This window comes from Streptomyces sp. AJS327, assembly GCF_013450295.1.
Lineage (GTDB): Bacteria > Actinomycetota > Actinomycetes > Streptomycetales > Streptomycetaceae > Streptomyces.
This window is the reverse complement of the sequence record NZ_SKBR01000004.1, coordinates 55988-110441: the sequence shown is the minus strand read 5'-3', so window position 1 is coordinate 110441 and position 54454 is coordinate 55988. Positions and strand designations below refer to the sequence as shown.

General features: G+C 71.8%; 61 protein-coding genes, 1 tRNA gene and 2 pseudogenes (2 of these 64 cut by a window edge). 46 read left to right on the top strand and 18 right to left on the bottom strand.

Annotation, left to right across the window (positions count from 1 at the left end):
- The 3 genes from E0L36_RS22300 to ssd form a co-directional block, all read right to left on the bottom strand.
- Positions 1-845, bottom strand: the 5' portion of a protein-coding gene (locus E0L36_RS22300) for a type II secretion system F family protein (RefSeq protein WP_258016476.1). The gene continues 184 nt to the left of window position 1, outside the view; the window shows 845 of its 1029 coding nt (coding positions 1-845); the start codon lies at positions 843-845; its stop codon lies beyond the left edge, outside the window.
- A complete protein-coding gene (locus E0L36_RS22295; protein ID WP_180931638.1) occupies positions 842-2155 on the bottom strand; it encodes a TadA family conjugal transfer-associated ATPase in 1314 nt (437 codons plus the stop codon). Before E0L36_RS22295 ends, E0L36_RS22300 begins: the two co-directional genes overlap by 4 nt.
- A 143-nt stretch (positions 2156-2298) precedes the next feature.
- The gene (ssd, locus tag E0L36_RS22290; RefSeq protein ID WP_180931093.1) at positions 2299-3423 is read right to left on the bottom strand and encodes a septum site-determining protein Ssd; all 1125 of its coding nucleotides are present in this window, start codon (positions 3421-3423) and stop codon (positions 2299-2301) included.
- A gap of 449 nt (positions 3424-3872) precedes the next feature.
- Here ssd and E0L36_RS22285 point away from each other — a divergent pair, with 449 nt between their 5' ends.
- Entirely contained in the window at positions 3873-4712 is an 840-nt protein-coding gene (locus E0L36_RS22285; protein WP_180931092.1) for an HAD family phosphatase, read from the top strand.
- Positions 4713-5144: 432 nt separating this feature from the next.
- On the opposite strand, the gene E0L36_RS22280 is transcribed toward E0L36_RS22285, so the two are convergent.
- Positions 5145-5975, bottom strand: coding sequence for an oxidoreductase (locus E0L36_RS22280; protein WP_180931091.1), 831 nt, complete (start codon positions 5973-5975; stop codon positions 5145-5147).
- Between the two features lie 105 nt (positions 5976-6080).
- On the opposite strand from E0L36_RS22280, the gene E0L36_RS22275 reads away from it, so the two are divergent.
- Positions 6081-7064 (top strand): ATP-binding protein, encoded by a 984-nt coding sequence (locus tag E0L36_RS22275; RefSeq protein ID WP_180931090.1) that lies wholly within the window; start codon positions 6081-6083, stop codon positions 7062-7064.
- 117 nt (positions 7065-7181) lie between these two features.
- On the opposite strand, the gene E0L36_RS22270 is transcribed toward E0L36_RS22275, so the two are convergent.
- Positions 7182-8426, bottom strand: a complete 1245-nt coding sequence (locus tag E0L36_RS22270; RefSeq protein WP_374705576.1) for a hypothetical protein — start codon at positions 8424-8426, stop codon at positions 7182-7184.
- Between the two features lie 290 nt (positions 8427-8716).
- Here E0L36_RS22270 and E0L36_RS22265 point away from each other — a divergent pair, with 290 nt between their 5' ends.
- The 4 genes from E0L36_RS22265 to E0L36_RS22250 all read left to right on the top strand — a co-directional run bounded on the left by E0L36_RS22265 (position 8717) and on the right by E0L36_RS22250 (position 16136).
- Positions 8717-11392, top strand: a complete 2676-nt coding sequence (locus tag E0L36_RS22265) for a SulP family inorganic anion transporter (RefSeq protein ID WP_180931089.1) — start codon at positions 8717-8719, stop codon at positions 11390-11392.
- A 489-nt stretch (positions 11393-11881) separates the two neighbouring features.
- A complete protein-coding gene (gene acs, locus E0L36_RS22260) occupies positions 11882-13849 on the top strand; it encodes an acetate--CoA ligase (protein ID WP_180931088.1) in 1968 nt (655 codons plus the stop codon).
- Positions 13850-14569: 720 nt separating this feature from the next.
- Positions 14570-15043 carry a phage holin family protein gene (locus E0L36_RS22255; RefSeq protein ID WP_180931087.1) on the top strand — a complete coding sequence of 158 codons (474 nt, stop codon included), beginning with the start codon at positions 14570-14572 and terminating at the stop codon, positions 15041-15043.
- Positions 15044-15146: 103 nt separating this feature from the next.
- Complete coding sequence (locus E0L36_RS22250) at positions 15147-16136, top strand: alpha/beta fold hydrolase (RefSeq protein ID WP_180931086.1); 990 nt, start codon at positions 15147-15149, stop codon at positions 16134-16136.
- 694 nt (positions 16137-16830) lie between these two features.
- On the opposite strand, the gene E0L36_RS22245 is transcribed toward E0L36_RS22250, so the two are convergent.
- From E0L36_RS22245 to nth, 3 genes are all read right to left on the bottom strand, one after another.
- Positions 16831-18030 (bottom strand): MarP family serine protease, encoded by a 1200-nt coding sequence (locus tag E0L36_RS22245; protein WP_180931085.1) that lies wholly within the window; start codon positions 18028-18030, stop codon positions 16831-16833.
- A gap of 78 nt (positions 18031-18108) precedes the next feature.
- Positions 18109-18840, bottom strand: coding sequence for a CoA pyrophosphatase (locus E0L36_RS22240; RefSeq protein ID WP_180931084.1), 732 nt, complete (start codon positions 18838-18840; stop codon positions 18109-18111).
- Positions 18837-19742 (bottom strand): endonuclease III, encoded by a 906-nt coding sequence (nth, locus tag E0L36_RS22235; RefSeq protein ID WP_308416879.1) that lies wholly within the window; start codon positions 19740-19742, stop codon positions 18837-18839. Before nth ends, E0L36_RS22240 begins: the two co-directional genes overlap by 4 nt.
- 237 nt (positions 19743-19979) lie before the next feature.
- On the opposite strand from nth, the gene E0L36_RS22230 reads away from it, so the two are divergent.
- The gene (locus E0L36_RS22230; protein ID WP_180931083.1) at positions 19980-20654 is read left to right on the top strand and encodes a Crp/Fnr family transcriptional regulator; all 675 of its coding nucleotides are present in this window, start codon (positions 19980-19982) and stop codon (positions 20652-20654) included.
- A 357-nt stretch (positions 20655-21011) separates the two neighbouring features.
- Here the strand turns inward: E0L36_RS22230 and E0L36_RS22225 are convergent, their stop codons facing one another.
- The 4 genes from E0L36_RS22225 to E0L36_RS22210 form a co-directional block, all read right to left on the bottom strand.
- Positions 21012-21836 carry an MBL fold metallo-hydrolase gene (locus tag E0L36_RS22225; RefSeq protein WP_180931082.1) on the bottom strand — a complete coding sequence of 275 codons (825 nt, stop codon included), beginning with the start codon at positions 21834-21836 and terminating at the stop codon, positions 21012-21014.
- Entirely contained in the window at positions 21833-22708 is an 876-nt protein-coding gene (locus tag E0L36_RS22220; RefSeq protein ID WP_180931081.1) for an NUDIX hydrolase, read from the bottom strand. Before E0L36_RS22220 ends, E0L36_RS22225 begins: the two co-directional genes overlap by 4 nt.
- Before the next feature lie 247 nt (positions 22709-22955).
- On the bottom strand, positions 22956-23420 hold the full coding sequence (locus E0L36_RS22215; RefSeq protein ID WP_180931080.1) for a RidA family protein: 465 nt from the start codon (positions 23418-23420) through the stop codon (positions 22956-22958).
- On the bottom strand, positions 23417-23584 hold the full coding sequence (locus E0L36_RS22210; protein ID WP_180931079.1) for a DUF4177 domain-containing protein: 168 nt from the start codon (positions 23582-23584) through the stop codon (positions 23417-23419). The genes E0L36_RS22215 and E0L36_RS22210 overlap by 4 nt, the downstream gene beginning before the upstream one ends.
- Before the next feature lie 268 nt (positions 23585-23852).
- Between E0L36_RS22210 and E0L36_RS22205 the strand changes: the two genes are divergently transcribed.
- Together E0L36_RS22205 and E0L36_RS22200 are read left to right on the top strand one after the other, a co-directional pair.
- The gene (locus tag E0L36_RS22205; protein ID WP_180931078.1) at positions 23853-24920 is read left to right on the top strand and encodes an ArsA-related P-loop ATPase; all 1068 of its coding nucleotides are present in this window, start codon (positions 23853-23855) and stop codon (positions 24918-24920) included.
- A 109-nt stretch (positions 24921-25029) separates the two neighbouring features.
- Positions 25030-26445 (top strand): ArsA family ATPase, encoded by a 1416-nt coding sequence (locus E0L36_RS22200; protein WP_180931077.1) that lies wholly within the window; start codon positions 25030-25032, stop codon positions 26443-26445.
- Here the strand turns inward: E0L36_RS22200 and E0L36_RS27945 are convergent.
- Positions 26427-26870, bottom strand: coding sequence for a WhiB family transcriptional regulator (locus tag E0L36_RS27945; protein WP_258016471.1), 444 nt, complete (start codon positions 26868-26870; stop codon positions 26427-26429). The genes E0L36_RS22200 and E0L36_RS27945 overlap by 19 nt on opposite strands.
- Before the next feature lie 497 nt (positions 26871-27367).
- On the opposite strand from E0L36_RS27945, the gene E0L36_RS22190 reads away from it, so the two are divergent.
- Entirely contained in the window at positions 27368-29647 is a 2280-nt protein-coding gene (locus E0L36_RS22190) for a transglycosylase domain-containing protein (protein ID WP_180931076.1), read from the top strand.
- A gap of 268 nt (positions 29648-29915) precedes the next feature.
- Here E0L36_RS22190 and E0L36_RS22185 read toward each other — a convergent pair whose 3' ends face one another.
- Positions 29916-30380 (bottom strand): GatB/YqeY domain-containing protein, encoded by a 465-nt coding sequence (locus E0L36_RS22185; RefSeq protein ID WP_180931075.1) that lies wholly within the window; start codon positions 30378-30380, stop codon positions 29916-29918.
- A gap of 482 nt (positions 30381-30862) precedes the next feature.
- On the opposite strand from E0L36_RS22185, the gene E0L36_RS22180 reads away from it, so the two are divergent.
- Together E0L36_RS22180 and E0L36_RS22175 are read left to right on the top strand one after the other, a co-directional pair.
- Entirely contained in the window at positions 30863-31807 is a 945-nt protein-coding gene (locus E0L36_RS22180) for a metallophosphoesterase (protein WP_180931074.1), read from the top strand.
- A 266-nt stretch (positions 31808-32073) separates the two neighbouring features.
- Positions 32074-32147 (top strand) — tRNA-Pro (locus E0L36_RS22175).
- A gap of 105 nt (positions 32148-32252) precedes the next feature.
- On the opposite strand, the gene E0L36_RS22170 is transcribed toward E0L36_RS22175, so the two are convergent.
- Both E0L36_RS22170 and E0L36_RS22165 read right to left on the bottom strand, forming a co-directional pair.
- The gene (locus tag E0L36_RS22170) at positions 32253-33806 is read right to left on the bottom strand and encodes a LacI family DNA-binding transcriptional regulator (RefSeq protein ID WP_180931073.1); all 1554 of its coding nucleotides are present in this window, start codon (positions 33804-33806) and stop codon (positions 32253-32255) included.
- A 343-nt stretch (positions 33807-34149) separates the two neighbouring features.
- On the bottom strand, positions 34150-34644 hold the full coding sequence (locus E0L36_RS22165) for a helix-turn-helix transcriptional regulator (RefSeq protein ID WP_180931072.1): 495 nt from the start codon (positions 34642-34644) through the stop codon (positions 34150-34152).
- A gap of 192 nt (positions 34645-34836) precedes the next feature.
- Between E0L36_RS22165 and E0L36_RS28575 the strand changes: the two are divergent.
- The 27 genes and pseudogenes from E0L36_RS28575 to E0L36_RS22040 all read left to right on the top strand — a co-directional run.
- Positions 34837-35007: pseudogene (locus E0L36_RS28575) on the top strand (helix-turn-helix domain-containing protein); the annotation flags it as partial.
- A gap of 3 nt (positions 35008-35010) precedes the next feature.
- Entirely contained in the window at positions 35011-35328 is a 318-nt protein-coding gene (locus tag E0L36_RS27940; RefSeq protein WP_258016470.1) for a hypothetical protein, read from the top strand.
- 167 nt (positions 35329-35495) lie between these two features.
- On the top strand, positions 35496-35726 hold the full coding sequence (locus tag E0L36_RS22155; protein WP_180931070.1) for a hypothetical protein: 231 nt from the start codon (positions 35496-35498) through the stop codon (positions 35724-35726).
- Positions 35723-35923: a hypothetical protein gene (locus tag E0L36_RS22150; RefSeq protein WP_180931069.1), complete on the top strand. Its 201-nt coding sequence runs from the start codon at positions 35723-35725 to the stop codon at positions 35921-35923. The genes E0L36_RS22155 and E0L36_RS22150 overlap by 4 nt, the downstream gene beginning before the upstream one ends.
- Positions 35923-36780 carry a hypothetical protein gene (locus tag E0L36_RS22145; protein WP_180931068.1) on the top strand — a complete coding sequence of 286 codons (858 nt, stop codon included), beginning with the start codon at positions 35923-35925 and terminating at the stop codon, positions 36778-36780. Before E0L36_RS22150 ends, E0L36_RS22145 begins: the two co-directional genes overlap by 1 nt.
- Positions 36773-37012, top strand: a complete 240-nt coding sequence (locus tag E0L36_RS22140) for a hypothetical protein (protein ID WP_180931067.1) — start codon at positions 36773-36775, stop codon at positions 37010-37012. Before E0L36_RS22145 ends, E0L36_RS22140 begins: the two co-directional genes overlap by 8 nt.
- A gap of 5 nt (positions 37013-37017) precedes the next feature.
- Complete coding sequence (locus E0L36_RS22135; protein ID WP_180931635.1) at positions 37018-38046, top strand: YqaJ viral recombinase family protein; 1029 nt, start codon at positions 37018-37020, stop codon at positions 38044-38046.
- Between the two features lies 1 nt (position 38047).
- The gene (locus tag E0L36_RS22130; RefSeq protein WP_180931066.1) at positions 38048-39043 is read left to right on the top strand and encodes a recombinase RecT; all 996 of its coding nucleotides are present in this window, start codon (positions 38048-38050) and stop codon (positions 39041-39043) included.
- On the top strand, positions 39043-39771 hold the full coding sequence (locus E0L36_RS22125) for an exonuclease domain-containing protein (RefSeq protein ID WP_180931065.1): 729 nt from the start codon (positions 39043-39045) through the stop codon (positions 39769-39771). Before E0L36_RS22130 ends, E0L36_RS22125 begins: the two co-directional genes overlap by 1 nt.
- On the top strand, positions 39768-40022 hold the full coding sequence (locus E0L36_RS22120) for a hypothetical protein (RefSeq protein ID WP_180931064.1): 255 nt from the start codon (positions 39768-39770) through the stop codon (positions 40020-40022). The genes E0L36_RS22125 and E0L36_RS22120 overlap by 4 nt, the downstream gene beginning before the upstream one ends.
- The gene (locus E0L36_RS22115) at positions 40015-40695 is read left to right on the top strand and encodes a hypothetical protein (protein ID WP_180931063.1); all 681 of its coding nucleotides are present in this window, start codon (positions 40015-40017) and stop codon (positions 40693-40695) included. Before E0L36_RS22120 ends, E0L36_RS22115 begins: the two co-directional genes overlap by 8 nt.
- Entirely contained in the window at positions 40692-40916 is a 225-nt protein-coding gene (locus E0L36_RS22110; RefSeq protein WP_180931062.1) for a hypothetical protein, read from the top strand. The genes E0L36_RS22115 and E0L36_RS22110 overlap by 4 nt, the downstream gene beginning before the upstream one ends.
- Entirely contained in the window at positions 40913-41482 is a 570-nt protein-coding gene (locus E0L36_RS22105) for a Holliday junction endonuclease (RefSeq protein WP_180931061.1), read from the top strand. The genes E0L36_RS22110 and E0L36_RS22105 overlap by 4 nt, the downstream gene beginning before the upstream one ends.
- Complete coding sequence (locus tag E0L36_RS22100; protein WP_180931060.1) at positions 41479-41754, top strand: hypothetical protein; 276 nt, start codon at positions 41479-41481, stop codon at positions 41752-41754. The genes E0L36_RS22105 and E0L36_RS22100 overlap by 4 nt, the downstream gene beginning before the upstream one ends.
- Complete coding sequence (locus E0L36_RS22095) at positions 41751-41990, top strand: helix-turn-helix domain-containing protein (RefSeq protein WP_180931059.1); 240 nt, start codon at positions 41751-41753, stop codon at positions 41988-41990. Before E0L36_RS22100 ends, E0L36_RS22095 begins: the two co-directional genes overlap by 4 nt.
- A gap of 303 nt (positions 41991-42293) precedes the next feature.
- Positions 42294-42638, top strand: coding sequence for a WhiB family transcriptional regulator (locus E0L36_RS22090; protein ID WP_308416878.1), 345 nt, complete (start codon positions 42294-42296; stop codon positions 42636-42638).
- Positions 42639-42724: 86 nt separating this feature from the next.
- Complete coding sequence (locus tag E0L36_RS22085; protein ID WP_180931058.1) at positions 42725-42976, top strand: helix-turn-helix domain-containing protein; 252 nt, start codon at positions 42725-42727, stop codon at positions 42974-42976.
- 80 nt (positions 42977-43056) lie between these two features.
- Entirely contained in the window at positions 43057-43353 is a 297-nt protein-coding gene (locus E0L36_RS22080) for a hypothetical protein (protein ID WP_180931057.1), read from the top strand.
- A 128-nt stretch (positions 43354-43481) separates the two neighbouring features.
- Complete coding sequence (locus E0L36_RS22075; protein ID WP_180931056.1) at positions 43482-44468, top strand: hypothetical protein; 987 nt, start codon at positions 43482-43484, stop codon at positions 44466-44468.
- On the top strand, positions 44465-44911 hold the full coding sequence (locus E0L36_RS22070) for a hypothetical protein (RefSeq protein WP_180931055.1): 447 nt from the start codon (positions 44465-44467) through the stop codon (positions 44909-44911). The genes E0L36_RS22075 and E0L36_RS22070 overlap by 4 nt, the downstream gene beginning before the upstream one ends.
- Positions 44912-44974: 63 nt before the next feature.
- Positions 44975-45190: pseudogene (locus E0L36_RS28570) on the top strand (DUF6283 family protein); the annotation flags it as partial.
- Positions 45191-45221: 31 nt separating this feature from the next.
- A complete protein-coding gene (locus E0L36_RS22065) occupies positions 45222-45446 on the top strand; it encodes a hypothetical protein (protein WP_180931054.1) in 225 nt (74 codons plus the stop codon).
- 99 nt (positions 45447-45545) lie between these two features.
- Positions 45546-45713, top strand: coding sequence for a hypothetical protein (locus tag E0L36_RS22060; RefSeq protein WP_180931053.1), 168 nt, complete (start codon positions 45546-45548; stop codon positions 45711-45713).
- An 80-nt stretch (positions 45714-45793) separates the two neighbouring features.
- Positions 45794-46339: a hypothetical protein gene (locus tag E0L36_RS22055; RefSeq protein ID WP_180931052.1), complete on the top strand. Its 546-nt coding sequence runs from the start codon at positions 45794-45796 to the stop codon at positions 46337-46339.
- Positions 46336-46731, top strand: coding sequence for a hypothetical protein (locus E0L36_RS22050; protein WP_180931051.1), 396 nt, complete (start codon positions 46336-46338; stop codon positions 46729-46731). Before E0L36_RS22055 ends, E0L36_RS22050 begins: the two co-directional genes overlap by 4 nt.
- A complete protein-coding gene (locus E0L36_RS22045; RefSeq protein ID WP_180931050.1) occupies positions 46721-47167 on the top strand; it encodes a hypothetical protein in 447 nt (148 codons plus the stop codon). The genes E0L36_RS22050 and E0L36_RS22045 overlap by 11 nt, the downstream gene beginning before the upstream one ends.
- The gene (locus tag E0L36_RS22040) at positions 47151-47735 is read left to right on the top strand and encodes a hypothetical protein (protein ID WP_180931049.1); all 585 of its coding nucleotides are present in this window, start codon (positions 47151-47153) and stop codon (positions 47733-47735) included. Before E0L36_RS22045 ends, E0L36_RS22040 begins: the two co-directional genes overlap by 17 nt.
- On the opposite strand, the gene E0L36_RS22035 is transcribed toward E0L36_RS22040, so the two are convergent.
- The gene (locus E0L36_RS22035; protein ID WP_180931048.1) at positions 47699-47944 is read right to left on the bottom strand and encodes a hypothetical protein; all 246 of its coding nucleotides are present in this window, start codon (positions 47942-47944) and stop codon (positions 47699-47701) included. The two genes, E0L36_RS22040 and E0L36_RS22035, sit on opposite strands and share 37 nt — an antisense overlap.
- Positions 47945-48319: 375 nt before the next feature.
- On the opposite strand from E0L36_RS22035, the gene E0L36_RS22030 reads away from it, so the two are divergent.
- Together E0L36_RS22030 and E0L36_RS22025 are read left to right on the top strand one after the other, a co-directional pair.
- Positions 48320-49399 carry a hypothetical protein gene (locus E0L36_RS22030; protein ID WP_180931047.1) on the top strand — a complete coding sequence of 360 codons (1080 nt, stop codon included), beginning with the start codon at positions 48320-48322 and terminating at the stop codon, positions 49397-49399.
- A gap of 361 nt (positions 49400-49760) precedes the next feature.
- On the top strand, positions 49761-50015 hold the full coding sequence (locus E0L36_RS22025) for a hypothetical protein (RefSeq protein ID WP_180931046.1): 255 nt from the start codon (positions 49761-49763) through the stop codon (positions 50013-50015).
- A 76-nt stretch (positions 50016-50091) separates the two neighbouring features.
- Here E0L36_RS22025 and E0L36_RS22020 read toward each other — a convergent pair whose 3' ends face one another.
- Complete coding sequence (locus E0L36_RS22020) at positions 50092-50379, bottom strand: hypothetical protein (protein WP_180931045.1); 288 nt, start codon at positions 50377-50379, stop codon at positions 50092-50094.
- Between the two features lie 157 nt (positions 50380-50536).
- On the opposite strand from E0L36_RS22020, the gene E0L36_RS22015 reads away from it, so the two are divergent.
- The 5 genes from E0L36_RS22015 to E0L36_RS21995 all read left to right on the top strand — a co-directional run.
- Positions 50537-52060, top strand: coding sequence for a hypothetical protein (locus E0L36_RS22015; RefSeq protein ID WP_180931044.1), 1524 nt, complete (start codon positions 50537-50539; stop codon positions 52058-52060).
- Between the two features lie 33 nt (positions 52061-52093).
- The gene (locus E0L36_RS22010) at positions 52094-52597 is read left to right on the top strand and encodes a hypothetical protein (RefSeq protein WP_180931043.1); all 504 of its coding nucleotides are present in this window, start codon (positions 52094-52096) and stop codon (positions 52595-52597) included.
- Between the two features lie 220 nt (positions 52598-52817).
- Positions 52818-53168, top strand: coding sequence for a hypothetical protein (locus E0L36_RS22005; RefSeq protein ID WP_180931042.1), 351 nt, complete (start codon positions 52818-52820; stop codon positions 53166-53168).
- Between the two features lie 24 nt (positions 53169-53192).
- On the top strand, positions 53193-53843 hold the full coding sequence (locus tag E0L36_RS22000) for a hypothetical protein (RefSeq protein ID WP_180931041.1): 651 nt from the start codon (positions 53193-53195) through the stop codon (positions 53841-53843).
- A gap of 14 nt (positions 53844-53857) precedes the next feature.
- Positions 53858-54454, top strand: partial view of a hypothetical protein gene (locus tag E0L36_RS21995; protein WP_180931040.1) — the 5' portion only. Its footprint extends 57 nt past the window's final position; only the first 597 of its 654 coding nucleotides appear in the window; it begins with the start codon at positions 53858-53860; its stop codon lies off the right edge, out of view.

Genomic DNA, 54454 nt, shown 5'->3' with positions numbered 1-54454 from the left:
GGACTGTGCAGCAGAACGTCCAGCGGCTTCGCTCCCATCGCGCCGCCCAGCAACAGACCGAACACCGGCAGCAGGGCCAGTATCAGCGCGGTGGCCCGAGGCCCCGCCAACTGCGCCCGCAGCTCCTCCCGTTGATCGCGTTCGGAACGCAGCGCACCGGCCACCCGGTCGAGCGCCGGGGCCAGTCCCGCGCCGCCCTCGACAGCGACCCGCCAGCAGGCGGCCACCCCACGCAGGCCGTCAAGGCCCGGTTGGTGGGCGGCGGCGCGGAGCGCGCCGGGCACATCACCAGCGAACCGGGCCGCGGCCCGCAGGGCGGCCCCGCCCTCCCCCAACCCCTCGATGACGGCGTCATCCACCGCCAGCAGAGCGAGATCTGGCGTCCGGCCGGCACGCAACTCGCCGGAGAGCGCCGCGCACAGCTCGATGACGGCCTCCTCGCGACGCTGGGCGGCGCCCCGCGCCCGCCGGGCCGTCAGCGACCGCCCGGCCACCGGCACGGCCACCGCCCCCACGAGAACGGGCAGCGGGGACTCCCCGAGCAGCGCCACCAGGCAGCCCACCGGAAGGCACCACCAGCCCCGGCCCCCCGGTCCGCCCAGGACGATCGCCCCCTTCAGACGGCGCCGTGTCCTCTCCTGCGGTCTCCACCCCCGCGACCGGCCACCGGACCCGCCCAGCCCCGGCTCGCGCGGCTTCGCGCCTCCGGCGAGCAGCAACCGGACACGTCGCGGATCACCGCCCGGCCCCACCATCAGCCAGGCCGCCGCGCTCGCGCAGAGCACCACCCCGAGCAACGGTGCCGCCCCGGTCCCGGTAGCCAACGTTTCGGCATCCGCGCTCATCGCCGCCCCCTCTCCTCACCCGTCGCGCAACCGCACGATCGGGGCCGACTGACCGCCGGGTCCCCGCCCGGGGGTGCCCCGCCGCGCACTGGCCGCTCAGCACACTGGACGGAGGGCGCGGACGCGGCGAGCACCGGATCCGCCATGCCGCGCGCGCAGAGCTGACGGAGGCGGGGCCAGCCACGTCGCCGCTCAAAGCCCGTCCGGCCCCACACCACCGCCGGTGTCGTCACCACCAGACCGGCGGCGTCCTGTTCGAGGACGTGGATCTCCTCGACGCGGCGTTCTCCCGAACGGAGGCGCGTCAGGTGGATGACCGCGTCCAGCGCCGCCGCCAACTGACTGTGCAGCGCGGCCCGGTCCAGACCCGCCGTGGTTCCCAGAGCCTCCAGCCGGGCGGGAACGTCCGCCGCGGCGTTGGCGTGCAGAGTTCCGCAGCCGCCCTCGTGACCCGTGTTGAGCGCGGCGAGGAGGTCCGTGACCTCGGGGCCGCGCACCTCGCCCACCACCAGCCGGTCCGGGCGCATTCGCAGCGCCTGCCGCACCAGGTCGCGCAGGTCGACCCGGCCGACGCCCTCCTGGTTCGCGGGACGGGACTCCAACCGCACCACATGCGGGTGGTCGGGGCGCAGTTCCGCGGAATCCTCCGCCAGCACGACCCGCTCCCGGGGACCGACCAGCCCGAGGAGGGTCGACAGCAGGGTTGTCTTCCCACTGCCCGTCCCTCCGCTGATCAGGAACGACAGCCGGGCCTCCAGCACGGCGCGGAGCAGCGTCTCACCGCCCCGCGGAATGGTGCCGACCGCGGTCAGCTCCTCCAGCGCGAACGCCTTCGGCCGGATCACCCGCAGGGAGAGACAGGTGCAGTCCACCGCCACCGGCGGCAGCACGGCGTGCAGCCGGGTGCCGTCGGGAAGCCGGGCGTCCACCCAGGGCCGCGCGTCGTCCAGGCGGCGTCCGGCGGTGGTGGCGAGACGCTGCGCGAGTCGGCGGACCGCTGTCGCGTCGGGGAACCGCACCTCGGTGCGCTCCAGCCCACGCCCCCGGTCCACCCACACCTCGTCGGGCCGGGTGACGAGCACATCCGTGACGTCGGGCCGGGCGAGCAGCGGCTCCAGCGGCCCCGTCCCCACCATCTCGGAGCGCAACGCCCGTACGACACCGAGCACCGCCCGGTCTCCGAGCAGCCGCCCCTGGGCTCGCAGGGCCGCGGCGACCCGGGCCGGGGTCGGCTCGGCACCGGTCTCCGCGAGGCGTTGCCGCACCGCCTCCAGGAGCGGTTGCCCCGGCGAGCACCCCTGTTCGGGCAGTCCGGACTGCTCCACGCCCGGCTCGCCCTCGCCGTCAGTCCCCTCGGACGACCGTGCCCAGGGCGCCGCGAGGGGCGTGCCCCCCGTCCCCCCGGCTCCGTCCGCACGGGGGTCGACGGACGTGACCGGCCGCTCGGCGCCGTTCACGCGGCCCCCTCTCCGGCGAGCACTTGGGCCCAGAACTCCCTGCCGAACCGAGCCAGTGCGCCGTTCTCCGCGTGGCCGGGTGGTTCGGAACGCTCAAGTCCCTCCACCAACCCGCGTTCCCAAGGGAGTTCACCGGCGAGCGGAATACCGAGGTACTGGGCGACCTCCTCCCCGCTGAGCGTGGGGCCATGGCCACGGCCGGGCGAGCGCACCACGGCCCGCAGGTCACGCAGCACCAGCCGGGACCAGGAGGACACCCGCTGCGCCGCCGCGACCGCCCGCAGTTCGGCGGGGACGACGACGAGCCCGAGATCCAGCTGCACCAGCGCCTCAGCGACCGTCTCATCAACCCGGCGGGGCAGGTCGACCACGACGATCCCGCCGTGTCGTCGCGCCGCGCAGAGCACCGACTTCATCGCTTCGGGCGGTACGAGCACGGAGTCGCCGCGATCCCAGCTGAGGACGCTGACGTCATGCAGCCGGGGCAGCGCCTCGGTGAGCGCGGCTCCACCGACCCGCCCCCGGGCGTCCGCGAAGGACGGCCACCGCAGGCCCTCGGCCTGTTCGCCGCCGAAGAGGACGTCCAGCCCGCCCCCGAGGGGGTCGCCGTCGATCAGCAGGCTGTGGCGGCCCGTGCGGGCGGCGGTGACGGAGAGGGCGCAGGCCAGGGTGGAGGCCCCCGCACCTCCCCGCCCCCCGATCACGCCGACGGTCATGGCGGGGCGGCCCACGCCCTCGGCGGCGTCGGCGATGCGTCCGGCCAGCCAGCTCTCCGCGTCGGGCAGCACGACGACGCCTTCGGCACCGATGCGTGCTCCGCGCTCCCAGACGCCGGAGTCGTCGAGGTCGCGGCCCACCAGCAGCACGCCCCTCCTGCGCACGGTGCCGAGCGTCTCGGCACCGGCCAGGGCGTCGAACCCGACGGCTCCCGCGCAGTCGTCGCCCACCAGCACCAGTGGCGCCCTCTCCCAAGAGGTCGCGCCAGGCCAGCCCGCCCAGCTCATCCGGCTAACCGGAGCACCGTGCACCACTTCCGCTTCGGCCCCCGCCGCGGCGGACAACCGCAGGAGGTCGTCGAGGAGTTCCTCGTCCTCCGTGACAATCAGAATGTTTTCGGCCAAGATCCCGGTTTCCTCACCCGTGAGTCCTCGCGTCCGCAACTCCCGCGGACATCGCTCGGAATCAGAGTGCGGCGAACCGGAATAACGCAGGGATCATGGGCGAATACTGTGGACAACTCGGCGCCTGTGAATAACTCAGTCACCCAAACCAGCGACTCCCAGAGAGCAGCGATTTGGCTACTCTGAGTGACTAAAACTGAGGCTTGTGGATCATGCCAACCGAGAGCCCCTCACGGGCCGCCGCGCCACCTGTCGCGCGGCACATGCCCTCGGACATGCGACGACCCCCGCCGGGGGGGAGAGCGGGGGTCGTCTCCACGGCCGACTCGGGGGGGGAGGAGTCGGACCGGGTTAGCACGGTCGCGAACGATCCGTGACTTCCATGGTGTACCCGAGAGCCTTCTCAGGCAAACCCACGCGCCCCACCTTACGCCGAATGGTTGGCGCCTATGCTCGCCCTCGTGGAAAACCATGCGATGCCCCGCGCCGCCGCCTTCTTCGATCTGGACAAGACGGTCATTGCGAAGTCGAGCACCCTCACGTTCGGCAAGTCCTTCTACCAGGGTGGCCTGATCAATCGCCGTGCCGTACTCCGCACCGCCTACGCGCAGTTCGTATATCTCGCCGGCGGAGCGGATCACGACCAGATGGAGAGGATGCGCGAGTATCTCTCGGCGCTCTGCCGGGGGTGGAACGTCCAGCAGGTCAGAGAGATCGTCGCGGAGACGATCCACGAGCTGATCGACCCCCTGATCTACGACGAGGCGGCCTCCCTCATCGAGGAGCACCATCTCGCGGGCCGGGACGTGGTCATCGTCTCCACCTCGGGCGCCGAGGTCGTGGAGCCCATCGGCCGGATGATCGGCGCCGACCGCGTGATCGCCACGCGGATGGTGGTGGAGGACGGCTGCTTCACCGGGGAGATCGAGTACTACGCCTACGGCCAGACCAAGGCCGACGCGATCCGGGCACTCGCCGAGAGCGAAGGGTACGACCTGGACCGCTGCTACGCCTACAGCGACTCCGTCACCGACGTTCCGATGCTGGAGACGGTCGGCCACCCCTGCGCCGTCAACGCTGATCGCGGCCTGCGCAAGGAGGCGACCTCACGCGGCTGGCCACTCGTCTCCTTCTCCCGTCCGGTCCGGCTCAAGAAGCGCGTCCCCAGCCTCTCCCTCCCCTCCCGCTCCGCCCTCACCGTCACGGCGGCGGCGGTGGGCGCGGCCGCCGTGACCGCGGGACTCGTCTGGTACGGCAGTCGACACCGCGCCCGATATCGGCAACTCTGAGAAAAAAGTAAAGATATGAGCCGAAGGGTTCCGCTGGCCCCACTGAAGAGGTACAAAGGAATCGACGGCCCGTGAGACCAACGGCAGTCCGACAGAGGATTCCCGTTAAGATCACGGCCCCACGGACCGCCCCACATGAAAACCGGGAACCCACGCGACACCTAGCCCGCGGAACGGGCCGGTCGCATCAGGTCAGGCAACGGCCCAACCTGATGGACATAACAGGAAGCACGCACTGGTACCCCGGTGGACATGTCAGTGGCGGCGTCCCCTCAAGGGGATGCCGCCACACCTCCGTCCCGTCGACCTGTCTCCGCCGACGCGACTCTTCCGCCCGGGAGCAGCGCGTGCCAGCGCCGAGCCGTACGGACCGGCACCCTCGGAACCACGCACACCGGTTTCAGGCGCGCGACACCCTGGCCCAGCGTCCGCTCACGCGGCGCCGCGCTGCATGGCCTCGCAGACGGCGGCGCTCTCCCGGGCACCCAGCTCCACGGACCGCCCGCAGAAGGCGATCCACTCCGCGACCCCCTCCGGAGTACCCGAGGCGTAACCGCGCAACGCGTCGGCGTAGCCGGAGAGGCCCTGTTCCATGTGCCCCACCTCGGCCGGACAGATCGACTTCGGGTCCAGACCACTACCCACCAGCACGATCCGCTCCGCAGCCCGCGCGACCAACCCGTTCCGGGAGACGAACGGGGCGAGGCTGAGCAGCTCCCCGTGCACCACCGCGGCCCTGACCAGCGCGGGCGCCGTGGAGCCGCGCACCACCAACCCCGCCAGATCGTCGAGCCGCACGGCCACGGCGTCGGCCCCCGGCACCTCCAGCCCCGAGGGTGCGTCCACCGCCGACTCCCCCGCTCGCCGCGGACGCCCCACCGTGTCGTCCTCGGCGACTCCGCCGACCGCCACCAGATGGAGGCGGGCCAACACACGGAGGGGCGACTGCGGCCAGACGTCCAGCAGTTGACTCGCTTCGGCGGTGACCCGCAACGCGGCACCAACCGTCCGCGGCTCGCCCTCCGGCCCGAAGTCGCTGCGCCTGCGGAGCTCTTCGAGCGCCCAGTCGGCGCCGGCCAGCGCGGCGGAGCCACGCGCTCCCCGCAGCGCCGCCTCCGCGCTGACCTCGCTGCTGCGCCGACGCATGACGCGGTGCCCGTAGACCCTGTCCACGGCCTTCCGCACGGCGGCCACCGCCTCGGAGACACCCGGCAGTTCGGCGAGCGGGGCCAGCGGATCGGGAGAGTCGACGGGGTTGCTCATGTGTCCGACCCTACGCACCTGCCGGTGACCACACGCCCCACGTTCGAGTGGTCTTCTTCACTCACTCCCCGCCAACCAGGTACACCGCTCCGTACCCTGTTGAACATGAAGATCGCTTTCGTAGGCAAGGGTGGCAGCGGAAAGACCACACTGTCCGGCCTTTTCGTCCGTCACCTCGCCGCCGCCCGTGTCCCCACCATCGCGGTGGACGCCGACATCAACCAGCACCTGGGTGCCGCGCTGGGAATGGACGAAGCCGAGGCCGCCGCCATGCCCGCGATGGGTGCCGAGCTTCCGCTGATCAAGGACTACCTGCGCGGCACCAACCCCCGCGTCCCCTCAGCGGACCTGATGATCAAAACGACCCCGCCCGGCACGGGATCCCGGCTGATCCGCGTCACCGAGGACAACCCGGTCTTCGACGCCTGCGCACGCCCGTTGTCACTGGAGGACGGATCGGTGCGGCTGCTCGCCACCGGTCCCTTCACCGAGTCCGACCTGGGTGTGTCCTGCTACCACTCGAAGACCGGCGCGGTCGAGCTGTTCCTCAACCACCTCGTCGACGGCCGGGAGGAGTACGTCGTCGTCGACATGACGGCCGGCAGCGACTCCTTCGCCTCCGGCATGTTCACCCGGTTCGACATGACGTTCCTGGTCGTCGAGCCGACGAAGAAGGGCACCGCGGTGTACCGCCAGTACAAGGAGTACGCCCGGGACTTCGGGGTGCCCCTCCGCGTGGTGGGCAACAAGGTGCAGAACGAGGACGACCGGGACTTCCTCCGCGCCGAGACCGGCCCCGACCTGCTGGTGACGGTGGGCCACTCGGACTGGGTCCGCGCCATGGAGAAGGGACGCCCCGGAGCCCTCACGGAGTTGGAGCCGGAGAACGCGGAGGCCCTGCGCCGCCTGCACAGCGCCGCGGACGGCACGTACGCCCACCGGGACTGGGAGCGGTACACCCAGCAGATGGTCCACTTCCATCTGCGGAACGCCGAGAGCTGGGCGAGCGAGAGGGTGGGAGCCGATCTCGCCGCCCAGGTCGACCCGGACTTCGTGCTGCGGGAAACCCCACAGGCACAGCCGGTCTGACCGGCGGCCCGCGCCGTGCCGCTCCCCGGCGGGAGCGGCAACGCACGCGGAGCCGTCGCGCTCTTCCTCGTCCGGCGCCCGCGCGACCCCGAGTAGCGGACCGCGCGGGATCTCGGCCTACGGTTTCGTGGACTTCTCCGAGGCCAGGAAGGAACGCCAGCCGCCAGCCGGGCTCTCACCGACCCCCAGAGTGCGCAGCTTGTCGAGCGTGCTGGGTTCCTGGGCGTCCAGCCAGTCCACCAACTGCCGGAAGGACACACAGCGGACGTCCTTCTTCACGCAGACGGTCTTCATCACCTCCTCGACAGCGTCCATGTAGATGCCGCCGTTCCACCTCTCGAAGTGATTACCGATCACGAGTGGCGCCCGGTTCGAGGTGTAGGCGCGCTCGAACCCCTGGAGCAGTCCGTCCCGCATCTGGCGCTTGTACGCGGGACGCTTCTCGGGCGGCCCGTCGACGGTCTTGGACTGGTTGGCCAGGAAGTTGTAGTCCATCGAGAGTGTCTCGAAGTCCCGGCCCGGCATCGGGACCATCTGCAGGGGCACGTCCCACAGACCTTGCTTCTTCCCCGGCCACACCTGGGTTCCGTTGCCGCTGGAGTCGTAGCGGAAGCCCATCTGGCTCGCGGCCCGCAGCAGGTTGGGCTGCCCTTCCAGGCAGGGCGTACGGCCGCCGATGAGTTCCTTGTTGTAGTCGAAGGGAAGCGGAGCGCTCTTCTTCCAGCCCGTGGTGGTCTTCCAGTTCTGCACGAACCACTTGGACTGCCGTATCTCGCTCTTCCACTCCGCCACGGTCCACGTGTCCACTCCGGTCGGGCCGCAGAAGTGCCCGTTGAAGTGGGTGCCGATCTCGCTACCCTCCAGCCAGGCCCCACGCACCTGCTTCAGCGTGGCCCTGATGTTCTCGTCCTTCAGGTAACCGATATCGGAGGCGCCCCGGCTGTGCCCGGGTGGGGCGTAACGTTTCGCCTCTGATTCCGGAAGTGTGTAGATACCGCTGAGGAAGTACGTCTGTGCGGCTCCGTACTTTTTGCCCGCGGCCCGGAACCGGGAGAAGAGTTTCTTGCTGTCCTCACCCGCACCGTCCCACGAGAAGATCACGAACTGTGGTGGTTTCTCCCCGGATCTGAGCCTGCTGGGGGTGGGCTGGTTCGGCTGCCGCCCGGTGTAGGCGGTCGAACCATCCCCGATGGGCCGGGCCTGCCGGACGGGCTTCTTCTCCTGAGAGGAGTCACCACCCCCACCCCCCGAAGATCCGCCGGAACCGAGGCTGCAACCGCTCGCCAACACGGCAAGCACCGTCAACCCCACTGTCGGCGTCCCCCACTTTCGCGAACCTCGCGATCCTCGCGCCGTGGTCATCGGCGACCTCGCGTGGCTGTCATCCGCCTACCTCTTCCGTGCTTCTCCCCGCGCGCGGTCTTCGCGCACGCGCTGATCAGGGCCAGCTGCTGCCGGTCCAAACTTGCACGCCCTACAGGAGGAACAAGTACGACAAGCGGTTCCAATGATTTATTCACTCGATAGACGGAAGTCACCCGCAGATCGACCGCGACCGCTCCGCCAGTTCTTTACCTGGCATTACGCTTCATTTACCAGAGCTTGAAGTAGGCATCTGGCCACACACCGTGCCATCCAGCGGAGGAGACACGATGTCCGCCTGCCCCCCAGTCCGACCGGTCGAGATCACCCCCACCAGCGGCGGCAAATCCCCACCCCCGGGCAGCGCCGCCCCCTCCCCCGACCCGGAGTCTCCAGATCCCTTGCCCGGGGAACGCTCCCGCTGGGCTGCCGACCTCTCCGCCTCGATCACCGTCTTCCTGATCGCGCTACCGCTCTCCCTCGGTATCGCGCTGGCCACCGGAGCGCCCCTCCAGGCGGGCTTGGTGGCGGCCGCCGTCGGAGGCGTGATCGGAGGCCGTCTCGGCGGAGCGCCCCTTCAAGTCAGCGGCCCGGCGGCCGGGTTGACGGTCATCACGGCCGAGCTGATCCAGACCTACGGATGGCGCACCACCTGTGCCATCACCGTGCTCGCGGGACTCACCCAACTCACGCTGTCCTGCTTCCGGGTGGCCCGCTCCGCCCTCGTCGTCAGCCCCGCGATCGTCCACGGGATGCTGGGCGGCATCGGCGTCACCATCGCGCTGGCCCAGCTGCACATCGTGCTCGGCGGAGACCCCGAGAGCTCCGCGATCGCCAACATCCTCGCGCTGCCAGCACAACTGGCTGACCCCCATCCGTTCGCGCTCTCGGTCAGCGCGCTCACGGTGGCCGTGCTCCTCGGATGGCCGTTGCTCCGCGGCAGGCAGGACCTGCTGGGCCGGCTGGCCCGGTACGCCCCCGCGGCACTGGTCGCCGTTGCCCTGGCCACCCTGTTGGCCAGCCTGTCCGGGATGCGGCTACCCCGCGTCGATCTGCCGTCCTGGCGGAGCCACGCCCTTCCGTCCCTCCCGGAGGGTCCCGTTCTCGGGCTGATGGCCGCGGTGTTGACGGTGACGCTCGTCGCGAGCGTGGAGTCACTGCTCTCCGCCGTGGCCGTTGACAAGCTCACGGCCAAGCGCCCCGCTGGGCAGCGCGTTCCCCGTGCCGACCTCGACCGCGAACTGCGTGGCCAGGGGGCCTCCAACGTGGTCTCCGGCGCACTCGGCGGCCTGCCGGTCACCGGCGTCGCGGTGCGCAGCGCGGCGAACGTATCCGCGGGGGCGGTCAGTCGGCGCTCAGCCATCCTGCACGGGCTGTGGGTGCTGCTCGCCGCCGGACTCCTCGTCGGCATGCTGGAGTTGATCCCGCTGGCCGCGCTCGGGGCGCTGGTGATGGTGGTGGGGGTGCAGATGGTGAACCTGACGCACGTCCGCAGCGTGACCCGGCATCGCGAAGTGCTGGTCTATCTGGCGACCGGCGTCGGTGTGGTGCTGTTCGGGGTTCTGGAGGGGGTGGCTCTGGGCATCGCCGTCGCCGTGGGGGTCGCCCTGCAACGTCTGGCACGCACGCGCATCACCCTGGACTCCGTCCGAGGGCGGTCCACCGGTGAGGGCGGTCCGACTCCGCGCCATGAACTGGGCGGCGTCCGGTCGTCCGCCGGCGCGGTGGGCCGCTTCGCCGACTCGTCCGAGCGCACCTCAAGTGGGGGAGAACCCAGCGGAGTCGGAGCCAGGGAAGGGGACGGCACGGATCATCTCGGCGGTCGGCCGGGGCCTTCCGCCGACGGGCCGGCAGGTGGAGCGGCGCACCCGGGCGAGAGGCGGTCGCCGGACGGCGAGGAACGGGCGGGCGCCGACATCCGCGCCGATCTTGAGGACGCGGAGACCACCTACCGGGTGCGGGTGCGGGGACAGCTGACCTTCCTCGCGGTGCCTCGGCTGAGCCGCGTACTGGCGCAGGTCCCGGAGGGCACCCGGGCGGTGGTGGAGCTGGACGGCTCGTTCATGGACCACGCCGCCTACGAAACCCTGGAGGACTGGCGCACCGCGCACTCCGCGCAGGGCGGTACCGCGAGGGTGATCGGCGCCGTCATCGGAACGAAGCCCGCGGCCCCGCACTGCTCACCGTGGACACCCTGGCGCAAACGCGGGTACGTCGAGGCGCCCGCTCCCCAGCGGTTCGGCCACCCCAGTGCGCGTCGGCACCAACTGCTCGGCGGCGTCCGGTACTTCCAGAGCCGTACCGCACCTCTGGTGCGGGACGAGCTGGCCCGTCTGGCCCAGGAGGGGCAAGAACCGTCGCACCTCTTCATCACCTGCGCCGATTCCCGGATGGTGCCCAGCATGATCACCTCAAGTGGCCCCGGCGACCTGTTCACCGTCCGGAACGTGGGCAACCTGGTACCCACATCGGGGTGTTCGGGACGGGAGGCCCCGGGAGACGAGTCCGTGGCGGCGGCGATCGAGTACGCGGTGGACGTACTGGGCGTCGAGTCCATCACGGTGTGCGGGCACTCCGGGTGCGGGGCGATGCTCGCTCTCCACTCGGCGAGGAACAGCAGCGTCGAGTCCTCGCTGCACCGTTGGCTTCGGCACGGCTATCCCAGCCTGGAACGGCTCTCCGCACAGGGGGCGTCCGGGCCTCGTCTCGCGGACCGGGAGACGGCGGACGAGTGCGAGACGCTGTGCCTGGCCAACGTGGTCCAGCAGTTGGAACACCTGACGACCCATGAGTGCGTGGCACGCCGCATGCGCGAGGGGGCGCTGGAGCTACACGGCATGTACTTCCACGTGGGGGAGGCCCAGGCGTACGTCATGGATCTGGTGGACCCGGACAGTGCGGGCCAGGCACCACCGGTGTTCGCCGCGGTACGGGAGGAACCGCTCGTCAGCTCCGCTACCTCCTAGCAGGACGGCGGCGCCCGGTCACCGTCGTGCCCGGAAGGGTCTGCGGCGGCCGGGCGGGTGAGTCCGAGGCTCACCGAAGTGGGCGAAGCTCGGGAGCGTCGGCACACTCCCGGGCTCCGGAGTCGGGCCTTGGGCTTCGGGTTCCCGGCGCGACCCCGGTTCCGGGCGCGGTCCGGGCGTCGGGCTCGGGCCCGGATGGGTGCGGGACGGTGGACGGCCGGAGGTGGTGCCGGAGGGGTGCCCAGGCCGTGCGAGGGGAGGCCGGGCGGGTGGGCGTGACGGGGTGCGCGGGCGGGGATGGAGAGCTGGGAGATCGAGAGGGTTACCTGTGGGTCGCCTCGCGCGACCGCCGCTTCCCCTATGCCCGGCCGGGTGGACGGTGACAGGATCAGGAGGGTTGACCCCTTCGAGTCCGAGGGCAGAGGATCACCAGGTGAAAATGGTCTACACCACACGTCTTGGGGGACGCATGTTGCAGGGAGTCGCGGTATGAACGAGAGTGGTTCGATCTCCAACATGCTCAAGGAGGAGCGGCGCTTCCCGCCCCCCGCCGAGCTGGCCGCGCACGCCAATGTGAAGGCCTCCGCCTACGACCAGGCCAAGGCCGACCGGCTCGCCTTCTGGGCCGAGCAGGCACAGCGGCTCACCTGGACGACAGCACCGACCCAGACGCTCGACTGGTCGAACCCGCCGTTCGCCACGTGGTTCGCCGACGGCAAGCTCAACGTCGCCTACAACTGCGTCGACCGACACGTCGAGGCGGGCCACGGGGACCGCACGGCGATCAACTTCGAGGGTGAGCCGGGAGACAGCCGGACCATCACCTACGCGGAACTCCAGGCCGAGGTCAGCAAGGCGGCCAACGCGCTGATCGAGCTGGGAGTCGAGAGCGGCGAACGGGTCGCCATCTACATGCCGATGATCCCGGAGACGGTCATCGCGATGCTGGCCTGTGCCCGGATCGGCGCTCCGCACTCGGTGGTCTTCGGCGGGTTCTCCGCCGACGCTCTGGCGACCCGGATCGCCGACGCGGAGGCCCGGGTGGTCATCACCGCGGACGGCGGGTACCGCAAGGGGGCACCCTCCGCGCTCAAGCCCGCGGTCGACGACGCGCTGACCAAGCCCGGCACCGACAGCGTCCGCAGCGTCCTGGTGGTGCGGCGCACCGGGCAGGACGACATCGGCTGGACCGAGGGCCGGGACGTGTGGTGGCACGAGTTCGTCGACCGGCAGTCGGCCGAGCACAGCCCCGAGAGCTTCGACGCCGAGCACCCGCTGTTCATCCTGTACACCTCGGGAACGACCGGGAAGCCGAAGGGCATCCTGCACACGTCCGGCGGCTATCTGACGCAGACGGCCTACACCCACCACGCCGTCTTCGATCTCAAGCCGGAGAGCGACGTGTTCTGGTGCACCGCCGACGTCGGCTGGGTGACCGGGCACTCGTACATCGTGTACGGCCCGCTGGCCAACGGGGCGACCCAGGTGCTGTACGAGGGCACCCCCGACTCCCCGCACAAGGGCCGCTGGTGGGAGATCGTGCAGAAGTACGGTGTCACGCTGCTGTACACCGCGCCGACGGCGATCCGCGCCAGCATGAAGTGGGGCGACGACATCCCGGCGAAGTTCGACCTGTCCTCGCTGCGGATCCTCGGCTCGGTGGGTGAGCCGATCAACCCCGAGGCGTGGGTCTGGTACCGCGAGCACATCGGCGCGGGCCGCACCCCTGTCGTGGACACCTGGTGGCAGACCGAGACCGGGGGCATGATGATCAGCCCTCTGCCCGGCGTAACGGACGCCAAGCCGGGGTCGGCCCAGACCCCGCTGCCGGGCATCAACGCCACCGTGGTGGACGACGAGGGCAACGAGGTCGCGCCCGGTGGCGGTGGCTACCTCACGCTCACGGAGCCCTGGCCGGCGATGCTCCGTACGATCTGGGGCGACGACCAGCGATTCATCGACACCTACTGGTCCCGCTTCGAGGGCAAGTACTTCGCGGGCGACGGCGCCAAGCGGGACGCGGACGGGGACATCTGGCTGCTCGGCCGGGTGGACGACGTGATGCTGGTCTCCGGCCACAACATCTCGACGACCGAGGTCGAGTCCTCGCTGGTGGCCCACCCGAAGGTGGCGGAGGCCGCCGTGGTGGGGGCGACCGACCCGCAGACCACCCAGGCGATCTGCGCGTTCGTCATCCTGCGCGGGGACGGCCAGGAGGCGGAGGGTCTGGTCGAGGAGCTGCGCGCCCATGTGGCACAGCAGTTGGGGCCGATCGCCAAGCCCAAGCGGGTGCTGCCGGTGGCCGAGCTGCCGAAGACCCGCTCCGGCAAGATCATGCGGCGTCTGCTGCGTGACGTGGCGGAGAACCGGGCGCTCGGGGATGTCAGCACGCTCACCGACTCGTCGGTGATGGACCTGATCCAGTCCCGGTTGCCCAGCGCACCCAGCGAGGACTGACCACGGTCGGCCGGCGTCCCTAGCCACGGACACCCGGGATGGCCAAACGCCCGGAGACGCCGGAACGACCGGAACCACGACACCCGTTCGTGCGGTGTCCGATCGCGGCGCCGACGCGGCGATCACGGATGAGGGCACGCCCGGAAGGATGAGGGGGCGCCCGCCTCAGATGCGGGCGCCCCCTCCTGTGTCTACGGTTGCCTGTCCCTCCGGACCCCGTCACCGCCGTCCAGCCATCGCCCTCCGGTGCCGCCACCCAGCCATCGCCGTCCAGCCGTCGACGGGCGGCTGTTGACGTCCTTCGGCCCGGGCCCGGGCCGAATCTGGGTCTGGACCTGGGTCCGAGGCCGCGCTCGGGAACCGGGTGTTGTCGTCCTGGAGGCGCGAGGCGGGCGGCGGGCCCGCCGGTCGCGGAGTGGGGCCGGAGGGGCCCGGGTTGGGCTGAACGGGGTCAGCGGGGCGGGCGGACCGTGGCCGACGGATCGGGGCACGTGGGGTGGCGGTGGCTCGTTCCCCGGGACCGGGTCGGTGTGCGGCGCGGGCCGAAGTGGCGGCGGGCGAGCGGGCAGCGGAGGATGGTGCGGCATGCTGGGTTCTCCCACGGGGTACCCGCAGACGCACGGGTCCCGTGCGGCACGGCAGCAACCCGGCTCCCGTGGACGCCACGCCCCGCTCCGCGCGGACCCGGAGCACGGCTATCAAGAGCAGAGGGAGAGAGCGATGAGCGCAGCCGATGACGGCCGCAGCCTGGGCCAGTTGGTCGCCTCGGCCACCGCCGAACTGTCCGGCCTGGTGCACGAGGAGATCGCGCTGGCCAAGGCGGAGCTCCGGCAGGAGGTGAAACGGGGGATCCTCGGCGGAGGCGCCGCGATCGCGGCGGGTGTGCTGCTCCTCTTCTCCCTTCCGGTGCTGAGTTTCGCCGCGGCGTACGGGATCCACAATCTGGGGCTGGGTCTGGCGTGGTCGTTCCTGATCGTCGCGGGCGCCTACATCGTGCTGGCGCTGCTCCTGCTGATGCTCGCGGCGCTGAAGTTCCGCAAGATCAAGAAGAGTGGTGGGCCACAGCGTTCCATCGCCTCGGCCAAGGAGTCGGCCGCCCTGCTCTCCCGCGTCAAACCGCACCCGCGTGGCGCCACCTACGGCGAGGAGCCGCACGAGTCGGCGGAGCCTGTGCTCGAATCGTCCGGAAGATGACGCAAACCGGCTCGGGGCGGTCTCGGGGCGGCGGCCCCGCCGGGCGCCGCGCTCCCAGCCCCGGCCGTCCGGCTCGCGGCCCCGGCCTCAAGGAGATCTCCCCATGACGCTTCCTGACCGGTCCTCTCGCTCTGACCGCCCGTATCGGTCCGATCGGCTGGACCGGCCGGAGAGCGCGGACGCGGTGATCCGGCCGGATGGGCCCTGGACCCATCGGGACGTGGCCGCCAACGGCGCACGGTTCCACATCGCGGAGATGGGCGACGGCCCGTTGGTACTGCTGCTGCACAGCTTCCCGCAGTTCTGGTGGGCCTGGCGGCACCAGCTTCCGGCCCTGGCGGACGCCGGATACCGCGCCGTCGCGATGGATCTGCGCGGCGTGGGTGGCAGCGACCGCACCCCGCGCGGCTACGACCCCGCCAATCTCGCGCTGGACGTCACCGGGGTGATCCGCTCGCTCGGCGAGCCGGACGCGGCGCTGGTGGGACACGGGCTCGGCGGCTACCTGGCGTGGACGGCGGCCGTGATGCGCCCCAAGCTGATCCGTCGGCTCGCGGTGTCGTCGATGCCGCACCCTCGGCGCTGGCGCGCGGCGATGCTGGGCGACGCCCGGCAGACGGCCGCCAGTTCGTACATCTGGGGTTTCCAGCGGCCGTGGCTGCCGGAGCGGCAACTCGTGGCCGACGAGGGTGCGCTGGTGGGGAAGTTGATCCGGGAGTGGGCGGGGCCGAAACTGCCGGACGCCGACGCGGACGGCGCGGTGGCGACGTACCGCAGGGCGATGTGCGTGCCGTCGACCGCGCACTGCTCGATCGAGCCGTACCGCTGGATGGTGCGTTCGCTGGCCCGGCCGGACGGCATCCAGTTCAACCGACGGATGAAGCGGCCGGTGCGGGTCCCGACGCTGCATGTCCACGGCTCGCTCGATCGGGCGGTGCGGGTGCGGAGCGCAGCGGGCTCGGGGGAGTACGTCGAAGCGCCGTACCGCTGGCGGCTGTTCGACGGGCTGGGCCACTGGCCGCACGAGGAGGACCCGGGGGCGTTCACCGCGGAGTTGACGCACTGGCTGAGCGATCCGGAACCGGACCGCTGAGCCGGATCGTCACCTTCCGCCGTACCGGACCACACGCCGGCGCCGGGTTCCCCCACGGCCGACTCCTCGGCCCGTTCCCGCCGCCAGCTCCGCGGCGCCGTGGGGCGCCGTGTTCGCGGTGCCGGAACCAGGCACCGGCGGCGGGCTCGTCGCCCGCGCACCGTGTGCCGCCAACCCCGCCAGCCCCGCCAGCCCCGCCAGCCCCCGCCGACCCGGTCAGCCCGGTCCGCCCCACAAACGCCGCTCGTCGCGGGGATGTCGCTCACCGTCCGTGATCGTTGGCCCGCTCCTGGGGTGACCGCTCAGTAACCGCACACGTGCCCCTCGCATAGGCCAACTGGGTCGTCGGAGAGCGGTTACTGACCTTGGCCCGGGGGCAGGGACCGGGGTATGGGCTGGACGCACGACAACCGTGACCTGGCACGTAAGCGCGGCGCCCCGCGGCGGGGGATCTCCTCCGGATACGGCGCGGCTCCGCTCCGTCCGCCGCGACCCGACGGCGGCATTCCCCGGCTGCTGGGCCGACGCGCACGCTGGGTGAGCGCACGCCTGCGCCATGTCAGAGGGTGACGAGCCCACCCGGCCGATCCGGCGGTGGCCACCCCGGCGCACTCCGTACCCACCCCGCGCTCCCACTCCGGCGGGCGGCCCCTCGTGGGCGCCGCCTCGGCGTGGACCGCGCCGGGGCCGCCGCTCACATCGCGCATCCCTCCGTGTCGACGGGGCGCTCCGCCGCGCGGCCGCGCGTGATGTTCTCCCGCACCTCGTCGACGCTCAGCGCGTAGCCGGTGTCGGCGTCGTCCAGCGACTTGGCGAAGATGACGCCGTACACCCGGCCGTCCGGGGTGAGGAGCGGGCCGCCGGAGTTGCCCTGCCGGATGGTCGTGTAGAGCGAGTGGACGTCCCGGCTGACCGTCGAACGGTGGTAGATGTCCGGCCCGTTGGCCTGGACGCTGCCGCGGACGCGGGCGGCGCGCACGTCGTAGGCGCCGTTCTCGGGGAAGCCCGCGACGATGGCGCCGTCCCCGCTGGAGGGCGCGTCCTCAGCGAACCGGAGCGCGGGCGCCTTCAGACCGGGCACGTCGAGCACGGCGACGTCCCGCCGCCAGTCGTAGTCGACCACCCTCCCGGCGCGCCGCTCGCCCTCACCGCCCACCTGCACGGTGGGCCGGTCAACGCCGCCGACGACGTGCGCGTTGGTCATCACCTTGCCGTCGGCGAAGACGAAACCGGTGCCCTCCAGCGTCTTCCCGCAACTCTCCGCCGTGCCCAGCACCTTGACGATGCTCCGCTTGGCCCGCACGGCCGCCGGATCACGGGCGAGCGCCGGGTCGGGCGGCGGCACCGAGGTGATCGGCTCACTGGAGAACGGGGAGAACGCCTGCGGATAGCCGTTCCGGGCGAGGACGGAGGAGAAGTCCGCGAACCAGCCGTTCGCCTGCTCGGGCATCACCCGGGCGACCCCGAGCAGCACCTTCGAGTCCCGCACCTCCCGGCCCAGCGTCGGCAGGGAGGTCACCGCCAGCGCCGAACCGATCAACCAGGCCACCAGCAGCATGGCCAGCACGTTCACCACGGCGCCGCCCGTGGCGTCCACCGCGCGCGCCGGTGACCAGGTGATGTGCTGACGCAGCTGGTTGCCGAGGTGGGTGGTGCCCGCCTGGCCGACCGAGGCGCAGACGATCACGACGACGACGGCGGCCACCGCGCCCAGGGTCCCCGGCGTGGCGCCGTCGGTGAACTCGTTCCACAGCAGGGGGAGTACCAGCACCGCGACGAGCCCGCCGCCGAGGAAACCGATCACCGAGAGAATCCCGACGACGAAACCCTGCCGGTACCCGACGACCGCGAACCACACCGCGGCGAGCACCAGCAGGAGGTCCAGCACGTTCACCGCATCAGCCTCGCCTCGACGTGGGTGAGCACCCCTCCCGGAACCGGGGAGAGCCGCCGTTTACCGCGAGCCACCGTCTCACGCGTGCCAGTCGAGCGGGACGCGACGGTCACGGTCCCAGGGCCGCTCCCAACCCGCGTAATACAGCACGCGGTCGATCACCCCGGCGGTGAACCCCCAGACCAGCGCCGAACCGACGGTGAAGGCCGGGCCGGTGTACCCCGAGGGGTGCACCGCCGTCGCGCGGTTGGCCGGATCGGTCAGCTCGCTCACCGGCACGGTGAAGACCCGGGCCGTCTCGGCCGCGTCGACCGGGGCGACCGGACTCGGGTTCCGCCACCAGCCCAGCACCGGAGTCACCACGAACTCGCTCACCGGGATGTACAGCCGGGGCAGCACCCCGAACAGCCGGACGCCCGCCGGATCCAGACCGGTCTCCTCCTCCGCCTCCCGCAGTGCCGCCCGCAGCGGCCCCTCGGCCAGCGGGTCACCGTCCTCCGGGTCGATCGCGCCGCCGGGGAAGGACGGCTGGCCAGCGTGCGAACGGAGGCTGGAGGCGCGCTCCATCAGCAGCAACTCCGGCCCACGGCTCCCCTCGCCGAACAGGATCAGCACGGCGGACGGCCGCCCCCCGCCGTCCTCGGGCGGGAGGAAACGGCTCAGCTGCCGCGGCTCCACCTCGCGCGCCGCCCGCGCGACCGGCTCCAGCCAGACGGGCAGCCCCCGGTCGCTGACCTCTACGGAGCCGCCGTGCCCCGCCGCCTCCGAGGAACCGGCCCCGCCCGGCTCGGCGCGCCGCACCCCGCTCATCCGGCCTCCCTCAGCGGCGGAGCGGGCTGGCCCGGGTAGTCGGGCGGTGGCTTGAGCCGCTGACCCGGCTGTCCGCCCATCTCGTACTTCAGCAGCTTCCGCGCCTTCTCCGGGTCCGTCTCGCCCTCGCCGTAGGAGGGGCAGAGGTGCGCGATCGGGCAGGCGCCACAGGCGGGTTTGCGGGAGTGGCAGACACGGCGGCCGTGGAAGATCGTCCGGTGCGAGAACATCGTCCACTCGCTCTTCGGAATGATCTCCGCGATCTCCGCCTCGACCCGGTCCGGGTCGGTGCGTTCGGTCAGCTTCCAGCGCCGCACCAGCCGCCCGAAGTGGGTGTCGACGGTGAGGCCCGGCACGCCCAGGGCGTTCCCGAGGACGACGAAGGCGGTCTTGCGGCCCACCCCGGGCAGGCGCACCAACTCCTCCAGCGTGCCGGGAACCTCGCCACCGAACGAGTCCCGCAGCGCCGCGGAGAGGCCGAGCAGCGACTTCGCCTTGTTCCGGAAGAAGCCGGTGGGCCGGATCAGCGCCTCCAGCCGCTCCGGGTCCGCGGCCGCCATCGCCTCCGGGGTGGGGTACGCGGCGAACAGCGCGGGGGTCGTCTGGTTGACCCGCAGGTCGGTCGTCTGCGCGGAGAGCACCGTGGCGACCAGCAGCTCGAAGGAGTTCTCGAAGTCCAGCTCGGGGTGCGCGTAGTAGTAGACCTCGGCCAGTTCGCGGTTGATCCGCCGGGCCCGCCGCACCATGCCGAGCCGGGTCTCCGGCTTCGCGCCACGCTTCGGCGGCCCGGCCGGGGCCTTCCGCGCGGGCTCCTTCCGGCCCGTGCGCTCCGCCCGGCCAGCCTCCGTCCCCGCGGGGTCGGACCCCTGTTCGCCGACAGCAGAATCACCGGTCCCGGTCACTCGCCCGGCCCCCTTCCTCGTCTTTCCCCGGATCGCTCGCCGGGCCGCTGAACACTCGGCCAGACTAAGGGCGAGCGGCCACATTCGACCCGCACGGAGCTGATTCCCAGCCCGATCGGGCCCCTGACGTACGGAGCGCGTGACGCGTGCGTCAAACTCGTGACTGATCGCACTGTTTCACCGTCCGGCATCATGGGAGCCACGCGACCCATGGGCAGCTCGACAAGGAGAGAACTCGTGGACGACGTTCTGCGGCGCGCCCCGCTCTTCGCGGCGCTCGATGAGGAGCAGGCCGCTGAGCTGCGTGCCTCCATGACCGAGACGACGCTCGCCCGGGGTGAGGCCCTGTTCCACGAGGGCGACCCGGGGGACCGGCTGTACGTCGTGAGTGAGGGCAAGGTCAAGCTGCACCGCACCTCCCCGGACGGCCGGGAGAACATGCTGGCGGTGCTCGGCCCCGGCGAGCTGATCGGGGAACTCTCCCTCTTCGACCCCGGCCCGCGCACGGCCACCGCCTCCGCGCTGACCGAGATCAAACTGCTCGGCCTCGGCCACGGCGACCTCCAGCCCTGGCTGAACGCCCGCCCCGAGGTGGCCACGGCCCTGCTGCGCGCCATCGCCCGACGGCTGCGCCGTACCAACGACTCCATGTCGGACCTGGTCTTCTCGGACGTGCCCGGCCGGGTCGCCAAGCAGCTCCTCGACCTGTCCCGCCGTTTCGGCGTGCAGTCCGAGGAGGGCATCCACGTGGTGCACGACCTCACCCAGGAGGAGCTGGCCCAACTGGTCGGCGCCTCCCGGGAGACCGTCAACAAGGCCCTCGCCGACTTCGCGGGCCGTGGCTGGCTGCGGCTGGAGGCCCGTGCCGTGATCCTGCTGGACATCGAGCGGCTGGCCAAGCGCTCCCGCTGACCACCGGCTGACGCGACCCCCGGCGCCAACGTCGCCGCCGGACGGTTCGCCACCCCGGTCAGTCCCTTCCACTCCCCGGATCCGGGCTCCGGCCCGCCGATCCCGTCTCGCGCCCCGGCCCCACGAGCCCGCCGCCCGGCCTCACCGCCGGCCGCCGCTCCGCCGCGCCCGCGCCGATCCCTCCCCGCCCGCCGGGTCTCCGGCCAGGTCCGCGCCGCGCCCTCGGCCCTTCGCCGCCGCGCCCCGCGACCGCCCCCTGTGCTCCGCCCCGCTCCGCGTCCCGTGCGCGCCATACGGCGGGCCCGCCCGTACGCCTCGGCCGGGCCCTGTCACCGCCGCGGTCCGGCAGCCGGGCCGTTAGCCGCGTTCGTCCAGGTACTCCAGCTGCGCGCGGACGGACAGTTCGGCCGCGGGCCACAGCGAGCGGTCCACCCCCTCGTAGACCCGGGCGACCACCTCGGACGGGGTACGGAAGCCCGCCTCGACCGCGTCCTCCACCTGCGCGAGGCGGCCGGCGCGGTGCGCGAGGTAGTACTCCACGGCACCCTGCGCGTCGTCCAGCACCGGGCCGTGGCCTGGGAGCACGGTGCGCACGCCGCCGTCCAGCGTCAGCGAACGCAGTCCGCGCAGCGAGTCGAGGTAGTCGCCCAGCCGCCCGTCCGGGTGGGCCACCATCGTCGTACCGCGGCCCAGGATCGTGTCCCCGGTGAGCAGGGCACCATCCGCTGGAAGGTGGAAACAGAGTGAGTCCGAGGTGTGCCCGGGCGCCGCGACCACCCGCAGCTCCACCCCGCCCGTCGTGATCACGTCCCCGGCCGCCAGCCCTTCCCCGCCCAGCCGCAGCGCTGGGTCGAGGGCCCGGACGGCGGTACCGGTCAGCTCCGCGAACCGGGCCGCGCCCTCGGCGTGATCCGGGTGGCCGTGGGTGAGCAGCGTCAGCCCCACCCGCCGTCCCGCCCGCTCGACGGTCTCGATCACCTCGCGCAGATGGCCCTCGTGGAGCGGCCCCGGGTCGACGACGACCGCCTCGGCGGCGTCCGGCTCGGCGATGATCCAGGTGTTGGTGCCGTCCAGCGTCATGGCCGAGGGGTTGGGGGCCAGCACACACCGCGCCCGGGCGGTGGCCTGCCCGCCGATCTCCCCGTCCCGCGGCCGCCCCGGCAGGGGTGCGGCGTCCGTCATGAGCGCTCCGTCCTCTCCGTCGGTCCGCCCACCACGCGCTCCATCCCCGGCCAGCTGAGCACGAGTTCGCCGTCCCGGAGGACGGCCCGCGCGAGGACCGGCGTGAGGTCCCGCTCACCCGCCGCGGCCAGCGCCTCCTCGGGCGTCCCGTAGGGCAGCAGTTCACGCAGGGTGGTGATGGTGGGCGGCAGCATCGTCAACTCGCCCCGGTCGTAGCCCGCCGCCGCCTCGACGGGGCGCGTCCACACCGTGCGGTCCGCCTCCGTCGAGGCGTTCCGGGTGCGCTGCCCCTCGGGGAGGGTGGCGACGAAGAACCAGGTGTCGTAGCGCCGGGTCTCGAACTCCGGGGTGATCCAGCGCGCCCAGGCGCCCAGCAGATCGCTGCGGAGCAGCAGTTCACGCCGGGCCAGGAAGTCCGCGAAGGAGAGTTCGCGCTGGACCAGGGCCACCCGGTCCGCCTCCCAGTCGGCACCGGTGGTGTCCGCGACGACCGTCCGCTCGTCCGGCCCGGCGAGGAGGACGCCCGCCTCCTCGAAGGTCTCCCGCACGGCGGCGCAGACGATGGCCTGCGCGCCCGCCTCGTCCACCCCCAGACGCCCAGCCCACCAGGCGCGGGACGGCCCGGACCAGCCGGTCTCCCGCTCGTCCCGGGGGTCGACGCCGCCGCCCGGATAGGCGTAGGCGCCACCGGCGAACTCCATCGAGGCGCGGCGGCGCAGCATGTGGACGGCGGGGCCGTCCGGGGTGCCGCGCAGCAGCAGCACGGTGGCGGCGCGACGCGGGGTCACGGGGGTGAGGTCGCCGGAGGCGAGGGCCCGAACCCGCTCCCGCCACTCCGGGGGGAACGCCGGGCCGTTCTGCGAGGACGCCATGAGCGGATGCTACGGGGCTCCGCGCTGATGTTCGAGGGGTGGCCAGGGCCGATGGATCACAGCCCGGCCCGGGCCACCCCGGCACTCCACGCGCCGGACCGCGCCAGCCAGACGACCGGAACGCCAACCCCCCGGTTCGGGGCGCGTCCCGAGCGCCCGACGGCCCGGCGGCACGGCTCGTTCCCTCCGATGGCGACGCGGCCGCCGCGCACCGGGTGGCGGCGCCCGACGGCGCCGCCGCGGGGCCTCAGTCGGCCAGCTCGACCTGGATCTCCACCTCGACGGGCGCGTCCAGCGGCAGCACCGCGACGCCCACCGCGCTCCGGGCGTGCACCCCGCGCTCGCCGAGCACCTCGGCCAGCAGCTCGCTCGCGCCGTTGATGACGCCCGGCTGACCGGTGAAGTCCGGTGCGGAGGCGACGAATCCGGTCACCTTCACGACCCGCTCGACCCGGTCCAGATCGCCCGCGACCGCGCGGACGGCGGCCAGCGCGTTCAGCGCGCAGATCCGCGCCAGCTCCTTCGCGCGCTCCGGAGTGACCTCAGCGCCGACCTTCCCGCTGTCCGGCAACGCCCCGCGCACCAGCGGGACCTGCCCGGCGGTGTGGACGTACCGGCCGGACCGCTGCGCCGGAACGTACGCCCCGGCGGGCGCCGGAACCTCGGGAAGCTCCAGCCCCAGCTCCGCGAGCCTGTCCTCGGTCGCGCTCACTCGCCGGTCCCCTTCTCCCGCTTCAGGTAGGCCACCAGCTGCTCCGGGTTGTTCGGGCCGGGGACGACCTGGACCAGCTCCCAGCCGTCCTCGCCCCAGGTGTCCAGAATCTGCTTCGTCGCGTGCACAAGGAGCGGCACGGTCGCGTATTCCCACTTGGTCATGGTGCCGAGCCTAGGCCACATGATCCGGTTCGGCGCGGGCCCGCCGGGATCCGGCCGCCCACCCCCGAAGCACCGGCCCGCGCCGGATCCCGGCGCGCCCCACGAGCCCCGGCGCGCGCCGTGCGCCCCCGGGGTGACGGGACAGACACCCGGGCCGACGCCCAGACCGATACCGGGAGACCGGGACCGCGACCGGAGCGCGCGGTGGGGCACGTGAGCGCGGGGTGGGCCAGGCGTAGCGCCGCGCGCGCTGGTTAGGCTCCCAGCCGTGAGCAGGCTCCACGTAGTCACCGGCAAGGGCGGGACCGGAAAGACCACGGTCGCCGCCGCACTCGCGCTCGCCCTGGCGGGAGAGGGGCAACGCACCCTGCTCGTCGAGGTGGAGGGACGGCAGGGCATCGCGCAGCTCTTCGAGACCGAGCCGCTGCCGTACGAGGAGCGCAAGATCGCGGTCTCCCGGGGCGGTGGCGAGGTCTTCGCCCTGGCCGTCGACGCGGAGAAGGCGCTGCTGGAGTACCTCCAGATGTTCTACAAACTGGGCAGCGCCGGACGGGCCCTGCGCAAGCTGGGCGCCGTCGACTTCGCGACGACGATCGCCCCCGGCCTGCGGGACGTCCTGCTGACCGGCAAGGTCTGTGAGGCGGTGCGCCGCCGGGACCGCGAGGAGCGCCGGATCTACGACGCGGTGGTGCTGGACGCGCCGCCCACCGGGCGCATCACCCGGTTCCTCGGCGTCAACGCGGAGGTGGCCGGGCTGGCCCGGGTCGGGCCGGTGCACCATCAGGCGCAGGCCGTGATGCGGGTGCTGAGGTCCCCGGAGACCGCCGTGCACCTGGTCACGCTGCTGGAGGAGATGCCCGTGCAGGAGACGCTGGACGGCGTCGCCGAGCTGCGCGAGGCCGGGCTGCCCACCGGCGCGATCGTGATGAACATGGTGAACACGGCGCCCGAACCGCCGCTGGACGTGGCCGCGGGCCGGACGGCCGAGACCCGGACGGTGGCCCAGGCGGCGAAGGTCCAGGCGGCGAACGGCCAGACGGCCAACGGCCGGACGGCGGACCGGAACGCGGCACTGGCGGCAGCCTTCGCCCGGGCCGGACTGGGTGGGGCGAGACGCGGCGGCCGGGCCGCGCGGCTCGTCCCCCCGCTGCTGGAGCTGGCGCGGCGGCAGGCGGAGCGGGCCGCGCTGGAGCACGGGCAGCGGGAGGCGCTGGGCGCCCAGCGGATGCCGCTGCACGAGCTGGGGCTGCTGGACGACGGCGTCGAGCTGGCCGGTCTCTACCGGCTGGCCGACCAGCTGCGCGCCCAGTGGAAGCACCCCGGACCACCGGCGTGATGGACGAGCGCGCGGCGCCGGGACGCGCCCCGGCCGTGCGCGCCGCTGGCCGTATGGAGCGGCCGCGACGGCGGCAGGAACGGAACCGACGGCAGGAGGCGGCAGCGGCATGACACTCGGTCCGGACTCCCCACTGGACCTCGACGCGCTGATCGACGACCCCGGCACGCGGATCGTCGTGTGCTGCGGCGCGGGTGGCGTCGGCAAGACCACGACCGCCGCCGCGCTCGGGCTGCGCGCCGCGGAGCGCGGACGGCGCGCGGTGGTGCTCACCATCGACCCGGCGCGGCGGCTGGCGCAGTCCATGGGACTCAGCGAGCTGGACAACACCCCGCGCCGGGTACCCGGCACCGACCCGGCCGCCGGTGGCGAACTGCACGCCATGATGCTCGACATGAAGCGGACGTTCGACGAGGTCGTCGAGGCGCACGCGGAACCGGCGCGGGCCCGGGCCATCCTGGACAACCCCTTCTACCAGTCGCTGTCCGCCGGGTTCGCGGGCACCCAGGAGTACATGGCGATGGAGAAGCTGGGGCAGCTCCGCGCCCGGGAGGAGTGGGACCTGATCATCGTGGACACCCCGCCGTCCCGCTCCGCGCTGGACTTCCTGGACGCCCCCAAGCGGCTCGGCTCCTTCCTGGACGGCACGTTCATCCGGGTGCTGACGGCTCCGGCGAAGGCCGGGGGGCGGGCCGGTATGCGGTTCGTCAACCTGGGGATGGCGGGGCTCTCGGTCTTCACCGGAGCCATCAACAAGCTGCTCGGCAGTGGGCTGCTGCGGGACGTGCAGACCTTCGTCGCCGCGATGGACACCATGTTCGGCGGCTTCCGCACCCGCGCCGACGCCACCTACCAGCTGCTTCAGGCGCCGGGAACCGCCTTCCTGGTGGTGGCGGCACCGGAGCGGGACGCGCTGCGGGAGGCCGCGTACTTCGTGGAGCGTCTCGACGCCGAGCGGATGCCGCTGGCGGGGCTGGTGCTGAACCGGGTGCACGGCAGCGCCGCCGACTGGCTCAGCTCCGAACGGGCGCTGGCCGCCGCGGAACAGCTGGAGGACGGCGCGTTCGACACGGAGGACGGAGCCCCCGGCGCGGACAACGGCGGGCGCGAAACCAGTGGGGGACGACCGGGGGCCGGGGGTACGAACCGGGCCGTGGAGCCGGGCGCGGAGGAGAGCGCCCGCCCGCACCGGCCGGACGGTATGGAGGCGGACCACGCGGAGGGGGACCGCCGGTACCCCGGCGAGCCCACGAGTCCCGCGAACCCAGCGACGGCCACGAAGCCGGCGACGGGGGAGTCCGAGGAAGCCGAGGCGGCGGCCGAACTGCTGGCCGCCCAGCTACTGCGGCTGCACGCCGCGCACATGCGGCTGCTGGCCCGCGAACGGCGCACCCGCGACCGCTTCACCGCACTGCACCCCGAGGTGCCGGTGGCGGAGGTCGCGGCCCTGCCCAGCGACGTGCACGACCTCGCGGGGCTGCGCGAGATCGGTGCGCGGCTGGCGGGTCAGCCCGCCGCCGCGTAGTCCTTCGCGGAGTACTTCTCGTAGTCCTGGTACTCCTCGTAGCCGTCGTACTCCGAGTACTCCCCGTACTCGGAGTACTCCGGGTACTTCGCGTACTCCTCGTACCGCTCGGCCGAGTCGAGGTCCACGGGCAGCATGGTGCGCCCGCCGCGTTCGTACTCGGTGCGCGCGGTCTCCAGCAGTCTGCGCCACGAGCTGACCGTGGGCCGACGGCGTAGCAGCGCACGCCTCTCCCGCTCGGTCATCCCGCCCCACACACCGAACTCCACGCGGTTGTCCAGGGCGTCGGCCAGGCACTCCGTCCGCACCGGGCAGCCGGTGCAGACGGCCTTCGCGCGGTTCTGTGCCGCGCCTTGCACGAACAGTTCGTCCGGATCGGTAGTGCGGCAGGCGGCCTGCGCACTCCAGTCGGTTACCCAGCTCATTGCCGGCGCCGTCCTCTCCCGAATCGAGGCTCCCCCACGGCGGCGAACGGCATATTCACCGTTGCCAGTTGAGGACGTTACGGAAGCGAGACACAGCACAACACCCCCTTCGGGCCCAATCTTGAATGGCCCGAACGGACTATGTGTATGCGGCAGATCACCCAACGGAGTGAGCGGTGGACAACCGGGGCGTTCCCGGCACAGCGGTGCTCTTCGCTCGCGCTCCGTCGGCGCACGCCGGACAGCTCCCGGAGGGTCCGGGGCACCGGAGGGCGACCGGAGGCGACCGGGGAAAGCCGCTCGGGGCGCTCCGGAGCGGACACCGCGTCCGGGCACAACTCACCGGTCACAGCGGCGCGTTACCGCGACACAGCGGGGGCGAGCCCCACCGGGAAAGGAGGTGGGAGCCGAGGTGACAGATGTGAGGAGAGGAACCTCAGCCAGCGTATGCGAACAGGTGGTCCCCTGTCCGGCGATTGGGAACGTAGGCTCTCCCCATGGCTACGAAGCGTCCGGGCGGCGGAGTGAGCGGCCCCCAGCAAGCCGCCAAGTTCGTCGGCGTGAGTGTGCTCGCCGGAGCGGTGATGGCGGGACTCGCGCTCCCCGCCTTCGGCGCGCTGGGCCTGGCGGCCAAGGGGTCCGTCGAGAGCTTCGAGACGATACCCGCCAAGCTCAAACGCCCCCCGCTGAGCCAGCGCACCACCATCCTGGACGCCAACGGCGGCGAGATAGCCAAGGTGTACTCACGCGACCGCACCGTGGTCGGGCTCGATCAGATATCGCCGCACATGCGCAAGGCGATCGTCGCCATCGAGGACGCTCGGTACTACGAGCACGGGGCCATCGACTTCAAGGGCGTCCTCCGGGCCCTGAACCGGAACGCCCAGGAGGGCGAGGTCGCGGAGGGTGCCTCCACCCTCACCCAGCAGTACGTCAAGAACGTCTTCGTCGAGGAGGCGGGCAACGACGAGGAGAAGTTCAGCCAGGCCACGAAGCAGAGCATCGGCCGCAAGGTGCAGGAGCTGAAGTACGCGATAAAGGCCGAGGAGGAACTCGGCAAGAAGCGCATCCTGGAGAACTACCTCAACATCACCTTCTTCGGCCGGCAGGCGTACGGCATCGAGGCCGCCGCGCAGCGCTACTTCTCCACCCCCGCCAAGGATCTGGACCTGCGGCAGTCGGCCCTGCTGGCCGGACTCGTGCAGTCCCCGAGTCGCTACGACCCGGTCAACAACGAGAAAGAGGCGGTCAAGCGCCGCAACACGGTGCTCAACCGCATGGTCGCGCAGGGGGACATCACCGCCCGGCAGGCGGCCGCGACCAAGAAGCAGCCGCTCGGCCTGAAGGTCAGCGAGCCGAAGAACGGCTGCATCACCGCCGCCAAGGGCGCCGGCTTCTTCTGTGACTACGTCCGCAAGGTCTTCCTGACCGACCCCGCGTTCGGCAAGACCCGGGAGAAGCGCGCCGAGCGCTGGAACCGCGGCGGGCTGACCATCCGCACCACGCTCGACCCGCAGGCCCAGGACTCGGTCGAGAAGTCGGTCAAGCAGCACGTCTACCAGTCGGACCCGGTGGCGAGCGCGGTCTCCCTGGTGGAACCCGGCACCGGCAAGATCCGCGGCATGGGCCAGTCCCGGCCGTACGGCTACGGCAAGAACCAGACGGAGATCAACCTCTCTGTCGACCGCGACATGGGTGGTGGCGACGGCTACCAGCCGGGCTCCACCTTCAAGCCGGTGGTCGCGGCGGCGGCCCTGGACCGGGGCACCAGTCCGTACAAGGAGTACGACTCCCCGTACAAGATGCGGTACCCCTCCCCCGTCAGCACCTGCGACGGGCCGTGGCGCAACGACGACGGCAAGACGGTGGAGAACGAGAACCGCACCGAGGTCGGCCCGTACCGGATGAAGGAAGCCACCGCCAAGTCCGTCAACACGTACTTCATCTCGCTGATCTCGGACGTCGGCATCTGCCCGGTCAACGAGATGGCCAAGAAGATGGGGGTCGAGCGGGCGGACGGCGGGAAGCTCCAGCAGGTCCCCGCGACGGCCCTCGGTGGCCAGGAGATGTCCCCGCTCTCGATGGCCGAGGCGTACGCGACCTTCGCGAACGACGGCGTGCACTGCACCCCGGTCGCCATCGAGTCGATCACCGACGCCGCGGGCAAGAAGCTCCCGGTGCCGAAGACCCGCTGCAACCGCGCGATGCAGTCGAAGACCGCGAAGACGATCAACTCGCTGCTGCGCGGCGTGGTGGAGGACGGCACCGGCAAGGAGGCCGGGCTGAAGGGCCGGGACAACGCGGGCAAGACCGGTACCACGGACTTCCGGTACGCGGCCTGGTTCGTCGGCTACACCAAGAACCTGTCCGGTGCGGTCTGGGTCGGTGACCCGGCCCACAAGACCCGCATGGTCAACGTGTCGATCGGCGGCCGGACACACGACAAGGTCTTCGGCGGCTCGGTGCCCGGACCCATCTGGCGCGACGCGATGTCGGGCGCGCTGAACGGCAAGCCCGCGCCCAAGCTGCCCACCATCCCGATCAAGGACAAGAAGAAGCCGGACAAGGACGACAAGAAGCCCCGGCCCCCGAAGCGCCCGAAGCCGCCGAAGCTGCCCAAGCCGCCGGAGATTCCCAAGCCGCCGGAGTGGCCCGAGGTCGTCGGGGGCGGAGACAACGGCGGCGCGGACGGCGGCCCCGGCGGCGGCTGGGACAGCGGCGGTGGCGGCTGGGGCGGCGGAACCGGCGGCTGGCCCGAACCCCGTCGAGCCGACTGACGGCTGCACCCGGTCCGGTGGGGACGCGACACCGCGCGCCCCCACCGGACCTCGGCCTCGAACACCCCCTGCGCACACCCACGCGCGCCGGGTAACTCGCGGTCACTCGGCCACGACTACCGGCCTCAGCCCCGTAGGCCACGACGGACGTCGGTCAGGCCGCACCCGCGTCGGTCACCACACACCCGCCACGGTCAGGACACACCTGTCCCGATCAGGGAACATCTGGTTCGGTCAGTTCGGTCAGTTCGGTCAGACCGAGGACGCGTCAGGACGTCAGGCGCTTCTTGACGGCGGCGGCCACCCGGCCACCCTCCGCCCGGCCAGCCACCTTCGGACCGGCGAGCTTCATCACGGCCCCCATGGCCTTCGGCCCCTCGGCGCCGTTCGCCCGAGCCTCCTCGACCGCCTCCCCGACGATCGCGTCCAGTTCCTCATCGCTCAGCTGCTGGGGCAGGTACGCGGCCAGGATCTCGCCCTCGGCTCGCTCCCGCTTCGCCTGCTCACTCCGGCCGCCCTCGTCGAAGGCTTCCGCGGCCTCCCGGCGCTTCTTGGCCTCCCGGGTGATCACCTTGAGCACCTCGTCATCGGAGAGTTCGCGCGCCGAGGTGCCCGAGACCTCTTCCTTCGTGATCGCGGTGAGCGTCATCCGGAGCGTGGCCGAGCGCAGCTCGTCCCGTGCCTTGATCGCGGCGGTCAGATCGTCCTGAAGGGCGGACTTGAGCGTGGTCATGCCGAACAGCATGCCAGCCCGCGCCCCGGCATCGCGCCCCCTTAACCGCCCCATGCCGCGCGCCCTCCCACCTCAGCGCCCTCCACCCGTACCGGCGCCATCCAGGGATCAGGGGCCAGGCTCAAGGGCCCGAAAGCCGGGAGAGCCGCCAGGAGCCGGGCCGCGCGGTCCCCGGACCCCGCACCCCGCGCGGCGGACGTACGAGAACCCCGGTGAAGCCGACCGTCACACCGCTTCACACCGCTCACCGTCGCTGAAGCACCGGCCTGCCCGGCACCCCAGGCCCGCTCCCTCCGTCGTCCCGCCGCCCGCCGTGGCGGCCCGGCACCGGCGTACCTCCCGACGGGACGGCTCGACGCTCTGCACGCACCCCAACACCCGTTCCCCGTAGTCCAGTTGACACCAGCCTCCGGCGGCCGGACCCGTGCGGTCACCGACCGCTCCCGGTGCCCGCGACGCCGGGTGTCTGCGACGATGGGCGCATGCGCGCGCGATACCGGATCCCCCTGGCGGCAACCCTCGGCACCACGGCACTCGGCGCGGCCTGCGTGGCCTACGCGGCCGGGATCGAGGTGCGCTCCTTCCGACTCCGGCGCGTCACGGTGCCGGTGCTCCCCAGGGGCGCGCACCCGCTGCGCGTGCTCCAGATCTCGGACATCCACATGGTGAGCGGCCAGCGCAAGAAGCAGCGCTGGCTCCAGTCGCTCGCCGGGCTCCGCCCCGACTTCGTCATCAACACGGGTGACAACCTCTCGGACCCCGAGGGCGTCCCCGAGGTCCTGGACGCGCTCGGGCCGCTCATGGAGTTCCCCGGCGCCTACGTCTTCGGCTCCAACGACTACTACGGCCCCAAGCTGCGCAACCCCGCGAAGTACCTGCTCGAAAAGGCCAGCGGACGGCACGGGCTGAACGGCAACCCACCCGCCGTCGGCGCCATCCACAACCCCTGGGAGGGGCTCCGCGACGCCTTCGACGCGGCGGGCTGGATCGGCCTCAGCAACAGTCGCGGCCGCCTCAAGCTGGACAGCGGCCAGGAGATCGCCCTCACCGGGCTCGACGATCCGCACATCAAACGCGACCGGTACAGCGAGGTCGCGGGACGCGCCGAGACCGACGCCGACCTGGCCCTCGCCGTCGTCCACGCGCCCTACCTGCGCGTTCTCGACGCCTTCGCCGCCGACCGCTACCCGCTGATCCTGGCCGGTCACACCCACGGGGGGCAGCTCTGCGTCCCCTTCTACGGCGCCCTGGTCACCAACTGCGATCTCGACACCGAGCGCGTCAAGGGGCTGTCCACCCACCGCGCCGCCGGTCACCGCTCCTACCTGCACGTCTCCGCGGGCTGCGGCACCAACCGCTACACGCCGCTGCGCTTCGCCTGCCCGCCCGAGGCGACCCTCCTCACCCTCACCGCCCCCGACGACTGACCACCTAACCGCGCCCCATCCGCCGCCGGTCCCGTCCAGTCCCGAGACCGGCGGCGCCTCCGGTCCGACGCCCCCGGCACCGGCACCGGCACCGGCACCACGGTGTGCCCGGCTCGCCCCGTCCGCGGACGACGGCCGAACGGCCCGCGAGCGGTCGCCGACCAGCCCGGGACGCGGTCCGACACCGGCGCCCGCCACCCCGGAGGAGCAGCCGAAACCGGATTTCGCCTCAGCGGGCACCTGGGCTAAAGTGTTCCTCGTTGCTTCGGGGTGTGGCGCAGCTTGGCAGCGCGCTTCGTTCGGGACGAAGAGGTCGTGGGTTCAAATCCCGCCACCCCGACAGAGAAGTAGCAGGTCAGGCCCGGTTTCCGGAAACGGAAACCGGGCCTGATTGCGTTCTGGGAGCCCTTTGGGTGTCAACTGGGTGTGATCTTGAAACGGCGTCTCACGCCGCCTTGGCCCGCTCCTGCAACAGCCGGTCCAGGACCGGCACGGCGGAACGGGGTGCGAGCGCCAACCGCTCGTCGAGTGACTCGAACCACAGCTCGGTCAACTGCTCCATGAGCAGCGCCCGCATCGAGTCGGTGACGTGTGCGTAGCGCGCACTGACCGACCCGTCCTCGTGCCCCATCCGGTCGTCCACGAGGACCTGGGGGGTGCCTAGCTCCTCCATCACCGTGCGATGACCGTGCCGAAGTCCGTGACGGGTGAGCCGGTCCTTGATCGGGAGCCAGCACGCCTCGGCGCGGCCAGACGCCCCGCGGCCCCGCACGGGCACGCCGGGCCACGGTCCGGCCGACACCGGTACCGGGTGGGCTTCCTGCGGTGCCTTCTTCGGGTACCAGCCGGTCGCTGCCGGGGTGAAGATCCATGTCGCGTGTCCGGAGCGCCGCCAGTGGGCCGCCTCCCGGGACGGGCCAACCTGGCGGACAAAGCCGACTTCGGCGATGGCCTTCTCGACCTTCGCGCGGGTCTTCTCCGCGACCATCTCCGGCCGGTTGAGGACGTTGGAGACGGTGCCGGTGGACACCCCGGCCAACTCGGCGACTTGGCGGAGCGTCGGGCCGGCCTGGCGCTTACCGCCAACACCCCGGCCGCTGTACACGTACGTGAGGCCGTGGCACGGGCATGGCTGCGGCTGGGTGCGGGCGATGTGGTCTCCTACGAGCCGGGAGAGGAAGGTCGGCGAGTCGATCGACCGGTACGAGTCGTCCTTGGGCGGGCACTGCACCAGCTCGCCCGTGTCGAGTTCGTAGAGCTGCCATTCGATCTGGAAGGCGTGCGACTCGGGTCGGGCGAACTGCGTCTCCAGGCCCACGAGTTCACCCCAGCGCTGGCCGGTGTAGCTCTTGTGGATGGTGGCCACGAACTCGTCGTCGCGTCCGGACAGAAGGGACGCTCGCTCGGCCACGAGCAGGGCTCCGAGCATGGACGTGATCTGCTTCTCGGCTCCGCGCTTCTGACGTCGCCCGTGGCGGCGCCCTCGGCCGCGTCGACGCTCCGCAGCGTTCTTGTCAGCATGGTCAGCGTCGACGGCATCGGCAAGGATCAGGTGCAACAGCGAGCGGTACGTCCGGACGCTGCTGGCCGCGAACTCCTTCTGCTGTGCCTTCTCCCAGGCCGCGACCATCGGGGGCGTGATGTCGCGTATGGCCTTGTCGCCGAACGTCGGCAGCAAGTGGGCCAGCGAGCGCGGGTAGTTCTGCATGGTCGAGTCCGCGAGGCTCTGCTCCTTCATCCACTCCGTGGCGAATTCGCGGAAGGTGACCCGGCCAGCCGCTGCCTCCTGCTCGGGGGGTATCCAGCGGCCCTTCTTGGCCTCGGCATAGGCGTCAACCTCTGCCTTCTCTGCTGCCTTCTTCGCGGTGGTCTGAGTGGGGAAGCGGACGGCCCGGCCGTCCTCGTCGACCACGACCCCCTGCGCCTTGCGGTCTGGTCTCTGGTAGAGGGCTCGGAAGTACACCTTCCCTCGGGCGGTTCGTTTCTCCGCGTATGCCACGGCGGCTCATCCTCCTGTCGTTACGAAGGCGGCGATCACCTGGGAGGTAGGGAGCCTCGCCCGCTGCAACGCGGCGGTGATTGCGGCCTCTTGGGCCGCCGTGTAGAGGTCAGCGTTCAGGAAGAGAACATCCTCGTGCAGTTCCTGGTCGATCCAAGCGACGACCTGTCGGGGTGCACCTGAGACTCGCTTCGCTCGGCGGCAATATCCGGACGCCATTCACGACCCCCTTTCGCGGCAAATGACCCCCCAATGTGCCTACTGGTGTACCTGGGATGACGCAGAAGGCGTAAAGAGTGATGCAAAAGTGGGTCAAAATAACGCGAAAGGGCTAATCGTGTGATTACTCATCAACTTCGACGTCGATCTTGAGTTTTCGCAGGGCTGCCAGCAGTTCATCCATGGGCGCCCCCTCCTCGCCCCGGATCACGATGGTGGCCTTCAATCGCCCGGCTGACGTGGTCACTTCGGCCACGCGGGCGTCCACCAACGGCCCTTCCTTCAATGACTGCTGCACCAGAAGCGAGAGGTCGGACGGCGCTTCCCGCTCTCCCGCCGATTCGCCTGCGTGTTCGGTGGGTTCGTTCCCAACCGGACTGATCTCCCGTTCGACAGGGTCACCCCCGTCAAGGACGCGTTCGATCGACCCCTCGGCCCAACCGACTTCCCTGGCATATGCGATGACCGTCGGCGTCACCTTGCGGAACTCGCCCCTCTCGATGTTGTGGAGCGCGCCCCGCTTCACGCCGATGGTCTCGGCGAGATCCTGCTGCGGAATCTCGCGTGCAGCACGCGCAGCCTTCAGTCTCTGGCCAAGGCGCGCCCAGTCTCTCGTCATGCCTTCCATCATGCCGTACGCGCATGCAACAGCAAGGGTTCACACCCAGCGCACTTAGGCGCATTTGTTGCACATCGAGGCACAGAAGTGTATGGCACGTCACACCCCCCGACCAGGGGGATGTTCAGTTTCTGTACCCAGAAGTATCCGACACGTCTTGCACCCGTATCCCTTTATGTCTAGTCTCTGAACGTGACACCGAACGGAACGGCAATTCGGGCTCTCCGTCAGGTTCAGGATCTGAGCCTGCGGAGGCTCGCCAGGCTCGCGGGGATCTCCCCGAGCCAGCTCTCACGGGTCGAGACGGGCAAGGCCGGGGCGGGCCAGGAAGTGATCTGCCGCCTGGCCGGGACGCTCGACGTTCCCGTGAGCGACATCACTCTGGGAGGGGACATGGCGTCCACCACGAAGGAAGCACCCGCGAAGGCCAAGAAGGCGACGCCCGCCCGGGACGTGCCGTACCCGGGCAGCCCGGACGGCGAGTGGTTCCACTACACGCCGGAGGAGGCCGCGCGCTTCCTCCCCTGGTCCGCGCTCCAGCTCAAGCGCCGGGCGTACGCGCGTCAGATCCCGCACAACGAGGGCGGCGCCAGGGTCACGTTCACCGGGCGCGACATCCGCGAGATCAGCGAGATGACCGCGGTGCGCCCGCTCGCCGAGACGGCTCAGCGCCGTAGCGGCTGACAGCACATCAAGAGGGGCCGCCCGGACCGGGCGTGGTCCAGACAGCCCCTGTCACCAAGCACACCTCACAGACGAGAGACAGAGGTCACCTTGGCTTCCAACCACTGTATCCGCGACCACAAGACCGCCCCGGCCGCTGCACTCCCCACGACGGGAGGTACCGACCGATGAACCCGCTCGTTCTCGCCGCCGTGATCGCGGCAGCCGTACTGATCCCGGCGATCATCCTCGTTCGCCGCGCCTCGATGGCACCCCCGAAGGACGCGCCGCACAACCCCCGCACCTGCGCTCGGTGCGCCTCCATGCGGCACCCGTCCCAACTCCACGCGAACAGCCCTCTGTTCAGCCTTCCCCGGCAGCGCAGCGCGCCTGACCACCGGGACGGAGGTGCGTCGTGAAGCCGCACCCGCTCGCGGTCATCCCGCGCCACGACGACGGCACGCTGTGCGGGCACAGCCCGGCCGACACCTGCCCCGGCACCGGTGACCTGCTCGCGCTGTGCGCCTGCGGCTGGCGCACCACCGGCACCGTCCGGCTCGGCCTGACGGCGCTCCACGGCGAGCACGCCCGCGTGCTGACGGGTGGTGACCGCTGATGGCCGCCCGCATCGCACCGAGGCACAGCGAGATCGCACGGCGCGCCCGCGCAGCGCGCGGCAACTGGGTCCTCGCGGCCGTGTACCCGGCGGCCGACGGCGGGCAGTCCGCCGCCCGCCGCATCCCCCGCGCGGAGCGGATGCCCGCCTACCACCCGCCGGGCACGTACGAGGCGTACGACGCCCGGCACGACGACGGCACCGCCGTGTGGGTCCGCTACACGGCCGGCCTCCCCAAGCCCGCGCCCCGCCCGCCCGCCGTCACCTACCGGGTGTGCGACCGGGGCACGAGCCGCAGCTACGAAGGCGTCCGCATCGTCGCAGTGACCGTGTCGCCGGACTGCCCGCGCTGCGGCGGCCCCCGCGGCAGCGCGGTCCCGTACCGCTTCCCCGAAGACGGCGAGTGGTACGTCGCCGACAAGTGGAAGAACGGCTGCGGCCACACCGACATGTACGCCGCCGTGCTCGCCGAGGGCCGCGAGCTGGCCCGCTTCGTCGCTGACGCCACGCTCGCGCTCGACGACGAAGCCTCGGACGAGAACGAGGAGTTCGGTGCGGCCGTCGCTCTGCTGCGCGCGCTGGAGAAGAAGCAGCGGTTCCTGACCGCCCGCCGGTCCGCGCTGCTGCTCGCCGTCGCCGGACACGACGAGGCCGCGCGCCGCGTCGAGGAGGAACGCACCTCGACCTCGGGCCGCATGTCCGCCCGGGACGCCGCCCAGTTCCTCGTCGGCCTGGCCGCCGCCCGCGCCTCGTGCACCGACTGCGACGGCGGGCGCATCAACTACCAGGCCCGGGATAGCGAGTTCGTGTCCCTGCGCTGCGGCCGGTGCCGCCGGGATGTGGTGCCCCGTGCGTGACCTGCCCCGCGACCTGCGCACGCCCGCCGAGGTGGCGTGGATGCGCATCGCCGAGAGCGACGACCCGGTGAAGTTCCAGACCGTCCTGGGCCGCGTGAGCGCCGCCCTCACCGCCGGATCGGACATCGCGTCGGCGGCGTGGACGGTCGACGACCCGGTTCGGACCGCCGCCGAGATCGAGGCCCTGGCCGCCGCACGCCGCCTCAACTCCTGCCGGAAGGACCCGAAGTGACCACGATGACCGCGCCCTCGGGGGCGCCAACCGCGCGGCTGCTGCTGCCCGCCGACGCGCCCGAAGCCGAGTGGCACGCCACCCGCCGGGCGGGAATCGGCGGCTCGGACGTCGCCGCGATCCTCGGCCTGGACAAGTACCGCGGCCCGCGCCACGTGTACGAGGCCAAGCACGGCCGGCCCGACTTCGTCGACAGTGAGTCCGCCGAGATCGGCCGGGAGATCGAGGACTTCATCGCCCGGCTGTTCTCGAAGAAATCCGGCGTGGACATCGCGACTCCGCCGGGGACGCTCGTACACCACGAGCACGCGTGGATGCTCGCCAACGTCGACCGCTACTGCCTGTGGGACTCGGCGACCGGCGCGGTCGCCGGTCCGCTGGAGTGCAAGAACCGCAGCGAGTACCAGTTCGCCGATTGGGAGGACGGCGTCCCGGACGCTCCGGCGCTCCAGTGCCACTGGTACATGGCCGTCGGCGGCTGGGACGTCGGATGGGTCGCCGCCCTCGTCGGCGGCAACAAGCTGCGCTGGCACCTCGTCGAGCGCGACGAGGAGATGACCGGCTGGCTCGTCGACAAGATCGGCCGGTGGTACCAGCGGCACGTCGTCGACGGCGTGCCCCCGGAGGCCGACGGACTGGAGGCCACCACCGAGCTGCTGGCCAGGCTGTGGTCGGTCAAGCCGGAGGCGGTCACCGAAGTCGACGTCGCCACCGCGAAGGAGCTGCGCGCCCGCCGCTTCGACCTGAAGGCGCGGGTCAAGACGATCGCCGACGAGCTGCGCACCGTTGAGAACGAGATGCGCCGCCTGACCGGTGAGGCCGAGATCGCCAAGGCCGACGGGCAGCCGGCGTGGACGTGGAAGCAGAACGGCGCCTTCGCGCCGAAGAAGTTCCGCGAGGCACTCCCCGAGCTGGCGGCCGAGTACACGCACCTGGTCGAGGCCATCGACACCGACCGGCTGAAGGACGAGAAGCCGGAGATCTTCGCCCAGTTCCGTGCCCGGGTACTCAACGTGCCCGCGAAGGGGGTGTGACGTGGCGAACACCCTGAAGGACCGCGTCCGCGCCGCGACGAGCGACGAGCCTAAGCGGACGGAGGTACGTCCGGCCGCCGCGGTCGAGGACGGCACGGAGGAGGAGCTGCACGCCGCTGAGCGTGCCGAGGGCGGTGCGACGACCGACGCCGTGCTGGCCTGGCTGGAGCGGTACGGCGAGCACTTCACCAAGGCCCTGCCCAGCCACGTCGACCGGGGCGCGTTCCTCGCGGCCGTACGGTCGGCCCTGCCGGACCTCGCGCCGTGCACCCCCGCCTCGCTGCTGCAAGCCCTCCTCGCGTGCGCGCGGTTCGGGCTGATGCCGGACGGCCGTCACGCCGTCATCAAGCGCGAGGGCAGGCTCGCCAGCTTCGTGCCGATGTACCAGGGCTACGTGGACTTGATGTACCGGTCCGGCCGGGTCGGTTCCGTGCACGTCGGGATGATCCACGCCGGGGACGAGTGGAACTACGAGCCGAGCGCGCCGCCGCCGCTCGACTTCACGCACAAGCCGGGCCTGACCCTCACCCGGGAGCAGCGCGGCAAGCCGATCCTGGCGTACGCGTTCTGCTGGCTCGCCGGGGGCGCCCGCTCCCAGGTGGTGATCCTCACGCGGGAGGACGCCGAGGAGATCCGCGACGAGTACAGCCAGGCGTACCGGCGGGCCGTGGAGTCCGGCAGGTGCGACTCCTTCTGGCACACCGACTTCGACGCGATGTGGGCGAAGTCGGCGCTGCGGCGGCTGCACAAGGTCGTGCCGATGTCGACGGAGCTGGTGCAGCTCGCCAAGGCCGACGACGCAGGCGACGCCGGGAAGGTGCAGGTCGTCCACGCCCCGGACGAGGACGCGCAGGCCCTCGCGGACGCCACCGCGGCCCACGCGGCGGCCGAGGGCTCGCAGGAGCCCGTACGGGCAGCCCAGCCGAAGAAGCGAGCGCAGCCGAAGCGGCCCGCGAGCCGAAAGACCCGCCGTCGTAAGGGTCGGGGGCGCCGCTGATGTCCTGGCACGAGCAGGGGTTCTGCGGGTTCGATGTCGAGACCACCGGCACGGACCCGGAGCACGACCGCATCGTCACGGCCGCCGTCGTCACCGACGGCGGCGGCCGGCCCGGCGCAGTGCGGCAGTGGATCGCCGACCCGGACATTCCGATCTCGCCCGGCGCGACGGCCGTGCACGGCTTCACCACGGAGGCGGCCCGCGAAGCGGGCCGCCCCGCCCACCTGGTCGTGAGCGAAGTGCTCGACGTTCTCGCCGACCTGGTCGCGGCCGGGAGGCCGCTGGTCGTGATGAACGCGCCGTACGACCTCACGATGCTGGAGGCCGAGGCCGAACGGCACGGTCTGCGCGGGCTGTTCGCCCGCCAGGTGCCGGTCGTGCTGGACCCGATAGTGCTGGACAAGCACGTCGACCGGTACCGGCCCGGGGCGCGGCGGCTGGACGCCCTCGCCCGGCACTACGGCGTGCAGCTCGATGACGCGCACGACTCCGCGGCTGACGCGGTCGCCGCCTGCCAGGTCACCCGCGCGGTGGTCTCCCGGACCTACGAACTGGCGCGGCTGTCGCTGAGCGAGCTGCACGAGCAGCAGGCCCGGTGGGCGGTGGAGCAGCAGGAGAGCCTGCGCGAACACTTCGCCACGACCCCGGGCAAGGAGCACCGCGCCCGCACGGTGCGCGTCGGCTGGCCGCTGATCCCGGCGATGCGCCCGGAGGTGTGGCCGGCATGAACGAACCCGTCCTGCTGGGCCTGCTGGCCGTCGCCGTCGGCGGCGGGACCGTCACGGCCGCCGTCCGGTCCTGGCGCAAGCCGCCGGGCCGTCACCGCGTCGGCCCGCCGACGGCTCGGTTCCACACCGGGGCTCCGCGCGCGTACTGCCCGGCCGAGGGCCGGGACACCCCGCACACCCTCGACGCCGGACGGCGCCGCTGCCTGGTGTGCAAGACCACCACGACAGCAGGGGATATCGACGATGGATGAGCCCTTCGGGCCGGAGTACGTCCGGCCGCCGCAGAAGGACTGCCCGGACTGCGCGTGCTGCACGGTCGACCTGTGCGAGCGCGGGCGCACCAGCCTCCTGGAGTGCGTCGGCCTGACGGCCGCCGAGCACAAGGACACGGTGTATGGCTGCCCGTGCTCGGCGGCGACGACCCGGCACACCGCGGCCTGGCGAGCCGGGCAGGTGCGGGTGACGCGCCTCGCCCGCGAGCTGCCGATCGGCCTGGAGGCCGAGGCGCTGCTGTCCGCCCTCGCAAGCGGTCAGGACATCGACGCGAGCGATCTGTTCGCCCAGTTGAAGGTGCGGGGCCTGGCGACGCTGACGGTCGACCTGCGGCCGGTCATCACCGACTTGGGCCGCACGTACCTCGCCGCGCGGGACGACGACCGCGCCACCGCAGGGGTCCGGGTCGTCGACGTCGACAAGAAGGCGCGCACGGCCCGGGTCGAAGTCGCCGCGTGGCGGCCGGAGGAGCCGGTGACCGTCCTCCTCGACCAGGTCACCAGCGACACCGGCCGCTCGGCCGACGAGCTGCCCGAGTGGCTGGCCGCCGAAGCGAACTGCCACGCACCCGACGCCGACCGGCTGGTGCTCACCGGGTTCTCCCTCACGCCGAGCCCCCCGAAGGGCTGGATGGACGGTGAGTCGCAGTGAACGCCCTCGCCGTCATCGTGCTGGTCGTGTGGGCGGTCGGTATCCCGCTCGGAGCCGCTGCCACCGTCGTGCAGGCCCGCCAGGACCCCTGGCTGAGCATGGCCTTCCACATCCGTCCGGTCGCCGTCGGCCTGTACTGCGCGCTCCTCGTGGTGTGGTGGCCGGCCACCGTGCTCGCGGCGCTCCTGCTGCACGTCTCCGGTCAGGGGGCACGCCGATGACGCTGCCCACCCCCGAGCCGACCCTGTTCGACGCCGGACCGCCGCTGGCGGTCGTCGCCTTCGACTTGTCCGTGGCCGCGACGGGCATCTGCTACCGGGACGGTTCGACCGCCACGGTGAAGACCCGCACCGCGGACGGTGACCGCCGTCTGCTCCAGATCGCCGAGGCCGCGCGGCTCGCGGTCGGCGGCCACCACATCGGGCTCGGCCACCCGCCGGTGCTCGCGGTGCTGGAGGACATCCCCCGCAACAGCCACGCCGCGAAGGCCATCGCCATGGTGCACGGCGTCGTCCGGTCGGTGCTCATCGAGGCCGGAGTGCCGTACGCGCTGATCACGGCGGCGACGCTGAAGGCGTACGCCACCGGCAAGGGCTCCGGCGATAAGACGGCGATGGTGATGGCCGCGTACAAGCGCGCCGGGCTGGAGTTCTCCGACGACAACTGCTGCGACGCCTGGTGGCTGTGGTGCGCGGGGCGTGATCACCTCGGCATCCCGCCGATCGAGCTGCCGAAGGCGCAGCGCGACCGCCTGGCGAAAGTGTGCTGGCCGGAGGTCGAGCGGTGAGCGCCCCGGACGACGCCGTATGGCGCGCCGCGTTCGCCGAGCGGACCGTCGCCCTGGACGGCGGGCACCTGCACTGGACCGGTACCACCAACACCCGCGGTACCCCGGTCTTGGCCATGGCCAACCAGGTGCACACCGCGTACCGGCTGTCCTTCGCCTGGCACCACGGCCGTGAGCCCGAGGGCAACGTCCGGCCCTCCTGCGGCTTCCCCGCCTGCGTGGCCGGCCCGCACCTGCACGACCGGGTGCTGCGCGAGAGGAGCAGCGCGTGACGTTCCCCGGCTCGACGTGGCACCGCGGCATCGACCTGATTGCGGTCGAGCGTGCCAAGTCGGGCCGGGGTGACCCGCCGGTCCTCACCGAGGAGGAACAGCGGTACGCGTGCCGGGAGATGACCGACGAGGGCTTCTCGGCGGCGTTCATCGCCGAGCGGCTGGGCGTCGCCCAGCGGACCGTCACGCGGTGGCGCGACGCCGACGCCCTGCCGGAGGGCGGTGATGCCGGGTGATCTGGGTCGAGCTGTTCCTTGCGTACGGCAGCGCCGTGAACACGGTCGTGGAGTCGCGGGACGTGTGGGCGCCCATCGTCCTCGGGCTCGCCTCGGCCGGGTGGGGGCTGCACCGCGCTCCGCGCCGGACACGGCACCGACGTCCTCGGACATCTGCCGGACAGCCTCCGGACACCGAGCCGGACTTACCCGTACGGGAGACACCCGCGAGGGGGGTGACCTGCGCGGACACAGGCCCGGACACGTCCGGGCCGAGGGGGCGGACATGTCCGGGCGACACGAAATGCACCGAGGAGCTGACTCATGGCACGACCGTCCCGCTACGCGCCGGACACCCTTCCCCGGCCGCACCACTGGATGGACGACGCTGCCTGCCAGGGCGTCCCCACCGCGGCGTTCTTCCCCGCCGGCGCGGGCGGCGTCCCCGCGTCGATCGACGCCGAGTACGCCAAGAGGGTCTGCGCGGGCTGCCCGGTCAAGTCTCAGTGCCTCACCCACGCGCTGACGTTCCGCGAGGACTACGGGGTGTGGGGCGGCCTTGACGAGCACGAACGCGCCGAACTGCTGCGCCGGGCACGGCGCGAGGCGGAGAACCAGCGCCGCCGGGAGCGCGCGAAGGAGAAGGCCGATGCCGCCACGGCCGCGTGAGCCCGCCCGGCTCGGATCGGGCCGCTGGCACCCCGCGGCCGGGCTCGACGCCCGGGCCGCATTCGGAGAACGAGAGGAACAGATCCATGAGCGAGACCACCGGCACGACGGTGAAGTCCCGGATCGGTTCGCGGCGGGGCAGCGAGTACCGGCCCCGGCTGCGCGGCGACGAGCGCGAGGAGATGCGCAGGACGCTCGCGAAGAAGTACGGCGCGGGCGCGTCGATCCGCACCCTGGCGTCCGAGCACAGCCTGTCGTACGGGCTGACCCGGCACCTCCTCGTCGAGGCCAAGGTGACGCTGCGCGGGCGCAGCGGGCAGCGGAAGGGGCGCGGGTGACGCGCGGGGCCGCGCCGTCGCCCGCCGCTGCGAGACGGCGCGGCCCCGCGGCCTCCGCCGGTAGGGAGAGGAGAGAGGCCATGCGGTGTCCGCAGTGCGGGGAGCCGGTGGTGTGGACCGTGACGGACGCCGGGCGGCGCCTGGCGGTCAACAAGGAGCCGGACGACGACGGGAACACCGCCGCATACCGGGACGGCACGGGAACGTGGCGGTCGCGGCGCCCGACGGACGAACTGCCCGTGGCGCGCTGGGAGAAGCTGTACATGCCGCACGTCGCGACCTGCGAGGCGCAGGTGCAGCGACGGCAGCGACGCCCGGCGGTCTTGCCGCCCGGCGTCGCGGACATGTCGGCGTACCGGCGCCGCGCTCGCCCCTGAGCGCCTGGTCGCACCTCGCCGCCCCAGCCGGCCCCGTTTCGTCCCCGCCCCGCCCTTGACCAAGGCCGCATCCCCTTCTGCTCTGCCCTGACCGGGCAGCGCCCTCACCACCCGAGAGAGAGCCCGCCGTGAACCACGAGCAGCAGCAGCCGGAGCGCAAACCCGGCTGCCCGCCGCACGAGTTCGGCAACGTCCTGGTCTGGCGGTGGTCGAGGGAGATCCCGCGCACGCTGAAGGGCGGCTTCCTGACGATGCTCTACGCGCTCCGGGCGATGGTCACGGTCAGCGGTGAGACGCGGTTCTCCGGCGACGGCAAGCCCATCCGCATCCAGGACATCGCCAAGGCCGCCGGATGCCGCGAGCAGGACGCCCGCCGCTACCTGGACGCCGCGATCCGCGCCGGTGTCGTCATGACCGTCGGAGAGCGCCGCCGTGGCCGCCCGACGGTCTACCGGCTGCTGAACTGCCCCTGGCCGGACTGGGCGAGCGCGGCCGACTACCTGAAGACCACCGCCCGTCCCCGGAAGACCGAAGAGGACGACGGAAGTTCGGGCCACAAAGGCTCGAACTCCGAAGGAGACGAAGTTCGGGCCACAGAGGCACGAACCGACGGCGAAGAGGTTCGGGCCACAGAGGCACGAACGGGTTCAGACCACAGAGGCACGAACGGTTCGGGCCACAGAGGCACGAACAACCCAGGGGTTACCCACGACAGAACCCAAGACATGGCTGATGTAGTACCGCAACCAGACGAACGCGCGGGCGCGCGAGATCCAGACGGTTCCAGCCAGCCGGACGAGCCCGAAGCACGGTCGTGCCCGGTCTGCACGACGGGCCGCATCGTCCGCCCGGACCGCGACCGCTGCGGCGGCTGCCTCCGAAACGCGCAGACGGGCGTACAGGGCGCGTTCCTGGTGCCGCTGACCGGCGGAGGCCAGGACGCTGCCCGCAAACGCCCGGAGCGCGTGCCCTGGCCCCAGGAAGACCCGGCCGCCCCGCGACGAACGTGCGGCTGCGGGCGCGAGTACCGGCTGCGGACCTCCGACCGGTGCCCGACGTGCCTGGTCACCGCCGAAGAGGAACGGCGGGAGCTGGAGGCGGTGAAGCACGGGTGAACCCTGACTTCCTGCCTGAGATCGGCCGCGCGGTGCGCGACATCGCCGCGTACGCCCATCGCGGCGAGGTCACGGACCAGACGCTCGCCGAGCTGGCCGAGGAGCTGGAACGCGCGGTGCACCTGGTGCGGTCCGCGCAGGGCAAGACCACGCCAGCGAACCGCTGCTCGCGGCACCCGGGCGGCCCCATCGACCCGACGGCCGACAACGGCTGCCTGCTGTGCGGTACGGCGAACCGGCGGCCGGCCAGGACGCTGCCCGAAGGGGTCGAGTTGGGCGAAGTCCTGCGCGCTGTCGCCGACGACGGCCACGAGGCAGCCGCAGCCCGCTACGGGGCGCAGGCCGTCGCCCGCGCGCTCGCCATCGGCACCCGCCACCCCTCGAAACCACGCCCCGGGCAGACCGCCCGGAAACCCCACCCCGAAGGAGAAACCACCCGATGACGAACGACACCGTGCCGCACCGCCGGTTCCCGTGCGCACGCTGCCCGTGGAAGCGCGACACCCCCCGGCGAGTTCAGCGCCGAGCGGTACGAGGCCCTGAAGTGCACCAGCGAGCAGCCCCACGGCATAGAACCCGGCCTGAGCGCACCGCTGTTCGCCTGCCACAAGACCGACGGGGGCGCTGAGGAAGCGTGCGCCGGATGGCTCGCCGCCGTCGGACACCGGCACATCGGCGTGCGCCTCGCCGTCGCGCACTGTTCAACGCCTACGAGGAGATGACCGCCCACCAAGGCCGTCGTCGGGAGGAGACGTGAGTCCCCGAGGCGCGTACACCGCGACCCCTTGCCGCGCGTGCCGGACACCGAAGCCGTCCCGGCTCTACCTGTGCGGCAACTGCTGGGAGCAGCTTCCGCCCGCCGCGCGCCGTGCCCTCACCGCACGCGGCGACCGCGTCCGAGCACTGGCTCGGCTGCGCGAGCTGCACACCCACATCGACGCCGGGCTGCCGCTCGGAGAGCTGGAGATCACGGCATGAACGAGCAGGACTACCGGCTCGACGTCGTCGAGGCACTGGAGCGCGCGAGCCGGGCGCCGGCTTGTCGCCTGGGCCGACGCGGCAGCGGCCAGTCTGCCCGTGTGGCACTGGCGTTTCCTCGCCGCCGCGGCCGTCCTCCTCGCCGCTCCCGCCGTCGCCTGGCTGCTCCACCCCCGGCGTACCGCGAACCGCCGCGCATACCGCGCCGAGGACACCGTGACGACCCCGCTCCCCAGCTGGAAGCAGCGCGGAACACCAGGTCCGTGAAGGACCGACCATCCTCCGTCACCGCGTGAGCACGATGCGTGCTCAGGCGGTCGTGGAACTCCCGACCCGATGGGACAGACATGCACGACAGGACGAACGAACACCCCGACGAGAGCGGCGAGTTCATGCCGCCGCTGCCTCCGTACTCGGGCGAGCTGACCGTGTGCGTGAAGTGCTCGCACAACGAGGCGTTCACGTACTACCGGCCCGCCTGCCCGCGCGCGATGCACGACCGCAACGGGCGGATGCAGCAGCGCGGTCCACTGCCCGAGCGGCTGGAGCGGGCCTGCCAGCGCTGTGACTACTCGTGGGACGAGGCTCTGGTTCCGGCCGAGGGCATCCACCCCGCCACGGTGGAGAACGTCGCCCGCGCCCTCCAGGAGTGCGCGCCGTACCCGGTGAATCAGCCGGCGGCGACGTACACCGCCGAGCGGCTGCTGGGCGTCGCACACGTCCTCCTCCGAGCCGACCACCCGATGTGGGCGACGGTGTTCGAGCACACCGGTCCGCTGCCCGCCGAACAGCCCACCCCGCCGCCCACGCCCGCAGGGCTGAAGCAGACGGTCCCGGCCACGCCCGAGCCGACCGGGCCGACCGTCCAGCAGGCGGGGTTCGTCGACCAGTGAGCCGACGGCACCGCCCGGACAGCCAGCAGGACAGAGCCGTACCGCCGGACAGCACTCCGGGCAGATCGGACGCCGCCCGGACAAGCCCGATTGAGCGCCCGGACGGTGTCCGGGTCGAGTACCGGGCACGCGTACCCCGGCACCTCGTCGGCGCCGCCTTCGCCGAAGCGCTCGCGGCGATCGGGCAAGCCACCCGCTCGGACACGGCCGGACAGGTCCCGGATAACGCCGGAGAACCGCCGGACACGGCCGACGCCGCCAGCGACGACACCGCCCGGGCAGCGCGTCCGGGCGGTGTCCGCCGCGCCCAGGTACGGGACGCGATCAACGACGCCTTCGACATCCCCTCGGCCCGGACCACCCCCCGGAGGAGTCCCGCTGATGCCCCCTGACACAGCCCGCGCTGCTCTGTTGCTTGCCCACCGCCTCGTCCAGCGGAACGGCCTGACGCTGCAGCAGGCGCTCACCGCCGTCGGCCAGGTCCTCCGCAGCGAGTCCGGCCCGTACACGGAGCTGGTGCGCGCCGAGTGCCGCGCCGCCCTCGGCGAGATGGCCGCTGCCTTCCGCCCGCTGGTTGAGGCCATGGCCCGGCAGCTCGCCCAGGCCGTTGCGGCGGCCGGGCCGATCCTGCGGCAGTTCGCCGAGTACCTGCGCTCCGCGCGCCCCGGCCCGGCCGCCGCCCGCCGCGACCGGCCGGCTTGGCAGTCGCCGTACGGGCCACCCGGTTCCCGAGCGGTGCCGTACGCCCCGAGTGCACGACACGGTGCATCTCCGGGGCGACGCCCTGGTCCCGCTGGCAGGAAGGGACCGCGTGCCCGACGACGATGACACGGTCGCCGCCCGGCCGACCCTCAGCCTGTGCGACGTCGTCCGCATCACGCCGTACCGCGAGGGCGAGCCGGATCATCGGCAGGCATGCACGACGTGGTTCCCGCAGCCGGTGACGCTGGTGTACGCGCATCGGGCCAGCCTGCCGCCCTTCGGGACGCTCACCGCTCCCCGCGGCCGGAACGTGCCGCCGCTGGTCGGATTCGCGCTGTCCGACGAGTCGGTGGCGTTTCCCGAAGCGGAGGCCGGGGTCGAGCGGTTGTGGCAGCACCGCGCGACCGGGGCCAGCGTCGATCTGTGGTCGTGGGCGGCGCCCGGCACCTGGGTGTACAGCCTCGTCGTCGAGTGGCGGCCGATGCCGCTGGAGGGCTGGCCCCTGGCCATCGAGGGCCAGGACGTGCTCGCCGGCGGGTCCGCCCATGCGTCCCGTGGACGCTACGCCTGGCCCACTCCGCCGCCGATCCCGAACCCGCACGACGTCGACCCCGACGTGCACTTCGTGCTGTCCACCGAGGCCAGCGGACCGCCGGTTCACCCCTGCGCGGCGTCGTTCTGGTGCTCGTGCTGAAGGTCGGTCCGGGCACCCGGGCTCAACTTCCGCTTTCGGAAGTACCGCTCGACTTCAGTCCACAGCCATAGCCGCACCCGGCCGCGCTCCCAGATCGTCGGGGGAAAGTCGCTGTCGTTCTTGACGATCTGCCGGATTCGAGCAGTGGTCAGACGTGGCAGCCCAGCCGCCTGGAGAAGGTCGGGCATCTCCGGGATGGAGCAGATCACCGGCCGCTCCTGGCCGTGAGCCTTCCGAACCCCTCTGGGGGAGCCGGGCATACCGCCGTCCTCTCACAACCTGTTTGCGCAACTGGCGAAAACAGGTAGCCTTCCGATCGCTACACCTGCGCCCCTGCCGTCGTAGTCGCATACGACAGCAGGGGCAACGGACAGCGGCGGCTCGGAAGTCGCACTCCGGGCCGCCGCACCCCCCGGTCACCTCGTAGTCGCACACGGGAGAGCCGGGGACGTCAGAGACCTGCCTCACAGGGAGCCCTCACGCATGGGTCACTCTACTGATCTAAAACCGGCGTCGTCGGCGGTCGACGCGGACACCGCGGGCGCCGGCACCTCGCAGTCGCCCCGCTTCGGCGGTGGTCCCCGATGACGCAGTCCGGCAGCGGCGCGGCCTCAGCGAACCAGGCCGAGGACTTCGACCAGCCGCGTATCCCCGGGGTCCGGTACCGCAAGGAGACCCGGTGCCGCGAGGAGGTCGTCGAGATCGACGGCCAGCCCGAGCCCCGCACCGTGGAGTACACGGTGTGGGTGCCCGTCCCTCCCCGCGACTGGGACCGGATCATCGTCAACGCTCTGACCTGTGCGGCGATCATCGTGACGCTCCTCGCGGTCACCGGCACGACCGCCGGCATCGGCACGCTCCTGGCGGCGCTGATCCCCGCGTTCATCGCCTACGGCGTCGCGCTGATCTTCGACGTCGTGTGGCTGGCGTGTGTCGCAGTCGAATGGCTGGAGCGCCTAGACCCGGCCCGCGCCAAGGCTGCCCGCACCGCCGGGTGGGTCTCGCTCGGCATCTCCATGGGTGCCGTCATCGCCTTCGGCCACCACTACAACGAGACCGTCGCGGGCGTCGTCGGCTCGATGGTCTCGCTGCTCGCGAAGGGCCTGTGGGTCTTCGTGCTGCGCTACCACGCCGTTCCGCTCAGCGACTCGGTCGCGTTCTGGCTCAACCGGCGCCGACAGAAGGCCGCCGCCTCCCTCGCCCTCGCGAAGCAGATGCGCCGCCTCGACGCGTACGACGCGTACATGGCCGCGGCCTTCGGTCCCGAGGCGGCCCGGGCGCACCAGATCAGCGCCCGCACCGCACCGGCCCTCAGCCATCTCGCGGACGCCGCCCCGTGGACGGTGCCCGATCCGTCTGGGACGCCGTCCGGGCACGCGGCGCCGCCCGCGCCGACATCCGGCCCGCTCCCGGACCAGGGCGGACAGGAGGAGGACAGCGGACCGGACAACGGGGACGAGACAGTCCTCCAATTCGAGAAGCCCGCGAAGGCCGAGACGATCCGGGCCGCTTTGATCGAGGACGCCGCGATCAGCGATGAGGACCTGCTCACGAAGGTCATCAAGGTGCACGGCAAGCCCGCCACGGAGAAGGAGCGGCGCCGGCTCGCCGAGACGGTGCGCCGGACGCGGCAGCGAATCGAGAAGAAGTCCAAGGCATCATGACTGCCCGCCGCGTGGAGGGTCAGCGCAGGTGCGGCGGGAGGAAGGCGATGAGCCCGTGTCGAGGCGTTCCACCACGGTCTTGAGGCTCTGGAGGATCGCGCGGAGCCGGGCTCGGGCGTTGTCGACGGTTCCCTAGCGCTAAGTTCACGGTCGTCGACGTGGAGACCTGCTACAGCCTCGGCGACGGCGGGGAGCAGCTCGCTTCTGTCACCGTCGCCGTGAAGCCCAAGAATTAGCGAAAGCCCGTTTTTGCGGTTCAATATTTACCCGCATAACAGAATTCCCCAAATGTACGGGTTGCCGAAATTCGCCTAGAATGAAATGGAAGTAATCGAGATTAATTAAGAAATGGGGAGCCGGAATGAGTGAGAAGATTATGGCCACCGAGCACGCTGCGATCAACCAGGTGGCGAACCAGATCGTGCGCCTGCTCGACGACTCGCGTGAGCTGATTCCCGGCCCCGCCTCCGAGCTGATCTGGGAGACGCGAGAGATGCCCATCGAGGGGGCCGGCGCCCGCACGCTCCGCGTGACCGCCGACTTCGGCGGCGAGCTGGTGGACATCGACCTTGCGATGACCTTCACCGTGAAGGGCACGCGCGGGTACGACGACTGACCACTCGCCTGCTGACGGGAGGGTCCGCACACGCAGTTGTGTGCGGACCCTCCCGTCATGCGGGGATTCACGGCGCTCAGGATTTGATGGACCTCACGGTCGGCTTCCTCTTCGGCTTGACGCCGTACTCCTTGGCGATGCCGTTGATGGTCTGCTCGGTGTACGGCGTGTGCTCCTGGAAGCGGTACATGGAGAGACCAGAGGCTTCAAGCTCCTCGGCGAGCACCTTGCGGTACTCGTGGCGCAGGCGCTCGGCCTCCTTCGCGGCATCGTTCATCGCCTTCTCGGCGTCCAGCATCCGCTGGGGCGGCTCCCACTCGCCGCTCGCGTCCGGCTTGTCGGGGGTGTTCGGGTGTGCGGTCATGCAGATCAGTATTCCACAAGCGTGCTTTGGTAAACGCGATTGGGCATTCCGCCTTAAGGTCTCTGACCTGTGGAAATAGTGATCCAAACTGGTTTTACCCAAATGCATTTGGGTAGAATGTGAGTGGAACACCCCACTCACCCACGAAGGATCAGAGATGTCCGAAGAGAGCTACGCGCAGCACCTCGCGGGGCAGTCCCAACTGGCCGCCGCCGCGTATCAGTTCGGCGAGATCGTCGCCGAGACCGACGCTCGCCGCGAGGCCCGCGCCGAGCTGAAGATTCACCGCTTCGACAGCACCGCAGAGGCCCGCGCGGCGTGCGACCGCGACGAGATCGCGGACGGCGACGTGCTGGTGGTCGACTCCGAGCAGGTCGTCGGATTCCTCGTCGTCGCCTTCCCCGCCGCCATCACCGAGGAGCGCGGCACGTTCGGCCAACTGCCCACCCCTGCACACGAGTACGCGGACGGCAGCTACGCCGACAGCGCCCACCTCGCCGAGTACCAGGCCCGCGTGCTCGGCGCCCCGGTGCGCATCGAGCACGCCTCGTCGGCCATCCTCGCGCACCGAGCGGACACCGTCCTGATCGACACCGGCGACGAACACGCCCACTACGCCGACCAGCTCGCCGACAGGTCGCTGTGCGAGGAGTACAGGTGCCGCGACCTGGACGAGGACGAGGCGGCCGACCGCGCGCCGTGCAAGTCCTGCCGCGCCCGCGCCCGCGACCGGGCCGCCTCCCGCGAGGCCGCGCTGCGCGCCGAAGAGGAGGCCGCCGCACAGGAGCCGGCCCGGCCCGAGGTTTCTGTCCCGGGCACGCACACCTTCGACAGCTCGGCCGAGGCGTACGACGCCTCGCAGTGCCGCGACGACATCCGCGACGGCGATGTGCTCGTGGTTCCGTCGGAGGGCATCGTCGCGATCCTCAACCGGGCCTGGCCCGCCGCCCTGACGGCCGTGCACGGCGAGCTGCACACGCTGACTGCGGCGGCGGGCGACATCGAGGGCGGCCGGTACAAGGCGAGCGTCGAAGCCGCCGCCCAGGCCGCCGCGCGCCTCGACGTGGAGCTGGCCCCGCTGCACCGGCCGGTGGAGCCGTACGCAGCCGGCGACCGCTTCGTGTGCTCCGACGGCTCGACCCGCACCGTCGCGCATGCCGAGCGTGGACGCGACGGGCACCTGTGGCTCCACACCGCCGAGGGCTCCGCCTGGCGCGCGGACCGCAGCGAGAAGGTCGACGTCTCCCGCGTCGACGAGGCCCACAGGGCAGCCCGGCGGGCGGCGGCAGCGTTGCGGACCTCGCCGCCGCCCGCCGACGACGAGGCCGCGGTCGCCATCCGCGAGCTGGGCGAGGCCCTGCGCTACCTCGCGCAGGCGTCGCCCACGACGCTCGACGACCTGAGCGCCGGGTGCACGCGCCGGGTCGTCGCCGAACTGCCGCGGCTGGCCGTCGTGCCCGGAGACATCATCCACATGCTCGGCGTGCGCCTCCACGTCCTCGACACCGGCGTGCAGAACGCCCACGGAGAGACGCCCCGCTGGTGGGCCGAGGTGCACGGCGTCGACGAGGCGGACCGCCGCGCGACGTACCGGGCGCCGTGGCGCTCCGCCATCGCCGTCGAGCACGCGGCATGGGACCTGCTCACCGTCGAGCGCCTTGCCCCGACGCAGCCGTTCTGACCTGCACCAGCCGACAGGAGAAGAGGAAGCAGCATGTACGAAGTCACCATCGAGCACCCTGGCTTCGACGAGGAGCCGCTGTACTCCTGCAAGGACGGCGGCGAACTGCGCAGTCTGGTCTACGGAGTTCACCGGGCGCAGGGGCAGGAAGTTGCCGATCACAGCGAGGCCATCGCCGACATCAGTGCGCTGCGTTCCCGAGCGGACATCGAGGGCGTTGGCGTGCTCGACGTCGGCGCGGTGAAGGTGCGGGTCAAGCCCGCCGAGTACGGCGACTGGGCGTGCGAGGGGCACGAGAGCCTGTACGCCGGGCTGGGCGAGTCCGTGATGTGCGACGGGTCGTGTGTCGTGCGCCCGCGCTTCGACCGCGAGGCACAGATCGCTCTGGCCCTGGCGCTCGACGACGCCGAGCTGGACGCCTCGGGCGGTTGCGGCGCGTGCGGGCTGGAGGCCGGGCAGATGTGCGCAGACTGCGAGCGGTGCAACTGCGACCGGCACGACGGATGTGAGCGGCCGGCGGCCGAGCCCGCGCGATAGGTCGCCGGACAGTCCAGGACGCCCTGTCCTCCCTGGTGGGGGGCAGGGCGTCCTGCTGTCCGCACGGGCCGTCCCGACGATGTCCGGAGCAGTCCGGCACGCCGCGTTCTTTGCCTACCCTTTGCGGTCCCCCAGATACCCAAATGGATTTACCCAAATTCATTTGGGTAAAATGGTGAATGTAACACCACACCACAAAGCAAGGCGAAAGGGACCGCCCATGAGCGCCACGGACACCACCACCGAACCGGCCCGGTGCCGGAAGTGCCGTCGGCCTCTGCGCAACGCGAGCCCGGACGGACTCGGCCCGAAGTGCCGCCGGAACGTACGGCGCGCGAACCGCGAGAACGCTGCCCGCTACCAGGGCTGGCAGGTCGCCAAGGCGGCCGAACTGCTGGAGCTGGGCGCGATCGTGCCGCTCCGCAAGACCAGCCTCACCCGCGTGTTCCTCGTCGTCAGCGACGACGGCAGCGAGATCTACCGGACCGCCGCCTCCGGCCAGTGCAACTGCCCGGCCGGCCTGCGCGGCGTCCGCTGCTACCACGGCGCGGCGGCAGCCGCCGCGGCCTGACCGATCCCCAGGGAGGACAGCACCATGAACGGCCACACGAAGGCAGCCACCCGCGCACGTCTCCTCGGCAAGCTGGTCCGGGGCCGCGCCGACGGCCACCCCCGGCGCCGCGCGCTGCTCACCGCCGCCCGCCACCTGCACGACACCGCCGCGAACTTCCTCGACGCCGCCGACACCGAGGAGATGCCCGAGGCCGCCGACGCCTCGATCAGCGCGGCGTACCGAGCGCTGATGACCGCTGGCACCGGCGTGCCCCTCGCGCTCCTGCACTACGTCACCGACCCGGTCACCGGCTTCCGGACCGAGCTGCCCGAACTGGACCTGATCCACCCGACGTTCCGGTACCGAGCGCGCGAGCTGCGCGCCCGCCACCTGTACGTGATCGAGATGGGCCACCTCGACAGTCACGACGAGGACGTGGTCCTGGCCGCGCTCTCGGCGCTGTGCGACCTGCACCGCGAGTGGGACCAGCTCACCGAGGACGCCCGCGACGAGCTGAGGCGCGACCGCACCCGCCCCGTCGTGTACCGCGCACACGACGGCCGACGCTCCGCCGAGCACCTGCGCGGCCACCTGACTGTGTTCGACGGCGCCCGCGTCATCGCCTCGCTCGACGTGCCCGAGCACACCGCGCCCGGCGACGTCTGGCAGCTCATCAACCAGGCCGCGGCCTGACCGGGAGGACACCGATGTTCCGCGAAAGCATCACGCACTCCGGCGGCACGACCGAGGGCACCGCCAGCGAGCAGCACGCGCTGACCCTGCTGGCCCGCGCCCTGCGGCGCGGCTACGCGATCGACCTCACGCGCGACGGCGGCGCGACCATCTCATGGACCGCGGGCAGCTTCGGCCCCGGCGAGACCGTCGTCACCGCCCCGCGCTCGATCGTCTTCACTCCCGAGCTGCCCGTCGGCCGCGCCCTGACCGAGTCCACGTGCGACGACCTGCTGCTCGTCCAGTCGCGCGACGCCGAGTACGACCCGGTCAACCGGGTCATAACCGGCGGGATCTGGCGCATCCCGCAGGGGGCGACCGCCCGGCTGCGTGCGCGCGGACTGGTCGTCGTCGACGACCGCAACCGCGTCCGGCCGAGCCTCACCGCGCAGATAGGGCTGTTCGCCCGCGACCACTGCACCCGGACCACCGACCCGGGCGGCTGGTACTACCCGGCCGGCGGCGGAGCGAGGCGGTACTCGGCGGCCAGCGTCGCGATCTGCTCGTGCGGCTTCGCCCGCCACTGCGGCGACCGCACCGAGGCCCGGCGGCACATCACCGGCCACCGCACC

What these genes read in the sequence shown, in the direction of transcription:
- E0L36_RS22285 (WP_180931092.1), top strand. Translation starts at nt 3,873, where the DNA reads ATGCTCGCCCTCGTGGAAAACCATGCGATGCCCCGCGCCGCCGCCTTC.
- E0L36_RS22280 (WP_180931091.1), bottom strand. Translation starts at nt 5,975, where the DNA reads ATGAGCAACCCCGTCGACTCTCCCGATCCGCTGGCCCCGCTCGCCGAA.
- E0L36_RS22275 (WP_180931090.1), top strand. Translation starts at nt 6,081, where the DNA reads ATGAAGATCGCTTTCGTAGGCAAGGGTGGCAGCGGAAAGACCACACTG.
- E0L36_RS22270 (WP_374705576.1), bottom strand. Translation starts at nt 8,426, where the DNA reads ATGACCACGGCGCGAGGATCGCGAGGTTCGCGAAAGTGGGGGACGCCG.
- E0L36_RS22265 (WP_180931089.1), top strand. Translation starts at nt 8,717, where the DNA reads ATGTCCGCCTGCCCCCCAGTCCGACCGGTCGAGATCACCCCCACCAGC.
- acs (WP_180931088.1), top strand. Translation starts at nt 11,882, where the DNA reads ATGAACGAGAGTGGTTCGATCTCCAACATGCTCAAGGAGGAGCGGCGC.
- E0L36_RS22255 (WP_180931087.1), top strand. Translation starts at nt 14,570, where the DNA reads ATGAGCGCAGCCGATGACGGCCGCAGCCTGGGCCAGTTGGTCGCCTCG.
- E0L36_RS22250 (WP_180931086.1), top strand. Translation starts at nt 15,147, where the DNA reads ATGACGCTTCCTGACCGGTCCTCTCGCTCTGACCGCCCGTATCGGTCC.
- E0L36_RS22240 (WP_180931084.1), bottom strand. Translation starts at nt 18,840, where the DNA reads ATGAGCGGGGTGCGGCGCGCCGAGCCGGGCGGGGCCGGTTCCTCGGAG.
- E0L36_RS22225 (WP_180931082.1), bottom strand. Translation starts at nt 21,836, where the DNA reads ATGACGGACGCCGCACCCCTGCCGGGGCGGCCGCGGGACGGGGAGATC.
- E0L36_RS22220 (WP_180931081.1), bottom strand. Translation starts at nt 22,708, where the DNA reads ATGGCGTCCTCGCAGAACGGCCCGGCGTTCCCCCCGGAGTGGCGGGAG.
- E0L36_RS22210 (WP_180931079.1), bottom strand. Translation starts at nt 23,584, where the DNA reads ATGACCAAGTGGGAATACGCGACCGTGCCGCTCCTTGTGCACGCGACG.
- E0L36_RS22200 (WP_180931077.1), top strand. Translation starts at nt 25,030, where the DNA reads ATGACACTCGGTCCGGACTCCCCACTGGACCTCGACGCGCTGATCGAC.
- E0L36_RS27945 (WP_258016471.1), bottom strand. Translation starts at nt 26,870, where the DNA reads ATGAGCTGGGTAACCGACTGGAGTGCGCAGGCCGCCTGCCGCACTACC.
- E0L36_RS22190 (WP_180931076.1), top strand. Translation starts at nt 27,368, where the DNA reads ATGGCTACGAAGCGTCCGGGCGGCGGAGTGAGCGGCCCCCAGCAAGCC.
- E0L36_RS22185 (WP_180931075.1), bottom strand. Translation starts at nt 30,380, where the DNA reads ATGACCACGCTCAAGTCCGCCCTTCAGGACGATCTGACCGCCGCGATC.
- E0L36_RS22180 (WP_180931074.1), top strand. Translation starts at nt 30,863, where the DNA reads ATGCGCGCGCGATACCGGATCCCCCTGGCGGCAACCCTCGGCACCACG.
- E0L36_RS22165 (WP_180931072.1), bottom strand. Translation starts at nt 34,644, where the DNA reads ATGACGAGAGACTGGGCGCGCCTTGGCCAGAGACTGAAGGCTGCGCGT.
- E0L36_RS22155 (WP_180931070.1), top strand. Translation starts at nt 35,496, where the DNA reads ATGAACCCGCTCGTTCTCGCCGCCGTGATCGCGGCAGCCGTACTGATC.
- E0L36_RS22145 (WP_180931068.1), top strand. Translation starts at nt 35,923, where the DNA reads ATGGCCGCCCGCATCGCACCGAGGCACAGCGAGATCGCACGGCGCGCC.
- E0L36_RS22135 (WP_180931635.1), top strand. Translation starts at nt 37,018, where the DNA reads ATGACCGCGCCCTCGGGGGCGCCAACCGCGCGGCTGCTGCTGCCCGCC.
- E0L36_RS22125 (WP_180931065.1), top strand. Translation starts at nt 39,043, where the DNA reads ATGTCCTGGCACGAGCAGGGGTTCTGCGGGTTCGATGTCGAGACCACC.
- E0L36_RS22120 (WP_180931064.1), top strand. Translation starts at nt 39,768, where the DNA reads ATGAACGAACCCGTCCTGCTGGGCCTGCTGGCCGTCGCCGTCGGCGGC.
- E0L36_RS22115 (WP_180931063.1), top strand. Translation starts at nt 40,015, where the DNA reads ATGGATGAGCCCTTCGGGCCGGAGTACGTCCGGCCGCCGCAGAAGGAC.
- E0L36_RS22105 (WP_180931061.1), top strand. Translation starts at nt 40,913, where the DNA reads ATGACGCTGCCCACCCCCGAGCCGACCCTGTTCGACGCCGGACCGCCG.
- E0L36_RS22090 (WP_308416878.1), top strand. Translation starts at nt 42,294, where the DNA reads ATGGCACGACCGTCCCGCTACGCGCCGGACACCCTTCCCCGGCCGCAC.
- E0L36_RS22085 (WP_180931058.1), top strand. Translation starts at nt 42,725, where the DNA reads ATGAGCGAGACCACCGGCACGACGGTGAAGTCCCGGATCGGTTCGCGG.
- E0L36_RS22080 (WP_180931057.1), top strand. Translation starts at nt 43,057, where the DNA reads ATGCGGTGTCCGCAGTGCGGGGAGCCGGTGGTGTGGACCGTGACGGAC.
- E0L36_RS22055 (WP_180931052.1), top strand. Translation starts at nt 45,794, where the DNA reads ATGCACGACAGGACGAACGAACACCCCGACGAGAGCGGCGAGTTCATG.
- E0L36_RS22045 (WP_180931050.1), top strand. Translation starts at nt 46,721, where the DNA reads ATGCCCCCTGACACAGCCCGCGCTGCTCTGTTGCTTGCCCACCGCCTC.
- E0L36_RS22030 (WP_180931047.1), top strand. Translation starts at nt 48,320, where the DNA reads ATGACGCAGTCCGGCAGCGGCGCGGCCTCAGCGAACCAGGCCGAGGAC.
- E0L36_RS22025 (WP_180931046.1), top strand. Translation starts at nt 49,761, where the DNA reads ATGAGTGAGAAGATTATGGCCACCGAGCACGCTGCGATCAACCAGGTG.
- E0L36_RS22020 (WP_180931045.1), bottom strand. Translation starts at nt 50,379, where the DNA reads ATGACCGCACACCCGAACACCCCCGACAAGCCGGACGCGAGCGGCGAG.
- E0L36_RS22015 (WP_180931044.1), top strand. Translation starts at nt 50,537, where the DNA reads ATGTCCGAAGAGAGCTACGCGCAGCACCTCGCGGGGCAGTCCCAACTG.
- E0L36_RS22010 (WP_180931043.1), top strand. Translation starts at nt 52,094, where the DNA reads ATGTACGAAGTCACCATCGAGCACCCTGGCTTCGACGAGGAGCCGCTG.
- E0L36_RS22005 (WP_180931042.1), top strand. Translation starts at nt 52,818, where the DNA reads ATGAGCGCCACGGACACCACCACCGAACCGGCCCGGTGCCGGAAGTGC.
- E0L36_RS22000 (WP_180931041.1), top strand. Translation starts at nt 53,193, where the DNA reads ATGAACGGCCACACGAAGGCAGCCACCCGCGCACGTCTCCTCGGCAAG.